Genomic DNA, 45043 nt, shown 5'->3' on the forward strand with positions numbered 1-45043 from the left:
ACTTGGGCTGATGTCATCAACCGCGCTAACTTGGGTATGGAAGTAATGCACGAGCGCAATGCTCACAACTTCCCACTCGACTTGGCTGCTAGTGAAGTCACTCCTGTAGCTTTGGTTGCTCCTTCCATCAATGGCTAAGTTTTAGTTTTTGATAGACAAAGAGCGCTCCTAGAAATAGGGGCGCTTTTTGTTTGGGAAAAAAAGATTTTTTTATACTTTATTCACATATCTAGTTCGGTAAAATAAGCGTTATAACTCACATCTTGTACCATTGTCAGCAACAGGCAAGATGCCTGTTCCACAAGAGATAAATTTTCTTGTGGAACAGGCATCTTGCCTGTTCATAAAAGGATTATTGAGAATGGTGCAACATATGAGTTAGAACTGACATCTTGCACTATTATTAATAAGTGTTTCACGGGCGGACAGGATGCCGACCTCACAAGAAGAGATGTACTGTTTGTGGAACAGGCAAGATGCGTGTTATTGAGAATTGTGCAAGATGTCAGTTATAAATTTTGTAGTCAATAATTCATTCCCAGCGAGTCTGATGAGGATTGAATTCCTCACTATAAATCAATTTTATTCTGGTTTTTCTAGCGGAAATCATATGATTAACGACTAATAACTAATAACTAATAACTAAGCTGTTGGGCATCTAAATTGTATTTTTTGGGCGGGCGAGACGCCCACACCACAAGACTTTGATTTTTTTTGACATACAATTTAAAGGCAGAACAGCTTAATAACTAATGAGTGATGACGATCGAGTTTGATGATTCCAATGCAGCCGGAAACGAGATTAGCGGTAAGGATTCAATGCACAAATGGCTTTCGGTGGTGGGGATTGGCGAAGATGGACTTTCGGGGCTCGGCCCGATCGCCTCTACCCTCCTCTCTCAATCTCAAATCGTTGTTGGTGGCGCCCGTCACCTAGCAATGCTACCAACCGACGACACCCGCGAAAAATTGGTTTGGGCTTCGCCGCTACAAGCAACAGTCGATGAAATCATCCGCCGCCGAGGACAGTCTGTGTGCGTGCTCGCAAGCGGCGATCCGATGTGTCACGGAATTGGGGTAACACTGTCGCGCCAGATTCCCATTTCAGAAATGACTGTGATTCCCGCTGCATCGGCTTTTAGTCTTGCTTGCGCCCGTTTGGGTTGGCCACTAGCCCAAGTTGAGACTTTCAGTTTGACAAATCGCCCGATCGCATCGATCGCCCTTGCTTTGTCGCCGGGAGCGCGCTTGCTGGTGTTGAGCGCTGACAGACACACGCCAGCAAAAGTTGCCCAATTGTTGACACAGCGGGGGTTTGGCAGCAGTTTGATGACCGTGTTCGAGCGGATGGGATCGGGATCGGAACGGCGGAGCGAGGGGGTCGCAGCAGCCTGGAATGCAGCGGATTTGGCTGATTTGAACACGATCGCGATCGCAGTTGCAGCCGATCGACAAACTCTTATCCTCCCCCGAACTGCGGGTTTGCCGGATGCTGGATATCGCCACGACGGACAACTTACCAAGCGGGAGGTTCGAGCCGTTACTCTGTCAACGTTAGCACCGATTCCCGGAGAGTTGCTTTGGGATGTGGGTGCGGGCTGCGGTTCGATCGCGATCGAATGGATGCGGAGTCATCCTCGGTGCAGGGCGATCGCGATCGAACGCCACCCAACTCGACTGCAATACATCGCCGAAAATGCCTCGACTTTCGGCGTTCCCGAACTCGAAATTGTGGCGGGATCAGCGCCGGAAGCCCTGACAAATTTGCCTCAACCGAATGCTATTTTCATCGGCGGCGGTGTCACCGCAGAAGCTGTGCTGGAAACTTGCTGGAATGCTTTAGGTGAAGGCGGCCGATTAGTTGTTAATGCGGTGACAGTTGAGAGCGAGTTTAAAGTTTTGCAATGGCACGATCGTTATGGCGGGGAACTCATTAGAATTGGGATTCAGCGAGTAGGGGCGATCGGTTCTTTTCAGGGTTGGAAGCCGCTTGCGCCGGTGACTCAGTGGGCGGTAGTTAAAACCTAAAAGCCGATTCTTGCCTAGAAAGCTATGATAAATAAAGATATTATTGTCCTACTTTTGGCACAATTAACGGTTGATTATCAAAACACTAAATCCGAGCGCAAAGAGATATCTCAGAGGTATCTTGGTTCCGAGGAAGATTTTTCGTTTCTGGAGGAGCTGGAGTTAGTAACAGTAAGCATTCGCGGTTATGCTAGTCAGATTGAGGAGCGCGCAGAGGTTGAGAATCGCGAGCAAGCGATCGCAGACTTACATCAGCTTCGGGTGTTCGATCGTTCTGCGATCGCTCAGTTTTATGATGAGACGCGATCGGGCTATCTTCAAATGCGGTCTTATATCCGAATGCTAGACTATTTGCGGCTGCTGGTTTTGGAGTATTTGCAAATGGAATAGAGATCCAGATAAGTTAGTTTACCAGACACCGTAGCCACCTCGACGATCGGCAATTTCTTGCTCTAACTCAACTTCATTGAGAAGTTCCATACCGTTGGCGATCGCCCGTTGGCGAAGTTTCCACAAGGTTTGACCGAGTTGTGTTTTGGGGGTAAATTCAGGTGAAGATTTGAGCGCTAGAGCTTGAGTAAACTGAAGGACTTTTGCGCGATCGGCGGGGGCAAGTTCGCGCCCGTATTGTAGGAGGATTTCTTCGGGAGGCATGGAAAATTTTTGAGCCTAACTCTAGAATTTATTTTACTCTTTTACGATCGATCGGGTCAATGCCATTGGCGATAATAATCTAGTTTATAACCATAGTCTTTTAACAGCATAAGCATCAAATATTTCATCGCGGCTGACTAAAACTAAAGCATGATTAATGGATTGGGCAATTAAAATGCGATCGAATGGATCGCGATGGTGGAATGGTAGATTGCGAACCTGTACAGTATCCGCAAAGGAAATTGGCAGTAATAAGATGCCAGCAGCAGGTAACTGAGCTTCGATGTCTGCATAGTCTGCTTGCAGTGTCAGTTTACCAATGCTGATTTTGATGGAAATTTCCCAAAGACTGGCAATACTCAAATAGACTATATCGGCGGCTTCAATCTGCTCCTTCAAGGTAACTGATAGGTTAGGAGCATTTTCTGAAAACCAAATAAAAGTGTGAGTATCGAGGAGCAATGCACTCATTCCGTATACTCCTGCAAATCCTCTAATGGTGCATCAAAATCATCAGCAAGCGGTAAGACAAACGTGCCTTTCATCATCCCGGCTTGACGTTTCTTTTGAGGAGGATTTACGGCAACCTCATTATTTGCATATTTTGCAGCCAAGAATTCTACATAGTGCAAAACTTCCTGTTTCAGGGAATCTGGCAACTTGACCAAGGTTTCTAGGATGGTGGTTTCTAGCATTAGATAACCTCTTGCTGGATAAGCTCATAATAACAATCGCAACCCTCTAAAGTTCTGCCAGGTGCCAGAAAGTCATCCCATTTTCAGTATGACTGAGCAAAACACCCAAATCTTCGAGGCTTTCCAGACAGTCGAGAATGACTTTTTGTTTGCGGCTGGCTGCTTTGAAATGGGCGGTGACTTGGGCGGCTGTCCATTCGCCGCTTTGGGTGCGGAATAAGTCGCGGATGGCCCAAAGTTGCTCTTTGAGGGTTTTGGGGAAGGGTTGTTGTTCCGTGGGGGCGATCGAGGTTTCGGTTTCCGTGGTGATGCCTGCAAGGGATGGTTGCACGTAGGTTTCGCCTGGGGCTTGGTAGTCGGGACGCAGCCAGCGAATGAGTCCGTTGCGTTCTTCTTCGGCGCGTTGGGCGTTGAGGGTGACGAGGTTTTCCAGGATTTGGTCGTCGGTGAGGGTGGATTCCCAACCATAGGCGGCAAATACGGCGGCATCGAGTTCGTCGTGGATTTGTTTGAGGGTGGAGACTAGGGCTTTTTGCTTGAAGGCTTTGTCTTTGTCGTCGAGGGGTTCGCCTTGGCGGAGTTTTTCGAGGAGGTTGTACATCCCGGTGATGGTGACTTCGGGGTGAGTGGTTTGGACTCGTTTGCGGTGGCTGTCGAGGCGTTCTCCGAGTTCGCGGATGGTTTGTTTTTGGGTATCGGTGGGGTCGGGGAAGGGGAAGGGGTCGAAGACAATTGACGGTTTCCATCGCAAATCATTTCCCTTGCCCATTCGCGGTGCAATCTTTTTAAGCCATTTTTGATGTACTAAGGATTCTAAAATGCCTAAAATCCAGGCATCATCTGATGCGACTGTGTAAAGCTGAACATCCGGCAAAACATCACTATCAACAAAAAAGAATGGCTTAAATTTAGAAGTGTCTGGCGTGACAATAAATCGATTCAAATTGTTGACAGCTTTTCTTAATCCTGGTCTTTTCTCGCCAAAAAGCCACCAATTCTCCCGATTTGATTTTCTATTTTGCTGATCTCGAAATGGCTTAACTGTTGTTAGAACCCTTTGGAATAATAGAGGAAACTGTTGAGAGGCTTCATCTTTAGATAGACCGAAAAAATCAATAATCCACTTTTTATGGAAACTTTGAACTAAATCTCTACCAATCGCATACGATCTGATGACTGACGGCAAATTCTGCTTGTCTAAATCAAGCTGTTGGAAATCATGTTCTTCAATTCTAAACCCTGTGCCTAATGGAATAACACCCTGAAATGAGATTCCATCATTTGATTTTAACGGTTTCATTTTGACTGTATCACGGCCAATAGTCAAATCAGAATTAATCAATCCCTTAATTACCTCAAATTTTAAAATTTCATTTTCATTTTCTCCCTGAGATTCATACTTGACTTTCATCAAAAAGCCTGAAATTGACGGTTCGGGTGTCACGACAGTCATAGCAATACGTACAGCAGCACCATCTTTACTATCTGTCCAAGGATGATCGGCAATAGCAAAGTAAAGAGATATTTGTTTATCGCCGACATACTGGTCTAGAACTTTCCTATTGAATGATTGAACAATACTGTTTGTTGTAATAAAGCCAAACCTTTGAATTTTCTTCGACTTGGCAAGATTTGCTGCCTTCTCCCACCAGTACATTACAAAGTCAACCGTATCTGACAAGTTTGGGTAAGTCTTCCTCAAGCATTCAACATACCCGTCATCAAGGCTCTCACGCATTCTCTTATTCCCAATAAACGGCGGATTCGACACAATATAATCTGCCTCTTGCCACTCGGCCGCCCTCGGATTCAAATACCGATAAATTGTTACTTGGTTTGTCGGATCGGGAATATTTTCCCCCGTCACCGGACTTTTCATCATCCGTCCACCCCAGCGAGTTCTCACCTTCCCCGTCGCATCCACATCCGGTTCCCTCCCGTCATAGGCCAACACTGCATCCCCCCATTGAATATTTTTGTACTCCCGCAACACAGGTTCGATCGGCGGAATATCGCCAAACCGCCGAAAATGCCACTGCAAATACCCAATCCAAATCACCAAATCTGCGATCGCCGCCGCCCTACGATTAATGTCAATTCCCAAAAACTGACTCGGATTAACTTGAGCAATATCTAACAGCAACTGCGCCGATCCGGTGACATCCTCCAAGCGTCGCAACACCTCCGATTCCAACCCCTTCAACAAATCCAATGTCACATACAGGAAATTACCAGATCCGCACGCCGGATCGAGAATCTTCACCTGTTGTAACTCCGTCAGAAATGCCTCTAAAACTGATATCGCCTTTTTCCTTTGATTTGCAGTCGGTTCCGATTCCCCCGCGTTGAGCAACTGTTTAACCTCCGCTTGTACCGCAATCCAGCGATCGCCCAAAGGTTCCATCACCACAGGCTTTACCAACCGTTCCACATACGATCGCGGCGTATAATGAGCCCCCAACTTACTACGTTCCCTCGAATCCAGCGCCCTTTCCAACAACGTCCCAAAAATCGCCGGTTCCACATTGCACCAATCCCGCTTCGCCGCCTGCAACAAAACTTCCAACTGCGCCTTTGTCAGCGCAAACGCCTGCGACTCGGCAAACAATCCGCCATTAAACCGCAACAGTTTGCCATGAAAGCCAAAACTCGTCCCCTCATTCATCGCCTCCCACAGCGCCTCTACCTCCGGCTTAAACGTCTTCGGATTGAGAATCCATCGCGTTTCCAGCGCCTGCGTAAACAAATGTTCTTTCAACAACCCCACATCCTCAGCAAACATGGTGAAAATACAGCGCATCAAAAACTGGGCGACTTGCTGCGGATCGACATTCGCCTCCATCCGCTTCGCCAACTCTGCCAAATCCGCCGCCACTTCCCGTGTCACCCGCGCCGCAATTTTCTCTGGATTGCGCTGCTGCGGATTGCTAAAAATATCCACAAACAAATCGAAAACATCGGCTTTCTGCAACTCAATTAGCCCAATTTCTCGCCGCGCCCCATAGCCGCCATAATCCCCGCTAAAACCCATCCATAATTCAAAATGATCGCCAATATCGCAAGTTAACAAAAACGGCGGTTTGCTGCTGAGATTGCGGGTATAGGCGACTGCCTGCACAAACGCTTTTTCCATCTCTCGCAAATAGGTATTTGTCCCCCGCTTTGCCGTTCCCTTTTTGCTCGTTGTTCCGCCCTGTTTTGCCTCTATCAAAAAATGCTCGGCTTTGTAAAAGTCAATAAACCCCGGAGTCACCTTGCCGCTGGGGTGAAAAATTTTGACATCTTTATCAAAGCAGTAGGGATCGTTGGGAATTCTGCCTTTATCAAAAGGGCGATCGACTCCCAGCGCATCGCACATTTCGGCAAAAAACAACTGGCAGTTTGCGCGTTCATTACCGCTAGAACCTGCCCAGCGCGTAATGAATGTTTCGACTCGCGTGCGATCGGCCTCATTCATGCTTCAATCCTGCTGCTTGCTTCTTCCTGATTCTATACTTCGATCGGTTTGAATTTTCGATTTATCTTGCGATTTTGCTTTATAGCAACCCCCTTGGCGGTTAGGACGCTTTACTATTGATATTTGCTATAATATACTTGACGATATTCCTAGATACAGGCGGAGTCAAAAACCCGGTTTCTGCCTTAAAGTCGATCGTTCACAACGAAGATTTTGCTTGGCAACCCGGTTTTTATGGCTTTAGTGCTTCAAAAATACCTCAATAAATCTATGAAAATTAGAGCGATCGTACATCCTGCAGAAGAAGGTGGCTATTGGGCAGAAGTTCCAGCGCTTCCCGGCTGCATTACCGAAGGAGAAACGATAGAAGAAGTAATAATTAATTTAAAAGATGCTATTGAAGGTTGGCTCGAAGTTGCTAATAGTCGTGAAGCAATTGCCTCCACAGATAGAGTTGTGGAAATTGCTGTATGAAATCTATTTCGGGCAAGCGACTTTGCAAAATAGTAGAGCATAAAGGTTGGGTTTTGAAAAGAGTTACCGGCAGTCATCATATCTATGAAAACCCGGAACTAGAACAAATTTTGTCAATTCCTGTTCACCGAAATCAAGATTTGAAAGTTGGAACCTTGAGAGCCTTAATGAAAATAGCTCAGCTATCTGAGGAAGATTTACAAAGTTTTTCTTAAGTATAGCAGGTTTCATGAAAATCAGGAATTACGTAATTTCTCAAACAAATAGGTTGGGTTTAACACAAGTAACCCAACCTATTAATTAAATGAGACTTAAGAGTTTAGCCTTGATTCACAACAGTCGGTTTTAAACTTTCCTGTGACTTCGATCGATCTAAACCATTTTGCACTTCCACAGATTCCTTAATCGGTTTCCGGGCTTCAATTAAACTCAAAGCTTTGTTGACACCTTCAGGTAAAATTACTACCAAACTGCCGGCCGGCGCCTCGTCTAAAGCCTTGTTAACGGCCGTTGTTTCGTCGAGAATCAACTCGTATTCAACTTGAGATTTGTTTGCGGTTCCTGCAGAAATCGCCTCAGCAATTCCCTGGCAAATTAACTTTGCCACAACACCGGGTTCTCGGCCGCGCCTGTCAATATCTTCTTTGACAATGATACGATCGAACATCTCGGCCGAAAGTTTGCCCAGCGTGACAAAATCTTCATCTCGCCGGTCTCCGGGGGCACCTACTACCCCGATCCGCCGTCCCGGCCAATTCAGGACGAAACTGCCCAAAGCTTTGTAGCTGTGGGGGTTGTGGGCGTAGTCGAGTAAAGCGTGATAGCTGCCCAAATTAAACAAATTCATCCTTCCGGGAGTTTGACCGACGGATGCTTGGAAGCTTGACAAAGCAGCGCGAATATCTTCTATTTTCAATCCTTGGGCAAAAGCCGCCAAACAAGCTGCTAAAGCATTAGCAATCATAAACGGCGCGCGCCCGCCCATCGTCAGCGGCACGTTCACAGCCTGCTCAATTCTCAGCGTCCAATCGCCTTTTAAGATCGACAAGTACCCGTTTTCGTAAATCGCTGCCAGCCCGCCCGCCGCGGTATGTTTGGCAACCAGTTCGTTGTCCGGGTTCATGGAAAAATATGCAATTTGAGCCTTGACACGCTGCGCCATTTGTGATACTAGCGGATCGTCTGCATTCAAAACTGCATAGCCTTTGGGCATTACCGACTCGACGAGGACGCTTTTGAGTTTGGCCAGTTGTTCCACGGTGTCGATGTCGCCAATTCCCAAGTGATCGGCTGCGACGTTCAAGACGACGCCGACATCGCACTGATCGAAGCCGAGGCCCGATCGCAAAATTCCGCCTCTAGCCGTTTCCAACACGGCCACTTCTACCGTTGGGTCAGACAAAATCAATTGAGCACTCTGCGGCCCGGTATTGTCTCCGGTTTCGACCAAATAATCGCCGATGTAAGTGCCGTCGGTAGTTGTATAGCCGGTAATCTGACCTGTCTGCTTGACAATGTGGGCTAGCAGGCGAGTGGTTGTCGTTTTGCCGTTGGTTCCCGTTACCGCTAAAATTGGCACCCGGCTGGGTTGAGGCGAGGGGAATAGCATATCGAAGACGGCGCCGGCGACGTTGCGGGGTAAACCTTGACTTGGGGCGACGTGCATTCTGAAACCCGGTGCTGCGTTGACTTCGACGATGACGCCGTTGACATCGCGCAGGGGTTGGGAAATGTCGGGAGTTACTACGTCAATGCCGGCGATGTCCAAACCGATAATTTTGGCGACTCTGGAAAACAGCCAGACGTTTTCTGGGTGGATTTCGTCGGTGCGATCGACTGCAATTCCACCGGTACTCAAGTTTGCTGTCGCGCGCAAAAATACTCTTTCGCCGGCGGGCACTACGGAGTCCATTGCGTATCCTTGTTTTTGCAGCAAATCCAGGGACAATTTGTCGATCGTGATCCGGGTGAGCACGTTGTCGTGTCCGTCTCCTCGCTGCGGGTCGCGGTTTACTTCTTCAATAAGCTGTTCTACTGTAGACTTGCCGTTACCTACGACGTTAGCGGGTACTCGTTCTGCGACTGCTATGACTTGCCCGTTGACTACCAATACTCGGTGATCGCGGCCGACGTAATAGCGCTCGACAATGACGCTTTTTGTTTTTGATGCTGCGCTGGCTAAGTCGTAGGCTTCTTCTGCTGCTTCCCAGGAATTGATGTCGATCGTAATGCCGCGGCCGTGGTTGCCGTCTAGGGGTTTGAGGACGATCGGATAACCGCCGACATCTTCGATCGCCCCGCGCAATTCGTCCAAATAATGAATCACCGTCCCTCTGGGAACCGGCACGCCTGCGCTAGCGAGGATATTTTTGGTACCTTCCTTGTCACAGGCAAGTTCTACCCCCAAAACTCCCGTCCGGTTGCTCAGAGTTGCCTGAATCCGCTTTTGGTGAACCCCGTAGCCGAGTTGAATCATAAACCGGGCGCTCAAAGGTATCCAAGGAATGCCGCGCGCTTCTGCTTCCTTAATCAGTGTTTCCGTGCTCGGCCCCAGGGCCGCCGACGCAGCAAACTCTTTGAGGTCTCTCAAATCTTGGACTAATTCGGCTGCTGGATAAGTGCCTGTATCGGCAATACTTTGGCACATCCGCACGCCCGCCCGCGCTGCATAGCGACCTGCTTGTTCGTTGTGATACTCGATTACTACTTGGTAAATACCTGGGGTCGCAGTCTCGCGGGTACGGCCGAACCCGACCGGCATTCCTGCCATTTCCTGAAGTTCGAGGGCGACGTGTTCGATTACGTGTCCCATCATTGTGCCTTCTCTGACCCGTTGCAGGAATCCTCCCTGATGGCCTGGAGAACAGTGATGGTCGTTCAAACTCGGAAGTGCGGCGATCAACCCTTCATAGAATCCAGGAATTTCCGCTGTGGTTTTATCTGCCCACTCCTCTAAATCCAGACGCATCAGGACGAGTTTCTGGCGTCGGATGCTCCAGTAGTTGGGGCCGCGTAATGTCTGGATTTTAAGTATTTTCATGGCAGTTAGAGGGGTATGGGGCGCGAAATCTTATAGATAATTGGAGCATTTATTCAATTTCGATCTAGATTGCTCGATCGACTGTTCGCTGCGAACAGTTTGGGAGTGAATTTCCAGTTATGGGCTACCCAATTTAAAATTCATGCCCCTGCGATCGGCTAAAAACAAGTACAGGTACATGGCTAGCAAAAACTCAAAGCCTGAAGCTAGAATTTTCTGTGGTTCGGTCTCCTGGGGTCAGACCGTGGCTGCTTCGGCATCTATTCTATTGTTGTATCCATGATTCGGCCGGAATGCCGCCTAATTTCTGCCGAATCAATGACAAGAGATGTTCTACCTTAGTTGGCTGTGCGGCATTCGGGGGGCCAGCCAGACTCGGAACACGCTCCCGATGGCATGGGTTTGCCTTGGGGCATATTGTAGCAATCTCCGTGACACAGAACGTGCAAGCGCATATTGAACAGACTTAAGGGTTCTGTCGCTCCTACCATAGATTCATTGGTATAAAAATTTTCCCTAGAATCAACAATAGTCACAGTGCCTTTACCGAGAATTTTCATAGTATCGTCTCCCTCAAACAAGGCGCAGGTGTCTTCGTCAATACCAATAGCGATGCGATCGGGATGACAAGCCACAGCCGACAGCAAGCGAGCCATGCGATTGCGGTTGTGAAAATGCTGGTCTACGATGATCTCAGGAATAATGTTAAGTCCGTTTGCCATGTCTACTAAAGAGCGGTTCGGCGGGGCGCCACTCCCACCGCCTGCAATCATGTGATATCCCATCACCGCAGCACCCGCGCTGGTGCCAGCGAGGGTAATCTTGCCTTCGAGAGTTTCTTTGCGAATTTTCTCCATCAGCGGGGTGTCCGCCAGCAGCCCACAAAGCCGCAGTTGGTCGCCCCCTGTGATGAATACGCCCGTACAGTCTTCTAAGTAATCTTTCCAGACGGGGTTTTCGCCTTGTTCCCGTTCGCGGATGTCTACTACTTTGACTGCGCTAACGCCCATTTCGTCAAATATTGTGCGGTAGCGGTTGCTAATTCCTTCGGGATCTCGCGAAGCGCACGGAACGATCGCCAGCCGAGCGTTTGCACCCCCAGCACGGCAAAAAAAGGTGTTCAGAATCTCTCGCCCGTGAACTTTGTCTTCGGCTCCCCCGATGACCATAATCGAGGTTTTTGTGCGCGGGGGAATATTGTGTTCAAGGGCTTGAGATGTCAACTGCTGCATGGTGTGTCTTCCTCTGTTGGATGTGAAATTCAATTTTGCCGTGGCTGTGGGTAGAATGGGGCTTTTTAAGAATAAATATTTTTTGGTGCCAGCGAGGTGCGATCGGCGATCGCGCGATCCCGCAGTTGTTTGGGGGCGAGTTTACTTGCAGTCGCTGTCATGAAAAACAGATTATTTTTGTACAAAACCGGCCCGCCGACAAAGGAAGAGAATTTAACTTGCCAAAATTTTCAGAAATTATAAGAAATTATAAAGAATAAAGCAATTACTGAAAACTGAACTCCCTCTAAAGGTCAAACTAGAGGTGATGTATCAATGAAATTCCAATAATTGTGCGATTTGACGTTGTTACCCTATTTCCAGAATTTTTCCGGGCTCCCCTAGAGTCGGGACTGATGGGCAAAGCCTTAGCTAAAAAGATTGCTGAGGTGAATTTTGTCAATCCCCGCGATTTTACCACAGACAAGCACCAGCGAGTCGATGATGAGCCTTACGGGGGCGGAGTGGGGATGCTGATGAAACCGGAACCGATTTTTGCTGCGGTGGAGTCGCTGCCGGTTTTGCCGAGGCGAGATGTGATTTTGCTGACTCCCCAGGGGGAACCGATGCAGCAGGCGATGTTTCGGGAGTTGGCGGCCGATCGCGATCAGTTGGTGTTGATTTGCGGTCATTATGAAGGTGTGGACGATCGAGTCCTGCATTTGGTCACTCGCGAGGTGTCTTTGGGGGATTTTGTGCTCACGGGGGGCGAAATTCCGGCTTTGGCTTTGATTAATGGGGTTTTGCGATTGCTGCGGGGAACTGTGGCGAAGGAAGATTCGCTAAAGTTTGAGAGTTTTGAAGACGGACTTTTGGATTATCCGCAGTACACTAGACCGGCGGATTTTCGGGGATTGAAGGTGCCCGACGTGTTGCTGTCTGGTAATCACGCGGAAATTGCTCGCTGGCGCAGGGAACAGCAAATTGAAAGAACTCGATCGCGCCGGCTGGATTTGTACGATCGGTGGTTGGAGGAAAGGAAAGAATAAGATTGATTTGTGTAAAACTCGTAGTATCGATCGCAATCGTTGCTTACAGGTAAGAAAAACGAGCGGGGCGACAATAATTCTGATTTTCTCGCAATCTAGAATCATGGGTATTACAACCAATTACAAACGACTCTCCCGAGAAAACTTTGCTGAACTTCAAAACAATCCTGAATTAGCCGAAGAATTCTTCTCTGGTGAGAGCGTGCCATATCAAAACATGGCAAGCGTTTATAGAGGAAATATCGATCGAACTAAAACTCATGTTTCTCTAGAGAAAGAATGGCAAGCGATTCATTATTTACTAACGGGTGAGGTTGCCTGTGACGAAAGCCAAGCTGAACCCCCGTTAAGTAAGTTAATCTTTGGCGGGACTCCAACCGAGTTTGAGGCAGGTTATGGTTATGTTCGTTACTTGTCATCTACTGAAGTGAAAGAACTCAGTCAAGCTCTGCATCAAGTTAAAAGAGAAGATTTACGTGCGAGGTTCGAGGCGCGCAGGGAGACAGAAATTTATGCTCAAGAAGACGAATGGGATGAAGAAACATGGCTGTTTTTCCTGGCAGTTCTAGATTTCTTAGTTCTTTTCTTCCATGAGGCGGCTGCCAACAATGAGATGGTTTTAATTTCATCAGATTGAGCAAATATAAGAGAATAACCGCAATCAAGTTTTTGTCAGACAAATTCCCATCAAACAAGCTATGAATATTTAAGACAGAATATGGTGCATCTTATGAAATAATAACATCCCGTACACCTCTCTCAAAGCTCAAACATCCCATGAACATCCGCATCGGTAACGGTTACGACATTCACTGCTTAGTTCCAGATCGCCCCCTCATCCTCGGCGGCGTCCACATTCCCCACGAATTAGGCTTATTAGGACACAGCGACGCAGACGTACTTACCCACGCTATCATGGACGCGATGCTCGGAGCTCTCAGCTTAGGAGATATCGGTCTGTATTTCCCTCCCACTGACCCGAAATGGAAAGGTGCTGATAGTCTCGTATTGCTGGCACAAGTCAATCAGTTAATATTAGATAAAGGCTGGGAAATCGGCAATATTGATTCGGTGGTAGTGGCAGAACGTCCCAAGCTGAAACCGCATATTCAGCAAATGCGCGATCGGCTTTCTTCCATCCTCAAACTCAACCCAGACCAAATCGGCATCAAAGCTACTACCAACGAAAAGCTAGGCCCCGTGGGGAGAGAGGAAGGAATTGCAGCCTATGCTGTAGTTTTGGTGGGCAAAAAATAGAACTCTACAATCTAAAATTGATAGTGGAGTCAATTCTTTAATCCAAAATCGCTAGGAAGCCTGAAATCATGGACACTGACACCTGGGAATTACAATTTCCTGTAGACGCGGATGTCATCGCGTTGGATAAGGACGATCGCATAGTCGTGCTAATCGAGGTTAAAATTATTCAGGCTCAAGAAGCAGACGCAAAACAGAAAATTGTCGATCGGGCGATTGATTGGCTGAAAGCTGTGTTAGCTAAGCTGTCTGAAAGAAACGCGATCGTTCCCTATGCTATGTTTATTGACGCGGAACAAATTTTGATTTTCAAATGGGATGGTGTGAATTTATCGGAGCCTGTTTGCACTCTAAATACTGGTGAAATATGTCGCTATTATATGCCGACTTTTGGCAGCAGTCAATGGCTCTCTGAACGTACCCTTGGGGGCCTGATAGAATCGTGGCTGCATGACTTAGATTATAACTGGAAATCCGAAATTCCTCCAGCATCAGAACAGATATCAGCCATCGGTTTGCTGCCATTACTCGCAGGTGGAACAACAAAATCAGGAGTGGAATTAGGTGGCAATTATATATATCGAGACCAACTTTCTGATGAGTATTGCTACAGGGCGTGAGGCTGAAGCAATTATGTTGCTCAGAGATTTGTCCTCATCAGTTCAGTTAGTCATACCCAGCGTTTGTTATATGGAGGCTTGGTCAGCTTTCGAGGACGAGTTGAAGCGACAAAACTCTTTTAAGGAACAGCTAAGCCGTCAAATTAGCGAAACAAAGCGAGATGTCACCTCTGAAAAGGTCGCATCTCTATCTCTTCACCTAGAAGAGTCATTAGTTTACTATCTCGAACGAATAGATGAAATTGAATTACGGTTGCGTGAAGCAATTTTTCTGATGTCATACAATGCCGAAATGATTGCATTAAATCCAGAGATTATTCAAGCAACTTTAAACACACCTATCATCAAAAAAGACCCAACAGACAATTTGATTCTACACAGTATCCTCAGTCATGCCCGATCGCATTCTACAGAAACCAAAGTATTTCTCAGCGGTAACGTCAAAGAATTTGGTCTACCGGAAGTTCAAGATGTTTTGCGAGAAGCCGGGATTACAAAGTATTTCGCTGTCACTAAAAACTTTCTAGGTTGGTTACAATCTCAGTCATAGTTGCACGCAGGTGGTAAACTAAAAAATTATGAAAATTTCTATGATGGTACATTCAAGACTGCGCTGGCTGGCGATTTTACTGGCTGCAATTGCCACTATAACTCTGTCTGCGTGCACTCCGGTGCGATCGAACTTAGTAAACAGACTCATCGTTCCCACCCCCAGCGGCCCAGCTACCTTTAACTACCCGCTAAATCAATCTGCATACAGCGTTTTTGGCTATATGTACGAGGGATTGATCAACGAAAACGGCTTGACATCGCAGCTAGAACCCGGTTTAGCCGAGTCCTGGGAAGTGTCTAAAGATGGCAAAAAGATTGTCTTTACCCTGCGAGAGGGTTTGAAATGGTCGGACGGCCAACCGATGACTACTGATGACATTATCTTTAGCTATGAAAAGATTTATTTCAATGACAAAATTCCTAGCGGTTTGAAAGATACTCTGAGAGTTGGGATGAGTCGCGAATTCCCAAAAGTTAAAAAACTTGACAGCCGCCGCGTTGAATTTTCCGTTGCAGAACCCTTTGCTCCATTTATTAGATATGCTGGGGGAATCCCAATTTTACCAGCTCATATTTTACAGGAAGCTGTCGAAAATACAGATGCAGATGGTAATCCTAAATTCCTGACTACTTGGGGCACGGATACTGATCCTAAAAAAATTGTCGGAAATGGTCAATATCGAATGCTGAGCTACACTCCCAATCAGCGCGTGGTTTTGGAACGAAATCCCTATTTTTGGCGCCAAGATGCAGAGGGAAATTCTCAACCTTACATCCAGCAAATTGTTTGGCAAATTATCGAAAATACAGATAATCAACTGCTGAATTTTCGATCGGGCGATTTGGATACTCTGAATGTGGAGCCGGAAGTGTTTCCCCTGCTGAAACGAGAGGAAAAACGCGGCAAATATACGGTCTTTAACGGCGGCCCGGATACTGGCAGCGTGTTTATGTGTTTCAATCTGAATAAGGGGCGCAATGCTCAAAATCAGCCGTTTGTAGACCCGGTTAAGTCTCGCTGGTTTGCGAGTAAGGAATTTAGGCAGGCGATCGCCTACGGCATCAACCGATCCGCCATGACTAACAATATCTATCGCGGACTGGGCGCGCCGCTGCATTCCCCAATTCCGGCGCAAAGCCCGTTCTACCTGTCCCCAGAACAGGGATTGAAAACTTACAGTTACGATCGACAAAAATCGAAAGAGTTACTGTTAAGTGCTGGATTCAAGTATAATAGTAACGAAGAATTGTTGGATGCTGAAGGCAACAAGGTGCGATTTACTTTGTTGATGGCGGCAGGTAAAAAAGTTCGGGAACAAATGGCAACGCAAATTAAGCAAGACTTGGGCAAACTGGGGATGCAAATTGATACGCAGTTCCTGAGTTTTAACACTTATGTGGAAAAGCTGCGATTGACGCGGAATTGGGATACTTACCTCGGCGGTTTTACGGGAGGTACTGAACCGCACAGCGGCTACAATATTTGGTCTGTTAACGGCACACTGCACAGTTTCAACCAAGGCCCGCAAGCCGGAGAACCGCCGATTCAGGGTTGGCAAGTTTACGACTGGGAGCAGAAAATCGATGACCTTTACGTGAAAGCTTCTCAGGAGCTTGATGAGGCGAAGCGCAAGGAAATTTATGGGGAGGCGCAGCGGATTATAGCGGAACAAGTGCCTTTTGTTTATATGGTAAATCCGCTGACTTTTGAGGCGGTGCGCGATCGCGTTTCGGGAATTCGCTACAGTGCCCTCGGCGGTGCTTTCTGGAATTTGTACGAGTTGAAAATAACAGAATAGTCAGTCGATTTTAGATTTTAGATTTTAGATTTTAGATTTCATTTAGTCTAAAGATGAATCTGGGAACTTGAACAAGAGTCTAAAATTGTGCCATCGCGATTTAAGTTGGGGGCTTGTATCCGTTTTTGGGCAGGTCATTAGTTAGCAGTCATTTGTTATTAGTTTATGGAACCTAAAATTTTACAGCAGTTACTCGAATCAGTTGCCACTGGCGATATTAGTCCGATCGCAGCTTTAGATAAATTAAAGCATTTTGACTTTGAACAAGTCGGCGATTTTGCCAAAATTGACCACCACCGCACTTTAAGAACCGGTTTTCCTGAAGTAATTTGGGGCCCAGGGAAAACGCCCGACCAAATTATTGAAATTATCGAGGCGATGCGCGGGCGAAATTCTGCGGTGATGGCGACACGAATCGAACCGGAAGTTTTCGAGCAATTGCAACAAAAAATACCCGATTTGTGCTACTACCAAAAGGCTCGAATTTGTGCAATTTCTCCTAATTCCCCAACTCCGCAGCATCCGGGTACTGTGACTATTATCAGTGCGGGAACGGCGGATTTGCCTGTAGCGGAAGAGGCGGCAATTACTGCGGAACTTTGCGGTTTTCAGGTGCGACGTTTGTGGGATGTCGGAGTTGCCGGCATTCACCGCTTGCTGAGCAATCGGCACGTGATTACTGATGCTGATGTGTTGATTGCTGTTGCGGGTATGGAAGGTGCTTTGGCGAGTGTGGTTGCGGGTTTGGCAGATTGTCCAGTGATTGCTGTGCCGACGAGTGTGGGTTACGGCGCGAGTTTTGGCGGGATTGCTCCTCTTTTAACTATGCTCAATTCTTGTGCGGCTGGTGTGGGTGTGGTGAATATTGATAACGGGTTTGGGGCGGCAATTTTAGCTTGTCAAATTCTCAGAAGTGCTGGCCGAGTGGGGAAAATGAAAGAGGAGGAGAATCGGAGAGAGGGGGAATAGTTTTGAGTTTTGAACTGAAATCCTGAATCAGGGAGGGTTCTCTTGGCATTGCCCCTACTCCAAACAGGTTTCTTTGTTCTTCATTTACCTGAAATCTGCTGTAATTTTTCGAGTGCAGTGCGAGCGCCCCCCTCGCGAAGACCGCTCGCGCTATAGTTAGAAACCCCTTCCATCAGACTCTTGAAACCGCATCTACACAAACTCTCGTCCCAGCAGAGGGCGACTAAAAAATACAGGAGGTATTATTAAAGCCGGGTTTAATATTACTTGCTAGCCAGCCAAACCGGATAAGCAGATGAATCCTCAGCTTTTAACTTTTGCGCCTGATAACTCTTGCTAGTCCAACTAGCTACTGTTTGCAGGTTTTCTGTCAAAGAACTTTCGCTGCCAAATGCTTCAAATCCCAAAGTCCACCACGCGCTGCCGTTAATGTTCAACTGAGTAAGTTCCACGGTGCAACCTTGAGGAATGGGGGCTTCTACTGGCACTGACATTACCGCACCCGACTCCGAAACGTGGTAAAGACGCTGCGCTCGCTTTTTCTTGACTCCCACCCACTTTCCTGTCGCCAAAATATCCGCCGGTATCGGCGCCATCGTGTCCGCACAAACCCACTTCAGCCACTTTTCGGCTTTGCCTTCCCAGCGGTTGCCGAAGGGCATTGTCCCCAACTCTCCCTGACGCCACTTTACCTCCAAGGTTTTCCCACGTAGCTTCACTCCTAAGTAGTCGCAGCTTGGTACTAGCAAATATATGTCTTCCCGCTCTTCGGGAGGCGAAAGATACGTGCCGAGACTCTCGCTTCCAAACCATTGATTGATTGATTTTGGCAGTGCACCGCTATAAAACCACCGCATTTCCAGACTGGCCCGCATAAATTTTTCCTCCGTTCCACAATTTTCGTCAAACCCAGACTGGATTTGCCATACACCATCGACTTTTGTGCCTCTCCACTCTATCCTCCCCCCTCTGGGGCCCAGAGTCTACCCACAGTCATACCATTGTTAGATTTTAGATTTTAGATTTGAGAATTGGGAAAGACTGACTAGATAAGGGTTTAGAGCTTGCCTACAGTTGCATTTTTTTTATAAACTGGTGTCAGATCGGGGTATTTAAAAAAAAATTCTCACAATCCTTTACATATCTTCACAAGTCTGTTACATTTAGTTACAGTACACTAAAAACCATTTAGGAAAAAAAACATGAGTAACAGAGGCTTAATGCTGGACGACCAAGGCAAAATGAACAATTTTGCGATCGAGCCGCAAGTATACGTCGATGACGAACCCCGCACCGGCTTTACCCCCTACGCAGAACGCTTAAACGGCCGCCTTGCCATGATTGGCTTTGTTTCTCTCTTGGCTTTAGAAGTTTCGACCAAGCACGGGCTGATTAGCTGGCTGACTCACCTGTAATGATTTTGTTAACAATTAAACTATCTGGCTATGGATCGCTGGCGTTACACAAACAGCGATCCATAGCTTAACTATTTTTAGGGGCAAGGTTTGGTGAGACAATTAAAATTAAATATTTTACTGTTACCCTACCCGTAAAAAGAATGCTCAAACGAATTGCGGCAATACTTCTGGTGGTTCTAAGCCTCACCTTGACCGGTTGTGTGTCTAAAGTCACCGGACTCAAAAGCTACGTTGATACTGGCGATGGCTATCAATTTCTCTATCCTAACGGCTGGCTGCCGATCGCGGTTTCTAACGGGCCCGATGTGGTGTTCCGCGATTTGATTCAGCAAACCGAGAACGTCAGCGTGGTAATTAGTCCAGTCGCGAAGGACAAAACTCTCGCGGATTTGGGAACACCGACGGATGTGGGATACAAGCTCAGCAAAAGTGCGATCGCCCCGGCTGATTCGGGTCGCGAAGCTGAATTAGTCAATGCAGAAGCTCGTGAATCGCGATCGAAAAACTATTACATTTTAGAATACGCCGTTAAGTTGCCAAACCAAGAACGCCACAACTTAGCGAGTGTAGCAGTCAGCCGCGGCAAACTTTTTACGCTTAACGTTTCCACTACCGAAGAACGTTGGCCAAAGGTAAAAGAAGCTTTTGAGAAAGTTGTTAAATCTTTCTCTGTTTATTAGGGAATTGGGAATTGGGAATTGGGCATGGGGCATGGGGCATGGGGCATGGGTTAGTTGCCAACTGACAACTGTCAACTGTCAACTGACAACTGACAACTGTCAAATGTTAACTGTCAACTGTCAACTGACTTCTTAACTTATGAAAATTCCAACTTTTGTATTAGCTTCAGCTTCTCCTGCACGCCGCCGCCTGCTAGAAAATGCTGGCATTCAAGCTGTGATTTGCCCCAGCGACTTTGATGAAGGGCAAATACAAATGAAAGATGCCACTAATTTAGTGCAGGTTTTAGCAGAGGGAAAAGCTGAGGCTGTAGCTAAGTTTTTACTGGCTAATTCTTACCCCCAAATCTCCAATCCCAAAGCGTGTTTGGTGTTGGGATGTGATTCAATTTTGCTCATAGATGGCGAAATTCACGGCAAACCCAAGGATGCGGAAGAAGCAATCTCGCGCTGGCAGAAAATGCGCGGTAAGGTGGGCGAACTGTATACGGGTCATGCTTTAATTGATACTAGATTCGATGACTTGGATGAGGCAATGTCTCGATCGAGCATTCGCTGTCAAGTTACAAAAGTTCATTTTGCGGAAGTTACCTCGCGCCAAATTGCGGCTTACGTCGCTACCGGAGAGCCCTTGCAATGTGCAGGCTGTTTTGCACTGGAAGGTAAAGGTGGCTTTTTTGTGGAACAAATCGAAGGATGCCACACGAATGTGATCGGTTTGAGCTTACCTCTGCTGCGGCAAATGCTCACCGAAATGGGATATGATGTGGCCGATTTCTGGCAATCTTAAAGATTAGACACCTCCAACAAACAAATTACCCGGCTTATGCACATCGGGTTGGCGGGCGAGACGCCCACCCCACAAGAAAGTTTGTTTTGTGGGGTGGGCGTCTCGCCCGCCCTTGAGTTTATATTTTGGAGATGTCTATTGTAGGGTGCGGATTATCCAAGGCCGATCGTCCCGTCAGACACAGAGGTAAACTGAAGTTGACTCGGCGAAACATCCTTCACCAAACCCAAGATATTGCCACTGCTAGCTTCCCGAATCACCGTCGCCTTAGTATTTAAAATTCTAAAATCAGCAGTGCGAGGAATTCCCGGAGGAAAAGGGCCACTGCTGTCATAATCTCTGGCATCACCAATTGTTAAAAACCTTTCGCTCAAAACAATATCATCTCGCATCAATCCAGACGCCAATCCAATTACATCACCTTCAGCCGGATTGTAATCGAGAATAAAATCTGCCGTCACTTCATCTACATCAAAATTGCCACTAGGAGGCGGTTGCAGCGAACCAATTTCCCCCGAAGTTGCTCCCATTTCTGTGCGGAGAACAAACAAATCTGCGCCTTCACTTCCCCAAAGTCTATCAATTCCAGCATCACCGATTATAGTATCATTTCCACTATCTCCTACTAAAGCATCATTCCCTTTACCGCCGCGAATAAAGTCATTTGCCGTGCCTCCATAAACGTGGTCATTATCTTGATCTCCGCTGACAAAATCGCTGCCACATTCTCCATAAAGAATGTCAAAATCTTGGCCGCCGCGAATAGTATCGCTGCCGCAACCTCCGATTAAAGTATCTGTGCCGCTGTTACCGTTCATCAGTTCCGCACCACCGGAACCTCTGACAAAATCGTTACCAGCTAAGGCCCGCAAACCTCCGGGAGTATTCTGCAGAATTCCATTTGCTAATTGAACTACGTCGTCATTGGGAGTTAAGTCAAAAAAGTTGGGGTCGCTGGCTGGATTTGGCAATGGCCCTGTGAGTAATTTGATGTTTGGGGGATCGGCAATAATTGGGTCTAAATTTTCAGCTAATGCTCTAATTTCTCCGAGATTAGTTTCTAACATCCTAAGTTTCTCCTTTTTTGATTGACTTTGTTGACATTCTGATTTTAACAAAGGTTTCAATTAAGAAATCTGCGGGAATTTGGGGTTAAAACAATCAAATTATTGTCAAAATTGCCCTAGATCCTTATTCAATAAGCGTAAGTTATTGACACCAGGTTGCTCGTCCAAATCCGCAAATATTTTGAACTGTGCACCAATAATTCTGGGGATCGCGTAATCTATTACCCGTCAGCAGTCAGCGTGGGAAAACCCAGAGACTGCTAATTGTCATGAAACCTTGAGTTAAGTCAGGAATAATTAATATGCTAGACACTGCGATCGAATCTATTCAAGCCAGAGAAATCCTCGACTCCCGCGGCCGCCCCACCATTGAAGCTGAAGTTTACCTAGCCAACGGTGTTGTGGGGCTCGCCCAAGTCCCCAGCGGCGCGTCTACAGGCTCTTTTGAAGCCCACGAACTCCGCGACGACGACAAAAGCCGTTATGGTGGCAAAGGAGTCCTAAAAGCCGTCGCTAACGTCGAACACAAAATTGCCCCCGCTTTGGCTAATCTAGATGCGATCGACCAAGCGCTGGTAGATCAAACCATGATTGACTTGGACGGTTCCCCGAACAAATCCAACCTCGGCGCAAATGCCATTCTCGGAGTCTCCTTAGCCACAGCAAAGGCGGCCGCCGAGACTTTAGGACTCCCCCTTTACCGCTACTTGGGCGGGCCCTTGGCGAACGTTTTACCCGTGCCTTTGATGAACGTGATCAACGGGGGCTCTCACGCTAACAATAATGTGGACATTCAAGAATTTATGATTGTCCCTGTGGGTGCGCCTTCTTTTAAAGAAGCTTTACGCTGGGGTGCAGAGGTATTTGAATCCTTGAGTAAAGTCTTAAAAGCTGAAGGTTTGCTGACTGGTGTGGGTGATGAAGGTGGTTTTGCGCCTAATCTTAAATCTAATCAAGCAGCTTTGGATTTGTTGATTGCAGCTATTGAAAAAGCTGGCTACAAACCGGGTGAACAAGTTGCTTTGGCTTTGGATGTTGCTGCTAGCGAATTTTACAAAGATGGGCAGTACACTTACGATGGTGTGGCTCATTCCCCGGCAGAATTAATCGATTATTTGGATGGTTTGGTGAGTCAATATCCCATTGTTTCCATTGAAGATGGTTTGCATGAAGACGATTGGGACAGTTGGGTAGCGCTGACTGAGAAAATGGGCAGCAAAGTTCAATTGGTGGGTGACGATTTGTTTGTTACTAATCGCACGCGGCTGCAAAAAGGAATTGATTTGAAAGCTAGCAATTCGATTTTGATTAAGCTGAATCAAATTGGTTCTTTGACAGAGACTTTGGATACGATCGACCTGGGCAAACGGAACAGCTATCGAGCCGTCATCAGCCACCGTTCCGGTGAAACTGAAGATACCACCATTGCCGATTTAGCGGTAGCGACTCGCGCCGGCCAAATCAAGACTGGTTCTTTGTGTCGCAGCGAACGGGTGGCTAAATATAACCGTTTATTGCGGATTGAAGACCAATTGGGCGATCGGGCAATTTATGCTGGGTCGATCGGTTACGGGCCTAAATAACACTTGGTAATCGAAAATTTTCGTTACCGGGCTTTACCCCTTGGTGAGAACTTAACTCAAACCGATCGTCTCTCTTGTTGGTATCGAAGTCTAGATCCCCCCTAACCCCCCTTAATAAGGGGGGGACAAGAAATCTTCTCAGAGTCAACCCCTACTCCCCTTATTAAGGGGGATTTAGGGGGATCTAGACTCGACTAAAAGCGACATTTATTCCAGTTAAATCTGGATATTACCGATCCTCAATTAAGGATAGAAAGCCAACTGTGGCAAACCCAAAGTTTCTTCCCAGCCCATCATCAAGTTCATGCACTGGATGCCTTGACCGGCTTGGCCCTTAATTAAATTGTCGATCGCCGATAGCACAATCACCCTGTCAGTACGCGGATCTACTTCCACACCGATGTAACAGAGATTTGTGCCACAAGCCCATTTTGTTTGCGGATAAACTCCAGCCGGTAACACTTTTACCCAAGGAGAATTGCGGTAAAAAGCGCTGAAAATCGTGATTAAATCTTCCCGCACCAAACCCGGATCGCGCAAAGTTGCGTACACAGTCGCCAGAATTCCCCGCACCATCGGAATTAGGTGGGGAGTAAACTGAACTTTAATATCGTGTCCCGCTAAATCGCTGCAAATTTGCTCGATTTCTGGCGTGTGGCGGTGGCGCCCAACGCCGTAAGCGCCCAGAGAACCCTCTGCTTCAGCCAACAACAGATTAACTTCGGCTTTGCGGCCCCCTCCCGAAGCACCGGATTTGGCGTCGATAATTGCTGTTTCTGGCACGATGAGACCTTGTTTGAGCAAAGGTGCCAGGGCTAATAAACTAGCAGTGACGTAGCAGCCGGCACAGCCTACTAACTGAGCGTCTTTAATTCGATCGCGATACAATTCTGGCAAACCGTAAACCGCCGTTGCAGCTAAAGCAGAGTCCGATCGCTCGCCCCCGTACCAAGCTTTGTAAGTTTCCAGATTTTCAAATCTGTAGTCAGCCGACAAATCCAAGACTTTGCAGCCTTTTTCTATCAGCGTCGGTGCCATTTTGCAAGCTAAACCGTTCGGCAGCGACAGAAACACAACTTCGCATTTTGCCGCTATTTGGTCTAGGTCGATCGCCTCGACTGTCAAATCAATGCAGTTAGTCAGATGCGGGTAAAGGCTGGAATAAGGTTTTCCTGCACTGCTATCCCCGCCCAAATAAACTACTTCAGCCGCCGGGTGATCCGCCAGCAGTCGCACAAGTTGCACGCCGCCGTACCCTGAAGCGCCGATAATTCCTACAGGCACACGTCCAACATCTCCCATTTTCCTTTATCCCCTCAGCCGTTGAAGTCAAAAACGCTTGAACTTTTGCTGCATTGTAGTACCAAACGTCAACTTTGGTGGCAAAGAATTGTGTTGTTTTGTTTTGGAGGTGCATTTTTGTTAATTTTCGGCTGTTTGACCGAAAGCATCCAGGATACCCGCCACGTGATTCATTCCAACGCGCAGACTCAGGACCCAGAAATACAAAAACCTGTATCCAATACACAAGCCCCCGGATTTATCTCGCGCAAGTCAATGCTTCAATCCTTTAATCTAAAATCTCAAATCTCAAATCGCGCAATCGATTGACACCGCCCAAAACCCATACAAAGCCCTGGAGAACTCAAAATTTTAGACCAAAGTTCCATCTTCCAGATTCACTGCGCTGCAAGTAAATCTAAAATCTAAAATCTAAAATCTAAAATCGACTGACCGATCGCCAAAACCCTAAAATTAACAAACTGATGTGCGATCGTGCTATAAAAAAACTTACATTAACCTATCCACAAACCGGAGATTCACATTTTTCCCTCTTGCCTCTTGCCTCTTGCTTCCTGTATCCTGCCTCTTCCCTCTTCTTTCTTCCTACCATGGGCATAGTTGTAGAAAACGTATCAAAACAGTTTGGCAGTTTCCAAGCACTCGATCGAGTCAGCTTAGAAATTGAATCGGGTTCCCTAGTCGCATTGCTGGGCCCGTCTGGTTCCGGCAAGTCTACACTGCTGCGACTGATTGCGGGTTTAGAAATGCCCGACTCCGGCAAAATCTGGCTGACAGGCCAAGATGCCACCAATACTAGCGTCCAAGACCGCAAAATTGGCTTCGTGTTTCAGCACTACGCGCTATTCAAGCACATGACAGTGCGAAAAAACATCGCTTTCGGGCTGCAAATTCAGAAAACACCACCCGCGAAAGTCAAATCGCGGGTAGAAGAATTGTTGAATTTAGTGCAATTGGCAGGATTGGGCGATAGATACCCGTCGCAACTTTCAGGGGGCCAACGGCAGCGGGTGGCCCTCGCCAGAGCATTGGCTGTGGAACCGAAAGTGTTACTGCTAGACGAACCTTTTGGAGCTCTCGATGCCAAAGTTCGCAAAGACTTGCGTGCTTGGTTGCGGCGACTGCACGACGAAGTTCACGTTACCACAGTCTTTGTAACGCATGATCAAGAAGAAGCGATGGAAGTTGCCGATCGAATTACAGTCATGAATAAAGGTAAAATCGAACAAGTCGGCACACCCGCAGAAATTTACGACCATCCCGCTAGTGCCTTCGTAATGAGTTTTATCGGGCCAGTCAATGTATTGCCCAGTAGTTCCAGAATGTTTCAAGACAACGGCTTTGACTCAGCCAACCCAGAGATTTTCTTGCGCCCTCACGACGTAGTAATTGAAACTACAGAAAATAGTGCAACAGTGCCTGCAAGAATCAGTCGCTTGATTCATTTGGGATGGGAAATTCAGGTAGAATTAACCTTAGATGACGGTCAAGTAGTAAACGCTAATTTGACTAGAGAAAGATTCGATAGCTTGAACTTGCAGCCCCAGCAAAGAGTGTTCGTAAAGCCGAAAGATGCCAAGTCCTTTCCACTTTTTTATTCCATCTAAGAGCAATTCTGAAAACTCAAGCTAAATTTAGATTGGATACTGCCTTTCAAACGATGTGGCCCGGTGCGGTGTCTCTTCAAAAAAAAGATTAGGGACACCGCACCGCGGCCTGTCCCTAATCTTTTTTACTGACAACTGTCCGCTGACTACTGCGCGCTGAGTTAGTCTTTAATTTTACTGACAGCTTTTTTGACTTGTTGCTCAAAGGATGTAGCTTGTGTATTGGAAGGATTTTTCATTTTTTCAATGTCAGCGTCTCCCTGAACTTCGTTAGGCCCTTTGCTGGCTTTTTCTTGAGTTTCTTCCAAGGACATTGGTTTTTTCAGTACAGCTTCTTGAGATTCTTTTTCAATTCCTAAAAGTTGGTCTTCACCTTTGGTGGGGCTGCTAGTAACGGCAAAAGCGGGGAAAGCATTAGAAACAAACATCAAAGCACAAAAACAAACAGCTATTAAACTGCGGACTAAACGCTTGGCAGGGAAGTTAAAGCTGATAAAAGACATACAAAATTTCTCCGTTTTTAGAAGTTTTGATCGCTAAGATTGTTAACAGGCTGAAGCTCACTCAAATTCTGCACAATCTTTAACTCAATTTTGATCAAAGCAACCGTTGCTTTCTTTCAAATTGAGCTAATATATAATATTTAGCTGAAAAAGCTGGTAATTGAAATCCTTCTCAGGGAATATTTCTAGTTGACAGGAGTCGATCGCCCCAAGACATTTATGTAGAAGGCACTTGTGTAGAATCAAAAAAATTCTCTATAAGTGCCTTCGGATGCGCGTCACATAGCAGTATCAATCTCAGTAACTGGTTTTATCGTGGGGTGGAGGCGGGTGTATTTAGCCTGTTTGCAATGTGAGATGGCGCTGGAGTGAACCCGCAGAGCGGTTTGTTGAAAATGTTGCAAGATATTAAGATGCGATCGACTATCCACTGACTAATGACTAATAACTAATGGCTGCTGCTGTCGCACGGGAACTTGACATTTTGCTAGATAAGTTTTAATTTCTCCTACACTGAGTTGCCCGTAATGCAGCAGGGAAGCCAGCAGTGCAGCTTCTGCTTTGCCTTCAGTCACGGCTTCGTAGATGTGGTGGCAGTTGCCGGCGCCGCCGGAAGCAATGACGGGAATTTCGACCATTTCGGCAATGCTGCGAGTTAATTCCAAATCGTAACCGGCTTGAGTGCCGTCCGAGTCCATGCTTGTCACCAGAATTTCGCCGGCGCCGCGCTGTTCGGCTTCCTTGGCCCAGGCGATCGCATCTTTGCCAGTATTTTCTCGCCCTCCGCGCACGTACACGTCCCAACCAGGATGATCTGCGTCTTGCCGTTTGCGAGCGTCGATCGCCACTACAATGCACTGATTACCAAATCGATCGCTGGCTTTGTCAATTAAACTCGGATCGCGCACCGCCGCCGAATTAATACTCACCTTATCAGCGCCCGCCCTCAACAAACTTTTAATGGTGTCTAAGGATTGGATGCCGCCGCCCACCGTCAAAGGGATAAATACTCGATCGGCCGTGCGGTACACCACATCGATCATAATATTCCGGTCTTCGTGAGTCGCCGTAATGTCGAGAAACACCAACTCGTCAGCACCGGCATCGTTGTAAACCTGAGCCATTTCTACCGGATCGCCAGCATCCTTAAGGTTGACAAAATTGACACCTTTGACCACGCGACCGGCTTTCACATCCAAACAAGGCAAAATTCTTTTCGACAACATAAAATTCTCGTATTTCCAACTTATTGACCGCCGCAGCGAGGAAAAGGCTTTGTTGATATCTTCAAAAACCAGAAGTTAAGCAACAAATCTTAAAGATACCTTGTGTTTAACAATTCTCGATCGGAGCCGGAGAGCCATTTTTCAATTTTTTTATGCCCCGTTAGTCTAAATAAAATTTGGCGGGCAGTGGGAGCCGTGACATTAGGTAGAATATTGGTAGATAGTTATATTTTCAGCAAAAAAGCACCAAATTTAACTCCCCAGATAGAACTGTGGGGTGAAAAATATGACAATTTCGCTTATGATCGAACCATAACTACCTTTGCTGGCGATCGAATTGTGGTTCGGCAATCCTGTATGGTTTGGTGCATCGACGATCGACTAAACAATTTTAGATTAGAGAACGGCCGATTTGAGGTTTTTTAGCAGCAATCTCAGTCATAAGCCGCGCGGTAAAGTTAAAATTTAAAGTTTAAAACCTCAAACCGGTTGAGTTGATGTCGTTTTTAGGGCTGTGGTGACTTTGCAAGCCAATCCACATTTGGTACTTCGTACAGAGAAAAGCGGCAATCGCTACTTGCCGCTCTCCGGCAGCAATTGCTGGACAGTAGGGCGGAGCGATGACAATAATTTTGTACTGACAGATCGCTGGATTTCCCGTAATCACGCGATGTTACAGCAAATGGAGACAGGAGAGTTCTACCTAATCGACTTGGGCAGCCGCAATGGTTCCTTTGTCAACGGGCGGCGGGTCAGTATTCCTGTCACTCTCAGAAATGGCGATCGGATTATTTTCGGTCAAACCGAATTGGACTTCTACAACCCAACCGCCGGCCACCGGCACGATCCAATACACGAGACAGACTCTGAAGATTTTACGGCGACTTTGACGGTGCGTAGCCTCATTAGCGTCATGGTAATGGACATCCGAGACTTTACAGTTTTGACTAGACAGCTAGACGAAACCCTCCTCTCGGAAGTCATCGGCAATTGGTTCCGCAAAGCAGGACAGATCATTCGCGAACACGGCAGTTGGGTGGACAAATACATCGGTGATGCCATCATGGCAGTCTGGTTCCACAAAACCAGCGGTGTCAGCAGCGAGGAAATGATGCGGATTTGCCAAGCTTTGAGCGAACTGCACAAGGCAACAGACGAACTCAGCAGCCGTTACCCCCTGCCTTTTCCTTTGCGAGTCGGGGCCGGCATCAATACCGGTTATGCAATGGTGGGAAATTCTGGCAGCAGCGATCGATCAGACTATACTGCCTTGGGAGATACTGTAAACGCAGCATTTCGCCTGGAATCTTGCACTAAGCAACTCGGCAAGGATATCGCTGTGGGAGAAACTACCTACAAATATCTGACTCAATTAGGGGCCCAGGGCGCTTTCGAGCAGCACACCGTTGCTTTAAAGGGTTACGACCATCCCACCGTGACTTACGGCGGTACTTATGCTGACTTGAACGCTTTTCTCAAAACGAAAGGAAAAAGTTCTTGATAGCTAGAAAAGTGGGTGCGGGGCAAAAATTAACCCCTTAAAATCGCAGTCCGAGTTTTTAATTTGGAGTGCCTTTTATAAACTTGTCTGCGATGCTTAAAACTCAGCCAATATCATATATAATCTGCGTTGTCAATACCCCAAGGGAAAGTTTATAACAGCCCTCTACCTATTGCGGATTTATCTGAAAAACTGCATAAGCAAAATGGTAGTCTCTACATAAATGCTGTGTATGAAATTGGGAGACAAAACTTCATGAAACGATTGGGTCGTCTATTGGCAGTATTGGGCTTAGTGCTGGGCTGCTTTGCATGGGCTGGAGACCAAAGCGCGATCGCGGCGTCATTAAGCCGTATCGTCTTGCCATCATCCTCGCTCCTAGCTGTTGAAGCTCCGGCTAGAACCAATCGCGCCGATGAGAAGCTTGCCACAGAATACGGCAAAAAACTTGATTTGAATAACAGCGCCGTCCGGGACTTTCGGGAATTTCGAGGGTTGTATCCCACTTTAGCTCGACTAATTATTAAGAATGCTCCTTACGAAAATGTTGAGGACGTACTCAATATTTCAGACTTGACGGATGCTCAGAAAAAAGTGCTGCAAGCTAACATGGACAAATTCACCGTAACTGATGTTGAATCAGTCTTTATTGAAGGAGACAATCGGTTGAATAATGGTCTCTACGACTAGGTAGCAGCGGATATCATTTGAAGGCAGAAGTCATTGGGCAGAAGGCAAACAGCCGAAAGAAAAGATTTTTTTCTACAGGCTGATGACTTCTGCCTTTAATTTCTGAACACTTACTTTCAACCACCATTCGGCAAAAGCCGACCCAAATTCGCTAGATTGAAATAAGCGGGTTCCCCTGATTCATCTAAAATCTAAAATCTAAAATCTAAAATCCCTTGACTGACATTAGTTCAAGTCCCCAGATTCATCTGTAGACTCAATTCTAAAATCTAAAATCTAAAATCTAAAATTGACTGGCGGCAGACTTATGACTGACAAATTTGACGTATTGGTAATAGGTGCTGGCGCGGCGGGTTTGTACACAGCACTCTGCCTGCCAGAGCATTTACAGGTGGGCTTGATCAATAAAAATACCCTACCTGTTTCTGCAAGCGATTGGGCTCAAGGAGGGATTGCTGCGGCGATCGCCCCTGAAGATTCCGCAGCGCTGCACGTTCAGGATACACTGGCTGCGGGAGCCGGTCTTTGCGATTTGGAGGCGGTGAAATTTTTAGTCGAGGAAGCTGGTGCTTGCATCGACTCCCTGGTGAAAATGGGCGTTGCATTCGATCGCACCGGCCCAGATTTAGCCCTCACCCTAGAAGCAGCCCACTCCCGCCGCCGAGTGCTCCACGCCGCCGACACTACGGGCAAAGCCGTGATCAGTACGCTGACAGCAAAAGTATTAAGCCGCAAAAACATTCAACTCGTATCTCCTGCCTTTGCTTTGAGTCTGTGGCTAGACAAAAGCGGGCGGTGTCAGGGGATTAGCTCGATTTGTGGCTCACAAGTCAAGTGGCTGCAAGCTAAAGCCGTGGTGCTGGCGACAGGCGGCGGCGGACAGGTTTTTGCTCAAACGACCAATCCGTCGGTAAGTACCGGGGACGGGGTGGCAATTGCGTGGCGCGCCGGGGCGCTGCTGCGAGATTTAGAATTTGTGCAGTTTCACCCGACGGCGCTGAGCACAGCGGGCGCGCCTCGGTTTCTCATTAGCGAAGCGGTGCGGGGAGAAGGAGCTCATTTGGTTGACAGTAAGGGATATCGCTTTGCTTTTGACTCTCACCCCAGCGGGGAACTCGCCCCTAGGGATGTTGTCAGTCGCGCTATTTTCCGCCACTTACAAAAAACGGGGGAACCTCATGTTTGGCTGGATTTGCGCCCGATTGCGGTCGATCGACTGCGCTACAGGTTTCCCAATATTATTCAAGTGTGCGCTGACTGGGGAATTGATATTTTTTCCGAACCGGTGCCGGTGACGCCCGCGGCCCATTACTGGATGGGAGGGATTGTGGCTGACAAGTTCAACCAAACTTCGATTCCGGGTTTGTACGCGGTGGGAGAAACTGCGAGCACGGGGGTACACGGTGCTAATCGGTTGGCGAGCAATTCGCTGCTGGAATGTCTGGTTTTTGGGGCGCAGATGGGACTTTTGCAGCTAGAAGGTGGAAAGCCCGAGGCACTCACAGATGAGTTAGATGCAGAGGAAATCTGGGATAAATCGATTTCTGAACAGGACATTGAGGCGATCGAAAGGTTGCGGGTTGAATTGCGGAATTTGGTGTGGCAGAGTGCGGGCATTTGCCGGGGACAGCGGGATTTGGAAAGTGCGATCGTCCAACTTGAGATTTGGCGGCAAGAATTTGCTTCCTTGCCTTTGAGTCAAACGCTTGATAATTTACGGCCCGGACAAATTATTGATTTTTCCCCTACTGAGACGGAGAATAGCTCGATTTTGCGAAATTGGGGAGAAGTTGGGAATTTATTGGATATCGGCTATTTAATTGTCAAAAGTGCTGCGTTTCGCACCGAAAGTCGCGGCGGTCATTACCGAGTGGACTATCCCCTCACCGATCCGGATTGGTGCAGCCATACTTTAATTAACCAATCCAATTGGTACAAATCTCCGCGAATAGAAGATTAAAAATTTATTAAAAATTTGGGGTCAGCGCGTTCCCGTACCGTCACTTTCGGGGTTCCCGTTCGGGGTTGGTTCGTATTTTTGGAGATTTCCAAACCTAGAGGTTGATGTCACTGTCCCAAATCTGGGGGTCAATGGCGTCGGGATCTTGCCCGCGCTACGGGCTTTTGTGAAATTGCTAGCTGAGTTGCTGGCAAGTCGAGCCGCATTGGCGGTGCCGACTATATTCACTTGCAGGCAGACCGCCAGGGTTGCCGTTGTTGTGAGCTGAATCAAAGTACGCATAGTATTCACCGCCTTATTCCAATCACCGCAATAGATCCACGTGTGTACCACCTATTATATCTATCAATTTCCGTATTTCCACTGATGTCTTTACATTTACTTTAATTAACTTTCGTAAGTTTACATAATTTTTTTTACATTAAGGCTTTTGGCGATTTGAATTTGGTTTCAGGTTGTGATTGATTTTAATATTTTGTAACATTCAGATGAGACGGCAAGTTGCTCTCATAAGTTTTATCTTGGGGTAAATCTATCTAATGACAGATGACAGATTAGAGACTTTAAATTTATGTGATTTGAGATGTGAGATTTCACTACTTAAAACATTTTTTTGAACGGTTTCAAAAAGCTTAGAAAGCTTACGGTTTAAGGCTCGATCAACAAGCTATTTTCCTGAAGTTAGCTGCACAGGGGACGCCTGAAATAATACAGCATATTCCATGTATATGCGGTACACACAACAAGGGTCGTAAGCATCGGTGCGTCGCCACCAGTCAATCTGCAAGTTTCATTAAACATGAGCAGATCCGCACCCTACATAACAATGTACCAACAATAGAGCTTTATAGTGTACTTCACGAACCACCGAATATGCTGTATCTCCCTCACTGCCCAATTAAGGTTTGAGACCTAAAATTGCTCAAATTTTGTCTGAAGTAATTGAGATTTTAGATAAAAAAATTGAATAATTATAAATGACTTATCAATATCGGGGTGGGGACTTTACCTACAGTTTTATTATGTTTTTAACTGGTCTTAATTAATAAAAGTGATATTGATTTTTCCCGCGTTCCTTAGCACGATACATCGCAACATCGGCATTCTTAACTAAAATCTCTGGCTCTTGACCGTCAATGGGATATAAACTAATGCCAATACTTGTAGTTACAGAAACTGTATGTTCTTCTAACATAAAAGGCTGCATAATGGCGTCGCAAATTTTTTCAGCTACTTTCGCAGCTTCCTCACGGCCGGGAATTACGGGCAAAATGACTGTGAACTCGTCGCCGCCCAACCGCGAGATTGTATCGCTGCCGCGCAAGCATTTTTTGAGCCGACTGGCAACTTTTTTTAAGAGTAAATCGCCCACATTGTGTCCGAGAGTGTCGTTGATTGACTTAAATCCATCTAAATCTAAAAACAGTAAAGCTACCAATTCCTGATTGCTGGAGGCTATTTCTAGAGACTGATGCAAGCATTCGTAGAACATTTGGCGGTTGGGCAAACCGGTAAGAGCATCGTGATAAGCTTGGTGGCTGAGCTCAGCATTTTTTTGTTCTAGGGCATTTTGCCGAAGTTGGCGCTCGGTAATATCTCTGATTGCTCCGACTAAAAATAGGTTGCCTGCAGCATCTTTATGCAGGGATCTTTTAGTCGCAATTAGATGCGTAATTCCGTGAGCGTCAGTAAAATATTCTTCATTTTCTCGCGGCTGGTGAGTTTGAAATACTAATTCGTTTTCCTGCCAAAATATCTCGGCTTCGGCTTGGGGAAATAAATCGTAATCGGTTCGGCAAGTTAAAATTTCTAAAGGATAGCCAATAAACCGACAATATGCCTGATTCAAAACTACGCAGCGGTGATTTCTATCTTTGACAAAAATTGGGTCGGGAATTGTATCGATTAGCGATTGTAAAAATTCTTTAGACCGTTTTAATTCTTCTTGCAAGTGAGCCAGATAACCCACAACAGCAGCACCAGAACCCACAAGACTGACGATTGGAGGAATTAACGGTAGCCACCAACCGGCTAAAAATACCAAGTATAAACTGGCACTCAGACCTAGACAGATACTTAATAAACAGTAAGCCGATCGACCAAGCGATCGCAAATTCCAACTCACATTTGCTCCCGCCCAAGACCACAGCAAAATCCACAGCAACTCCGCAGCCTCTGGCCAGACATTGATACCCCCGCGCCCGTCGATGGCTGCACTCAAAATTTGGCTCAAGAAATGAGCCTGAAGCTCGACTCCCGGTATTTGTTGGGGAGGACTAAACCAACCGGAACTGTAAGAATTTTGGTAAAAGTCTTTGAGGCTGGGGGCATTTGAGCCGATCAAGACAATGCGCGATCGTACAAAATCAGCAGGTACGGTGCCAGATAACACATCGCTCATCGATGCAGTGCGAAAACTGCCTCGTGGGCCGCGCAGGTTGGTCAAAATTTGATAGCCACGGCTGTCCGATCGAACGTAAGCACCGTCATTCGGTTGAAAAGGCCGAAAAACCCCCTTGCCTAACTGCAAGTATGTAGGATTGACTCTTGCTGGTTGAGGCGAAATTCCTTCGCTTTTGAGGTAAAGCAAAGCCAGTCTGAGTGCGAAACTTTGATGAGTTTTGCCGTCTCCGGGCCAAGCGTAGAGCAAAGTTCGCCGCACTTTTGAGTCAGCGTCGATGACAACGTTGTTGAAACCAATTCGATCGAGCTTGTCAAGTACCGGAGGCGGGCGAACTCCCAACCTGGTTTCGTCTGGCATCAACTCAATGCCGATTAAATTGGGAATAGTTTTAAAAGTTTTGAGCAATTCGGCGTTACCCGGTTGAGTTGGCAAATCTCGGTAAATGTCGAGGCCGATCGCCCGCGGCTTGCCAGCGTGCAATTTTTGCAGCAATTGGGCCAGGGCAGCATCCGAAATTGGGTAGCCGTATTTTTGCAAGTCAGCTTCCTTAATTTCTACAATGACGATGCGCGAGTCAATGGGTTCGGCCGGCCGCCAGCGCACAAATTGGTCGAAAGCAGCCCATTCCCACACCTGAAAACATCCGAACCAGCGCATTAAAATGACCGTACTAGCAACGGCACTCGCAGTAATCAATACTCGGCGTTCTCGATCGACCCATTTTTTGATAGTTTCTAGCATATTTTGGGGATTTGGGCTTCGCCCTGTGAGCATCTAAACTACTACTACGTATAGGTTTTACATCTCCGGGGCGAGTCGATTTTAGATTTTAGATTTTAGATTATCCAATTTTTTGGTTTTTCGGTGCGAGCGAGTCGATTTTAGATTTTAGATTTTAAATTTTAGATTATCCAATTTTTTGGTTTTTCGGTGCGAGCGAGTCGATTTTAGATTTTAGATTATCCAATTTTTTGGTTTTTCGGTGCGATCGGGCTGCAACAGCAGAAACCGGGTTTCGCCACCAAAATATGTCATTTCAACAATCATTCTGGAAGCAGAAACCCGGTTTCTGGCGTTTTTTTTTGTGTAAAAGTTCTAGTATTTATTCGCTGCTCTAAATACTAGAGAGCCACAAATTGTTTTAAAGTTTTTCGTTGTAACTAATTTTTACTATTTTTTTATTGATTATAGATGCGAGATTTTAGATTAATTTCGCCGCACGAGCCAACGATAAACTAAGTTAAAAACCAGGATATTTCCGGCCAATCAATCTAAAATCTGTCATCTATAATCTCCAACTTTCCTGTCAGTTTTGAAAGGTGCGGGGGCCGGTGTAACCCGATAAATCAGCGAGTTTATCCAAAGATTGTGTCCCTGCATAAAACTGACCATTAATCTCCCAAGTGGGGAAACCTTTAACATTCGCAGCCGCCGCTTGGCAAATTTGGGCGCGGGAATTTTGCCCCCTGGGATCGCATTCAAAATAATCAATTATTTTGGCTGCTTCTTTGCCGAACAGCATTTTTTGGTCGTGGCAGTGGGGACACCAGTAAGCGCCGTACTCTTTAGCGCCGATTTGTCGGAGGTGGCGGGCCAAAGCCATTTCGGCAGGGCCGGAGGTGGTAGTGACGGCAGGGGGTGCAAGTCCGGGGGTAGAGACAATAGGAGGAGGTGATTTGACGCTGTTATAAAGTCCCAAGGCGCCGATCGAACTCACCATTGCCACCAAAATGCCTGTAAACACCAACTGCCCGATATCTTCCCACTCGCGCCCGACTAGCACCAGTACAAACAGCGACAGCGCAAATAAGGCAGAAGTGACGCAGTAAATGCACAGTTCCTGAATTTCAAAAGCCATCAAATACATCAAATAGCTGCTAAAAATTACCATCGCAGCAGTGATGATAAATAGCGCTTGCCAAGTTTTGTTTTCTAGTTGAGAGTGCAGTCCTTTCTTGGTGGCGGGATTTACAGCTTTAGGAGCCAATGCCAGGATTGCTATGCTCAGGTAAGCCAGACAGCCTAACAAACTTAAAGGCACTGTGCCAAAGACTGTAGCGTAGGGACTGTTGAGAACTTTGTCGCAGCCGCTGGTGGGACAAATGACCGAGCCATTCGTGAATTTAGCGATCGTGAGATAGGCCGTTTCTACGACGCCTATGGCTGCGATCGCTGCCATCACAGTCCGAGACCAGCGATGAATCCAAGGGGTTGAACGTCGGCGAATCATTTTTTGATTTGGTAATTTGGGAATTGGGAATTGTTGACTGTTGACTGATGACTGTTGACTGTTGACTGATGACTGATGACTGATGACTACTGCCAACAGTCAACAATTCCTATTTTACGTTTTACTTGTGACTTTGCCCGGTTCCGGTGTTGGCCCTCTTGAGCCATTAGCATCTCTATTTTCCTGTTCGGGCTCTTTCTGTGACAAGCTGCGACGGGCAGCTTCTACAAACTGACTGACGCGGATCGGATCGATGGGCTGCTCGATGCGGCCGTTTCGTTTCAGGGAACTCGATACGATTACGCCGTCAGCGGCCTGCATGAGGGTGGAAATGTTTTCCCACGAGGCGCCGCTGCCGATGAAAACTGGAATTCCAGCAGCAGCAGCACTCGCGAGTTCTAAGTCTTCGAGATTGGGAGGGCTACCAGTTGTCCAGCCGGAAAGGATTACGGCGTCGGCTAAAGCGCGCCCGATCGTCTCTTGGACGGCTGTGGTCAAGTTGGGGCTGCCTAGGGGTCGCCCGTGCTTGACTAACACGTCTGCTAATATTTTGACATCGCTGCCCAATTCCCGGCGGTAGCGCAGTAGCTGGTGAGCTTGGCCTTCAATTAAGCCTTGGTCTGTAGCCATAATGCCGTTGAGGACGTTGACGCGGATGAATTGAGCTCCTGTGCAGGAGGCGATGGCGATCGCGCTGTGGGCGTCGTTTCGCAGCACGTTAACGCCGATCGGCAGCGTCACGAGATTTGTTAGCCTCTCGACTACCAGAGTCATGGCACTTACCACAGCCGGATCTACGCTGTCTTTGGCAAAAGGAGCGTCGAAAAAGTTCTCGACAATGATACCGTTTGCGCCACCAGAAGCCAGCGCTGTAGCCTCTTGCTCGGCTCTTCCGATAATAGCTTTGAGGTTTCCGCCCCAGCGGGGAGAAGTTGGCAAAGGCTGTAAATGTACGACACCGATTATGGGATTCGGCGTTTTGAATATTTGTTTTAAGTCCACGGATTTTCCTGAAACCACCAAGTTCACTGACGGCTGACGGCGGATTTTGACGGTATATTCTAGAATTCTATATCGACGGGGGCGATTCGGTTGACTTAATCGGGTCGCCAAGTTGCTCAAAGCCCGCAGCCATAACAGTTTAGATTTTAGATTTTAGATTTTAGATTTTACAAAGGCGACCTCACCTCACTCAAAGACGGATACTTGCTTGTAGACAGGAGTCAATCGATTTTAGATTTTAGATTTTAGATTTTAGATTAAAGAATTGAAGCATTGACCCCACGGATAAATTCGGGCCCTTGTTTATCGGATACAGGTTTTTTATTTCTGGGTCCTGAGTCTGCTTTCGGAATGAATCCGGGGGCTTGTATCCTGGATGCTTTCGGTCAATGCTTTAATCTTTAATCTTTAATCTAAAATCTGCTGACTATAATCGGGGCTGAAAGCTTGACTGCAGTTGCATTCTTTTTTATACCTTGGTGTCGGCAGGGGTTTTTCCTTCTCTATCGAGGTTGACTGGTGGAAGTTGTTCTCATAATTTTGGCTGTCACCGCAGCATTGGGGGCGGCAATCGAAGTGCTGCTGCGGGTGCTGCTGGGTTTTGGTAATCCCTTGATTTATATTGCCGATGCCGAGTGCGGCTATTTGTTGGCGCCCAACCAGAAGGTGCGCCGCTTGGGCAACCGGATTGAGATTAACGAGTATTCGATGCGTAGCGGAGCGATCGCCCCCCTCCCCGATCCGTCAACTCTGCGCGTCTTGCTGTTGGGAGATTCTGTCGCCAACGGCGGTTGGTGGACACATCAGACAGATACGATCTCGGAAATTATGGCTCGGAATTTGAGACTGCAAGTACAGAATCTGGCGAGCGATGCACAATTAGGTTCACAAGTCAACTATTTAAATTTTGAAGTTCTCAACGCCTCAGCCAATTCTTGGGGGCCGAGGAATCAACTTGCTTACGCCAAGCGGTTCGGTGTTTTTGGGGCAAAGGCTTTGGTTTTGCTGCTCAATACGGACGATTTGTTTGCATCGGCTCCTTGCGATCTGGTTGTGGGGCGCGATCGATCTTACCCGGATCGCAAACCCCGATCGGCTACGTTAGAGTTATTGAGCCGCTACCTGCTACCTGCAGTGCCGACTCCTCAATTGGCCGCACCCGGAGCCACAAGCGGCGATGTAGTAGGCTGCAACTTAGAGGCTATTAGCCAAATCCAGAAAATAGCTGTATCCGCCAACATCGAGTTTTTGCTAGCCGTCACGCCCAAGCGGGGCGAACTCGGCGGCCCGGGCCCTCGCGACTGGGAAGTCAAGGCTAGAGCGCGTCTCGCCGAACTCGTAGAAACAGAGAAAATTACTTACATAGATTTTCTTCCCATTTTCAATTGTGCGGCCGAATTTCCAACTTTGTATCGAGACAGCATTCACCTGAGCCCTCAAGGAAATCAGCTAGTTAGCAAAACCATCAGTCGTCAAATAGCCGCTCTTTTTTGGCTTGACACTCTCCGGCCTTAAGGCACGGGGATTCTTAAGACATTTCAGTCTTAATATCCCTATAGCTAGGGTTCCCAGGCTGACTACTCTGGGCACAAAAGAGTGCGTAGTCATATCTCCTCAAAAATGTTTTGGGCGTAGACTTTCCCCCAGTCCGGGGGTAGGTTTTTACATCTTGTCTGATTTGGTTATTCTACCATCTTCATTTGTTAAGATGGATTTGTTATTTTACTTAACAATGGAAAAAAGCCGTCCTACAAGGACAGGGTTTTCAACCCAATTTTCTGATAAATCCTAACCTCACCTCAAGACGGACAATTGCCCCCGACTCGTGTTGTGGAGAGCAAAAAAATTTAAACCTTAGTTCAAGCCCCCAGATTCATCTGCAGAGTCAATCTAAAGTCTAAAATCCTTCGACGCTCGCGCGAATCGAGTGAGCGCGGCTCGATGCTCGCGCTCGCCGAAATGCTCGCGCCCCCGTCTCAAATGTCAAATCGGCTGACATCGAATCCGGTTGCATGGGAACAGTTATTCTCTTCAACAAACAACAAACCCAAACTGTAAAAGCACCCGGAAACGACAAGATTTGTCTCGATTTAGCTAACTTGCAAAGTAGACTCTAGCTCTTTCGGATACCAAGCTTGACCGTCGAGAGCCATTTGCTCGATCGAACTCGCAAGCCGCAGAGCTTTGAGAGCTTGTTCTCCTCCCACAGAAGGCTGATTTCCACCCCGCACGCAATTAATAAAATGCTCCAATTCTGCGTGGAGCGGTTCAATATTGCTGGTGTAAACTTTCTCGATCAACCCATCTTGACGGTAAAGCACCTGACCGTAATCCGTCACGTAATTGGCGGTTGTTTGCCGGTGAATCAAGATTTCGTTGTTGAGAAAATCTGCCTCTGTCAGAGAATTCTTGCAGTGAGCCACGATTGAACGGAGTTTGCGGTGCGTCACCTTACTGGCAGTCAGGGTGGCCACAATGCCGTTAGCAAAGTTCAACGTCGCTGTCACGTAGTCTAAATAACCTGAATCTGAGGCCCTGCTGCCGCTGGCCGTCAGCTTCACCACTTGGGAATCTGCCAATTCCAGGAGCAAGTCGATGTCGTGGATCATTAAATCCAAAACTACCGATACGTCGTTAGCCCGCTGGGAATAGGGACTCATCCGGTGAGCTTCCAATGCCAGTAACTCTTCAGTTTTCAGCACTTTGCCGAGTTCCTGAAAAGCTGGATTGAAGCGCTCGATGTGACCCACTTGTAAAATCCGGTGGGCCTCAGCAGCCGCGTTGACCAAAGATTCGGCTTCGGCAATGCTAGCCGCGATCGGCTTTTCAATTAAAACGTGAACACCCGCTTGGAGACAAGACATCCCCACAGGGTGATGCAGGCGAGTTGGAACGGCGACGCAAACTGCATCTACGTGGGCGAGCAAATCTCGGTAGTCTTCAAAGAAGCGAACCCGGTATTTGCTTGCTACATCTATTCCCCGCTCTACATTTATGTCGGCAACACCCACGAGTTCGATATCTTTTAGCAAGCTCAGAACTCGCGTGTGGTGCTGGCCCATATTGCCAACCCCAATCACCCCAATGCGGAGGGGTTCGGGTTGACTTCGCTGGGCGAAAACGTTTGCGTATCCCAATGACATCCTATCTAGCACTCCTGGATTCTCCTCCACCACCACAGGAATCAAGCCCCTTGGCTTCCCTCAGCTACTCACAGCCATCCAGATAGTACCACAGTCAAACTATTTGTGAAGAATTTCTAAGTTCAGTTGCGATTATCGCATCGGGCAATTAAGCAGAAGCGAATCATACACAAGGAGAGAATACTGGGGTAAAATATCTGGAAATTGCGTATTGACAAACTTTATGAAGTGTGTATAGGTATCGGGACGATCGTCGGCAGCATAGCAACAACAACACAAACCCGTCGGAATATTTGGCGATTACGATCAAACATTTTTCTGGTTTGTGTTCAAAAGTAATAGTGAAAGTCAGAAATTATACAAATACAACAGATGACGCATCCGTATTAGTTCGGTTATTTACATTCCGCAATCTTTGAATTCAAAAAAATTTACTTTAAGAATGGGGATAATTACGGGCGATCGCTCACTACCATAAATTACACTTACGTAAAGCTTAATATAAAAAACAATGAGTCAAAAACTAAGGCCCAGATTAGGAAGTGCGATCGCTAGCACAATTTTAAGTTTGTTTTCAGCGGTGTCATTAGCAGGAGTAGACAAAGCACAAGCCGCCGTACTCACCTACAATATCAATTTTGACGGTCAAGGTAGCGGTTTTTTAAAGGTGGATAACTCCTTGCTTACAGGAATAGACATTGAAGGAATTTCCGAGGGGACAGTTTCCGAGGGAAGAATGTACGGTTTTACTTTTCCCGAGTTGGGAAGCACAAAAGAATATGATAATTTGGCAGGGGTTCGAGCTGTATTTCGTGAAGGGCAGTTTCTCGGAGTGCAAGCCAGCGGCGGCGACGGTGCGATAAGAGACTATATCAGTCCTCCAGACGAACCAGGAGGGCCTTTTTTCTTGAGGGTTGAGGGCAGCGCATATTGGTCTATCGGAGTTACCTCTGGCTCGTGGAGTAGGGAGGTAGTACACAGACAGGTGAACTATCAATCATATATAGACGATGGATCGATCGTCACCGACAGCTATGTTATATACTCTAGATATATCTCCCCCAATGCCGAGGTTTCTTACACTTTAGTGAATACCGAACCCGAACCTGTTCCCGAACCTCTCACTGCTGGGGGGACAGCTTTAGCATTGGCAGGTTTAAGCTGGTTAAAACACAAGAAAAAAATGGCAGTTTGAAGTGCGATCGCACCTCAACAATTAACCAGTCAGCAGTCACTTTTCAGAAAATATTCTCGTGGCAAAATTTTGCTCTCGATTCGGAGACAGAGCTCTGGCTTTCAAAATCGCAGCTACCAAAAACGCATAGGACAAAACTCCCACCAACGCCAGCAAAAGTACGCTGGCTGCTCCCGACGCATTCCACAAAGCGTGAAGTGCCGAAGCACTGAAATAACCTACGCCCAAAATTTGCCACCGCTTCCTGGGTTTGAGGGCGCTCAAACCGATAAAATATCCCAAATAGCCGCTGTAAGCCATATGTCCGGCGGCGGAACCCAAAATCCGGGGAATTAGCAACTGCAATCCTACTAATTGTCCGGCGTCGGGCCCTGCTTGCAGAGTGACATTTTGGATGACATTGGGAACGTACTGTCCCAGAGTTTCTAACAGTGTAAAGCCGACTGCTGAGGCACTTCCTAACAGAATGCCGTCTAAAGGTTCCCAAACGCCGATGCGATCGCGCCACGGATTTTTCAGCCAATTTCCCAGCAACATTGCTCCCAAAACGGGCAGGGCTTTCAGCAATTCTTCCATTAGACCCGCCCCGAAAAACATTCTGGTCAAAAAAGGCAAAAAACTGATTGTTTCGCCTTCGATTGGCAGACGGCCGGGCAAAATTTCTCTAAATACTAATATAAATCCAATTAATAAGGGGCTGATCACAATCAGGACTGTAGCTAAAGCCGAACCAAGCAATACCCACCAAGGCTTGTGTTTGCCGCACAGTTGATAGATAAAGTAGTAAGCCGCACCGGCGAGGTAAGCTGACAGCAGCAAGTTGAATGCTGCGGAATTTCCAACGGCGACAAACATCGATACGACAACAATAACTGTGGCAATACCTGGATATAAGTAAGCTTTTTGGCTTAATTGTTTGCCCGTGGAGGCGATCGGGAATAATTGAGTTAAAGTGAGAGCGTCTTTTTCGATACCAGCAAAATTGCCCGTTTGTGGTGAGCTTAATCCGGGTTGATTTTGGTAAGGGGTTACGGGAGATTCAAATATAAATTCAGGGCCGTCCAGGCCGAGACTGATGCGATCGCCTGTTTCTAAAGTTTGGCAACCAGAGAGCTTTTTTCCGTTGATATAAGTTCCGTTAGCGCTGTTAAGGTCGCAAATTTCCCATCTTGTCAAAGTACCCTGGGTTAGGGGACGGATCATGGCGTGGCGACGGGAAACCATGCCGTGGGCGATCGACTCTAAAGTTATTTGACAATTGCGATCGCGTCCGATAACCAATTCCCCTTCTTCAGAAAGTTGGTACTTGGATACTGGGGTTCCCACAGCGTCTTGGGCTGGCACTTGTCGCAGAAATCCGATTTCATTAGTCATGAGTTATGAGTCATTAGTCATTAGTCATTAGTCATTAATCATGAGCTCGCGAGCTGTTAGCTGATGTTATTTTTGAGCAGTCTTTATTCCACAGTTATTGGTTGTTAGCTGCTGACTAATTACTAATTACTAATTACTAATAACTGCTGACTAATGACTAATGACTAATAACTCTGCTTATAGATTTGCCCTGGCATCCTGAACGGCTGCATAGAAAAATATGCCAGTTAGCGGTACGCTCAGGGCGAGGATGATGCCCGTGACTAAATTGCCAAGTTGAGCTTCTCCCGATGACAGCTCAAAAATGGAGCCGACTGCCGCGATCGCAGTGATGCACGAAAGAGCTAATAGTAAACCACTTTTCGGAGTTCCTGCCATCATACTGATTTTACTGCCTTTGGCGAAAATTTCTGCTTGACTAATGCTTCATTCAGTGCGAGCTTGTTTTCAACTCTGTCTACAAACAGCACTCCGTTGAGGTGATCCATTTCGTGCTGAATTGCTCTCGACAGTAAGTCTGTTGCTATCAGGGTTTGTGGGCGGCCGTATTCGTCGCGGTAGGAGACTTCAATGACTTCTGGGCGTTTGACTTCTAAATAAACTCCCGGAATGCTCAAACACCCTTCTTGCAAGATGCAGATATCGCCGCTGCTACTTTTGATGGTGGGATTGATCAAAACGATTGGGGGTGTGGCAGGGTTTTCCGGGTCGCAGTCGAGCACGATTACTTGTTTGTGGACTCCGACTTGGGGGGCGGCCAAACCGATACCATCCGCACTGTACATGGTTTGCAGCATTTCTCGGACTAGCTGCCGAATTTCTGCATCGACGCTTTTGACGCGCTTGGCTGGCTGCCGCAGGACGCGATCGCCTAATGTGTGTATTGTTAGGGGCGGTTTTTCTAACTTTTTCTTTTCAATCAAGACCTGAGCCGTCATAGAACCTCGCGGGATGTTTGGAAACCCCCAACGAAAGCTGTTGGGGAATGGAATTGGAACCAATACTATTATTGTCAATATTAATCTAATTTTCAGTAGCCATGACTGGAAACGCACCAAACCAACGGCCGGTTATTTCTCTGGGGCTTTCGCCCGTTTTACTGGCGGTAGAGCTTTTAGCGGCGATCGCGCTTTTGCTGGCTGTTTTGCTCATCGTCAAGTTTTGGGCGGTTTTGCCCGATCGAATTCCGATTCATTTCGGCTTGGGGGGGCTGGCTGATGCTTGGGGCGACAAGGTAACGATTTGGATCGTGCCGGCTGTGGCTGCCATTATTTTTGCGGTTTTAACTGCAATATCGCGCTATCCGCATACTTTTAATTATCCGGTACGGATTACTTCTGAGAACGCTCACCGCCAATATCTGTTGGCGCGAGGCCTTTTGGTTTGGCTGAAGGCGGAGATTTGCTGGCTGTTGGCGTTTGTGGTGCGGCAGCAAATTCTTGTCGCTTTGGGCAATGCTCAAAGGTTTAGTATCGAGTTACTTTTAGCAATACTCCGGACAGTTTTTAAGCAGCCAGAGTACCATAAGACAAGACTGAAGGAAGGTTAGGGTGATTTAAAATC

43 protein-coding genes and 1 pseudogene are annotated in these 45043 nt (G+C 47.0%); 25 read left to right on the forward strand and 19 right to left on the reverse strand.

The features are described 5' to 3' along the window. The 4 genes and pseudogenes from QUB20_RS16250 to QUB20_RS16265 form a co-directional block, all read left to right on the forward strand. Nucleotides 1-138 (forward strand): annotated as a pseudogene (locus QUB20_RS16250) (photosystem II q(b) protein); the annotation flags it as partial. A 195-nt stretch (nt 139-333) separates the two neighbouring features. Further along, a complete protein-coding gene (locus QUB20_RS16255) occupies nt 334-531 on the forward strand; it encodes a hypothetical protein (protein ID WP_333291485.1) in 198 nt (65 codons plus the stop codon). 228 nt (nt 532-759) lie between these two features. Beyond that, complete coding sequence (cbiE, locus tag QUB20_RS16260; RefSeq protein WP_333243834.1) at nt 760-2028, forward strand: precorrin-6y C5,15-methyltransferase (decarboxylating) subunit CbiE; 1269 nt, start codon at nt 760-762, stop codon at nt 2026-2028. Between the two features lie 24 nt (nt 2029-2052). Further along, a complete protein-coding gene (locus tag QUB20_RS16265; protein WP_333243831.1) occupies nt 2053-2418 on the forward strand; it encodes a hypothetical protein in 366 nt (121 codons plus the stop codon). Nucleotides 2419-2436: 18 nt separating this feature from the next. On the opposite strand, the gene QUB20_RS16270 is transcribed toward QUB20_RS16265, so the two are convergent. The 4 genes from QUB20_RS16270 to QUB20_RS16285 all read right to left on the reverse strand — a co-directional run bounded on the left by QUB20_RS16270 (nt 2437) and on the right by QUB20_RS16285 (nt 6834). Then, nucleotides 2437-2682, reverse strand: coding sequence for a hypothetical protein (locus QUB20_RS16270; RefSeq protein WP_333243828.1), 246 nt, complete (start codon nt 2680-2682; stop codon nt 2437-2439). Nucleotides 2683-2766: 84 nt separating this feature from the next. Continuing rightward, nucleotides 2767-3153 (reverse strand): type II toxin-antitoxin system VapC family toxin, encoded by a 387-nt coding sequence (locus QUB20_RS16275; protein WP_333243825.1) that lies wholly within the window; start codon nt 3151-3153, stop codon nt 2767-2769. Then, nucleotides 3150-3377, reverse strand: coding sequence for a type II toxin-antitoxin system VapB family antitoxin (gene vapB, locus QUB20_RS16280; protein ID WP_333243822.1), 228 nt, complete (start codon nt 3375-3377; stop codon nt 3150-3152). Before vapB ends, QUB20_RS16275 begins: the two co-directional genes overlap by 4 nt. 46 nt (nt 3378-3423) lie before the next feature. Next, a complete protein-coding gene (locus QUB20_RS16285) occupies nt 3424-6834 on the reverse strand; it encodes a DNA methyltransferase (protein WP_333243819.1) in 3411 nt (1136 codons plus the stop codon). Nucleotides 6835-7104: 270 nt separating this feature from the next. Here QUB20_RS16285 and QUB20_RS16290 point away from each other — a divergent pair, with 270 nt between their 5' ends. Both QUB20_RS16290 and QUB20_RS16295 read left to right on the forward strand, forming a co-directional pair. Continuing rightward, nucleotides 7105-7308 (forward strand): type II toxin-antitoxin system HicB family antitoxin, encoded by a 204-nt coding sequence (locus tag QUB20_RS16290; RefSeq protein WP_333234063.1) that lies wholly within the window; start codon nt 7105-7107, stop codon nt 7306-7308. Continuing rightward, on the forward strand, nt 7305-7523 hold the full coding sequence (locus tag QUB20_RS16295) for a type II toxin-antitoxin system HicA family toxin (RefSeq protein ID WP_333243816.1): 219 nt from the start codon (nt 7305-7307) through the stop codon (nt 7521-7523). Before QUB20_RS16290 ends, QUB20_RS16295 begins: the two co-directional genes overlap by 4 nt. 104 nt (nt 7524-7627) lie before the next feature. On the opposite strand, the gene cphA is transcribed toward QUB20_RS16295, so the two are convergent. Together cphA and QUB20_RS16305 are read right to left on the reverse strand one after the other, a co-directional pair. Beyond that, nucleotides 7628-10348, reverse strand: a complete 2721-nt coding sequence (gene cphA / locus QUB20_RS16300) for a cyanophycin synthetase (protein ID WP_333243813.1) — start codon at nt 10346-10348, stop codon at nt 7628-7630. Between the two features lie 338 nt (nt 10349-10686). Continuing rightward, nucleotides 10687-11580: a cyanophycinase gene (locus QUB20_RS16305; RefSeq protein WP_333057489.1), complete on the reverse strand. Its 894-nt coding sequence runs from the start codon at nt 11578-11580 to the stop codon at nt 10687-10689. A gap of 332 nt (nt 11581-11912) precedes the next feature. Here QUB20_RS16305 and trmD point away from each other — a divergent pair, with 332 nt between their 5' ends. The 7 genes from trmD to larB all read left to right on the forward strand — a co-directional run bounded on the left by trmD (nt 11913) and on the right by larB (nt 17805). After that, entirely contained in the window at nt 11913-12608 is a 696-nt protein-coding gene (trmD, locus tag QUB20_RS16310; protein ID WP_333243810.1) for a tRNA (guanosine(37)-N1)-methyltransferase TrmD, read from the forward strand. Next, nucleotides 12544-13245 carry a YfbM family protein gene (locus QUB20_RS16315; RefSeq protein WP_333243807.1) on the forward strand — a complete coding sequence of 234 codons (702 nt, stop codon included), beginning with the start codon at nt 12544-12546 and terminating at the stop codon, nt 13243-13245. Before trmD ends, QUB20_RS16315 begins: the two co-directional genes overlap by 65 nt. A gap of 140 nt (nt 13246-13385) precedes the next feature. After that, nucleotides 13386-13865 carry a 2-C-methyl-D-erythritol 2,4-cyclodiphosphate synthase gene (gene ispF, locus QUB20_RS16320; RefSeq protein ID WP_333243803.1) on the forward strand — a complete coding sequence of 160 codons (480 nt, stop codon included), beginning with the start codon at nt 13386-13388 and terminating at the stop codon, nt 13863-13865. A 68-nt stretch (nt 13866-13933) separates the two neighbouring features. After that, on the forward strand, nt 13934-14485 hold the full coding sequence (locus QUB20_RS16325; protein WP_333243801.1) for a hypothetical protein: 552 nt from the start codon (nt 13934-13936) through the stop codon (nt 14483-14485). Beyond that, nucleotides 14463-15035, forward strand: coding sequence for a PIN domain-containing protein (locus QUB20_RS16330; RefSeq protein ID WP_333243798.1), 573 nt, complete (start codon nt 14463-14465; stop codon nt 15033-15035). The genes QUB20_RS16325 and QUB20_RS16330 overlap by 23 nt, the downstream gene beginning before the upstream one ends. A gap of 40 nt (nt 15036-15075) precedes the next feature. Further along, entirely contained in the window at nt 15076-16836 is a 1761-nt protein-coding gene (locus tag QUB20_RS16335) for an ABC transporter substrate-binding protein (RefSeq protein WP_333243967.1), read from the forward strand. 165 nt (nt 16837-17001) lie between these two features. Further along, nucleotides 17002-17805: a nickel pincer cofactor biosynthesis protein LarB gene (larB, locus tag QUB20_RS16340; RefSeq protein ID WP_333243796.1), complete on the forward strand. Its 804-nt coding sequence runs from the start codon at nt 17002-17004 to the stop codon at nt 17803-17805. 263 nt (nt 17806-18068) lie between these two features. Here the strand turns inward: larB and QUB20_RS16345 are convergent, their stop codons facing one another. Continuing rightward, a complete protein-coding gene (locus QUB20_RS16345) occupies nt 18069-18680 on the reverse strand; it encodes a hypothetical protein (protein WP_333057483.1) in 612 nt (203 codons plus the stop codon). A gap of 327 nt (nt 18681-19007) precedes the next feature. Here QUB20_RS16345 and QUB20_RS16350 point away from each other — a divergent pair, with 327 nt between their 5' ends. The 3 genes from QUB20_RS16350 to QUB20_RS16360 all read left to right on the forward strand — a co-directional run bounded on the left by QUB20_RS16350 (nt 19008) and on the right by QUB20_RS16360 (nt 20693). Continuing rightward, nucleotides 19008-19220: a high light inducible protein gene (locus QUB20_RS16350; RefSeq protein WP_190659021.1), complete on the forward strand. Its 213-nt coding sequence runs from the start codon at nt 19008-19010 to the stop codon at nt 19218-19220. A gap of 143 nt (nt 19221-19363) precedes the next feature. Beyond that, nucleotides 19364-19903, forward strand: coding sequence for a photosystem II reaction center PsbP (gene psbP / locus QUB20_RS16355; protein ID WP_333041087.1), 540 nt, complete (start codon nt 19364-19366; stop codon nt 19901-19903). 139 nt (nt 19904-20042) lie between these two features. Then, nucleotides 20043-20693 (forward strand): nucleoside triphosphate pyrophosphatase, encoded by a 651-nt coding sequence (locus QUB20_RS16360; protein WP_333243793.1) that lies wholly within the window; start codon nt 20043-20045, stop codon nt 20691-20693. 152 nt (nt 20694-20845) lie between these two features. On the opposite strand, the gene QUB20_RS16365 is transcribed toward QUB20_RS16360, so the two are convergent. Then, on the reverse strand, nt 20846-21760 hold the full coding sequence (locus tag QUB20_RS16365) for a calcium-binding protein (protein ID WP_333243790.1): 915 nt from the start codon (nt 21758-21760) through the stop codon (nt 20846-20848). A 302-nt stretch (nt 21761-22062) separates the two neighbouring features. On the opposite strand from QUB20_RS16365, the gene eno reads away from it, so the two are divergent. After that, nucleotides 22063-23343, forward strand: a complete 1281-nt coding sequence (gene eno, locus QUB20_RS16370) for a phosphopyruvate hydratase (RefSeq protein WP_445299410.1) — start codon at nt 22063-22065, stop codon at nt 23341-23343. A 243-nt stretch (nt 23344-23586) separates the two neighbouring features. Here eno and argC read toward each other — a convergent pair whose 3' ends face one another. Beyond that, nucleotides 23587-24645 carry an N-acetyl-gamma-glutamyl-phosphate reductase gene (argC, locus tag QUB20_RS16375; RefSeq protein WP_333057475.1) on the reverse strand — a complete coding sequence of 353 codons (1059 nt, stop codon included), beginning with the start codon at nt 24643-24645 and terminating at the stop codon, nt 23587-23589. Nucleotides 24646-25235: 590 nt separating this feature from the next. On the opposite strand from argC, the gene QUB20_RS16380 reads away from it, so the two are divergent. After that, nucleotides 25236-26252 carry a sulfate/molybdate ABC transporter ATP-binding protein gene (locus QUB20_RS16380; RefSeq protein ID WP_333057474.1) on the forward strand — a complete coding sequence of 339 codons (1017 nt, stop codon included), beginning with the start codon at nt 25236-25238 and terminating at the stop codon, nt 26250-26252. Nucleotides 26253-26413: 161 nt separating this feature from the next. On the opposite strand, the gene QUB20_RS16385 is transcribed toward QUB20_RS16380, so the two are convergent. Both QUB20_RS16385 and hisF read right to left on the reverse strand, forming a co-directional pair. Continuing rightward, nucleotides 26414-26755, reverse strand: coding sequence for a low temperature-induced protein (locus tag QUB20_RS16385; RefSeq protein WP_333057473.1), 342 nt, complete (start codon nt 26753-26755; stop codon nt 26414-26416). A gap of 434 nt (nt 26756-27189) precedes the next feature. Continuing rightward, nucleotides 27190-27981 carry an imidazole glycerol phosphate synthase subunit HisF gene (gene hisF, locus QUB20_RS16390; protein WP_333243786.1) on the reverse strand — a complete coding sequence of 264 codons (792 nt, stop codon included), beginning with the start codon at nt 27979-27981 and terminating at the stop codon, nt 27190-27192. Between the two features lie 195 nt (nt 27982-28176). On the opposite strand from hisF, the gene QUB20_RS16395 reads away from it, so the two are divergent. From QUB20_RS16395 to nadB, 4 genes are all read left to right on the forward strand, one after another. Next, a complete protein-coding gene (locus QUB20_RS16395; RefSeq protein ID WP_333057471.1) occupies nt 28177-28407 on the forward strand; it encodes a hypothetical protein in 231 nt (76 codons plus the stop codon). An 88-nt stretch (nt 28408-28495) separates the two neighbouring features. After that, nucleotides 28496-29482: an adenylate/guanylate cyclase domain-containing protein gene (locus QUB20_RS16400; protein ID WP_333243783.1), complete on the forward strand. Its 987-nt coding sequence runs from the start codon at nt 28496-28498 to the stop codon at nt 29480-29482. A 255-nt stretch (nt 29483-29737) separates the two neighbouring features. After that, the gene (gene psbU, locus QUB20_RS16405) at nt 29738-30172 is read left to right on the forward strand and encodes a photosystem II complex extrinsic protein PsbU (protein ID WP_006635850.1); all 435 of its coding nucleotides are present in this window, start codon (nt 29738-29740) and stop codon (nt 30170-30172) included. Between the two features lie 307 nt (nt 30173-30479). Continuing rightward, a complete protein-coding gene (nadB, locus tag QUB20_RS16410; protein ID WP_333243781.1) occupies nt 30480-32132 on the forward strand; it encodes an L-aspartate oxidase in 1653 nt (550 codons plus the stop codon). 21 nt (nt 32133-32153) lie between these two features. Here nadB and QUB20_RS16415 read toward each other — a convergent pair whose 3' ends face one another. From QUB20_RS16415 to btpA, 4 genes are all read right to left on the reverse strand, one after another. After that, entirely contained in the window at nt 32154-32414 is a 261-nt protein-coding gene (locus QUB20_RS16415; RefSeq protein ID WP_333243778.1) for a hypothetical protein, read from the reverse strand. 760 nt (nt 32415-33174) lie between these two features. Beyond that, entirely contained in the window at nt 33175-35310 is a 2136-nt protein-coding gene (locus tag QUB20_RS16420) for a CHASE2 domain-containing protein (RefSeq protein WP_445299411.1), read from the reverse strand. A 532-nt stretch (nt 35311-35842) separates the two neighbouring features. Further along, nucleotides 35843-36766 (reverse strand): vitamin K epoxide reductase family protein, encoded by a 924-nt coding sequence (locus QUB20_RS16425; protein WP_333057495.1) that lies wholly within the window; start codon nt 36764-36766, stop codon nt 35843-35845. A 114-nt stretch (nt 36767-36880) separates the two neighbouring features. Beyond that, nucleotides 36881-37768 (reverse strand): photosystem I biogenesis protein BtpA, encoded by an 888-nt coding sequence (btpA, locus tag QUB20_RS16430; RefSeq protein ID WP_333057464.1) that lies wholly within the window; start codon nt 37766-37768, stop codon nt 36881-36883. Between the two features lie 519 nt (nt 37769-38287). Here btpA and QUB20_RS16435 point away from each other — a divergent pair. Then, the gene (locus QUB20_RS16435) at nt 38288-39283 is read left to right on the forward strand and encodes a GDSL-type esterase/lipase family protein (protein WP_333243772.1); all 996 of its coding nucleotides are present in this window, start codon (nt 38288-38290) and stop codon (nt 39281-39283) included. 575 nt (nt 39284-39858) lie between these two features. Here the strand turns inward: QUB20_RS16435 and QUB20_RS16440 are convergent. Continuing rightward, nucleotides 39859-40911: a Gfo/Idh/MocA family protein gene (locus QUB20_RS16440; protein ID WP_015178266.1), complete on the reverse strand. Its 1053-nt coding sequence runs from the start codon at nt 40909-40911 to the stop codon at nt 39859-39861. Nucleotides 40912-41422: 511 nt separating this feature from the next. Here QUB20_RS16440 and QUB20_RS16445 point away from each other — a divergent pair. Beyond that, entirely contained in the window at nt 41423-42106 is a 684-nt protein-coding gene (locus QUB20_RS16445) for a PEP-CTERM sorting domain-containing protein (protein ID WP_333243769.1), read from the forward strand. Nucleotides 42107-42142: 36 nt separating this feature from the next. On the opposite strand, the gene QUB20_RS16450 is transcribed toward QUB20_RS16445, so the two are convergent. From QUB20_RS16450 to def, 3 genes are all read right to left on the reverse strand, one after another. Then, nucleotides 42143-43480 carry a PrsW family glutamic-type intramembrane protease gene (locus QUB20_RS16450; RefSeq protein ID WP_333234155.1) on the reverse strand — a complete coding sequence of 446 codons (1338 nt, stop codon included), beginning with the start codon at nt 43478-43480 and terminating at the stop codon, nt 42143-42145. Between the two features lie 177 nt (nt 43481-43657). Further along, nucleotides 43658-43858 (reverse strand): hypothetical protein, encoded by a 201-nt coding sequence (locus QUB20_RS16455; RefSeq protein WP_199292547.1) that lies wholly within the window; start codon nt 43856-43858, stop codon nt 43658-43660. Then, nucleotides 43858-44418 carry a peptide deformylase gene (def, locus tag QUB20_RS16460; protein ID WP_333243765.1) on the reverse strand — a complete coding sequence of 187 codons (561 nt, stop codon included), beginning with the start codon at nt 44416-44418 and terminating at the stop codon, nt 43858-43860. The genes QUB20_RS16455 and def overlap by 1 nt, the downstream gene beginning before the upstream one ends. Before the next feature lie 101 nt (nt 44419-44519). Between def and QUB20_RS16465 the strand changes: the two genes are divergently transcribed. Continuing rightward, nucleotides 44520-45029: a DUF1648 domain-containing protein gene (locus QUB20_RS16465; protein ID WP_333243762.1), complete on the forward strand. Its 510-nt coding sequence runs from the start codon at nt 44520-44522 to the stop codon at nt 45027-45029. Nucleotides 45030-45043: the final 14 nt, after the last annotated feature.

Origin of the sequence: Microcoleus sp. B4-C2 (genome assembly GCF_036705265.1) — a bacterium.
GTDB lineage: Bacteria > Cyanobacteriota > Cyanobacteriia > Cyanobacteriales > Microcoleaceae > Microcoleus.

What these genes read in the sequence shown, in the direction of transcription:
- cbiE (WP_333243834.1), top strand. Translation starts at nt 760, where the DNA reads ATGACGATCGAGTTTGATGATTCCAATGCAGCCGGAAACGAGATTAGC.
- QUB20_RS16265 (WP_333243831.1), top strand. Translation starts at nt 2,053, where the DNA reads ATGATAAATAAAGATATTATTGTCCTACTTTTGGCACAATTAACGGTT.
- QUB20_RS16270 (WP_333243828.1), bottom strand. Translation starts at nt 2,682, where the DNA reads ATGCCTCCCGAAGAAATCCTCCTACAATACGGGCGCGAACTTGCCCCC.
- QUB20_RS16275 (WP_333243825.1), bottom strand. Translation starts at nt 3,153, where the DNA reads ATGAGTGCATTGCTCCTCGATACTCACACTTTTATTTGGTTTTCAGAA.
- vapB (WP_333243822.1), bottom strand. Translation starts at nt 3,377, where the DNA reads ATGCTAGAAACCACCATCCTAGAAACCTTGGTCAAGTTGCCAGATTCC.
- QUB20_RS16285 (WP_333243819.1), bottom strand. Translation starts at nt 6,834, where the DNA reads ATGAATGAGGCCGATCGCACGCGAGTCGAAACATTCATTACGCGCTGG.
- QUB20_RS16290 (WP_333234063.1), top strand. Translation starts at nt 7,105, where the DNA reads ATGAAAATTAGAGCGATCGTACATCCTGCAGAAGAAGGTGGCTATTGG.
- QUB20_RS16295 (WP_333243816.1), top strand. Translation starts at nt 7,305, where the DNA reads ATGAAATCTATTTCGGGCAAGCGACTTTGCAAAATAGTAGAGCATAAA.
- cphA (WP_333243813.1), bottom strand. Translation starts at nt 10,348, where the DNA reads ATGAAAATACTTAAAATCCAGACATTACGCGGCCCCAACTACTGGAGC.
- QUB20_RS16305 (WP_333057489.1), bottom strand. Translation starts at nt 11,580, where the DNA reads ATGCAGCAGTTGACATCTCAAGCCCTTGAACACAATATTCCCCCGCGC.
- ispF (WP_333243803.1), top strand. Translation starts at nt 13,386, where the DNA reads ATGAACATCCGCATCGGTAACGGTTACGACATTCACTGCTTAGTTCCA.
- QUB20_RS16325 (WP_333243801.1), top strand. Translation starts at nt 13,934, where the DNA reads ATGGACACTGACACCTGGGAATTACAATTTCCTGTAGACGCGGATGTC.
- QUB20_RS16330 (WP_333243798.1), top strand. Translation starts at nt 14,463, where the DNA reads ATGAGTATTGCTACAGGGCGTGAGGCTGAAGCAATTATGTTGCTCAGA.
- QUB20_RS16335 (WP_333243967.1), top strand. Translation starts at nt 15,076, where the DNA reads ATGATGGTACATTCAAGACTGCGCTGGCTGGCGATTTTACTGGCTGCA.
- larB (WP_333243796.1), top strand. Translation starts at nt 17,002, where the DNA reads ATGGAACCTAAAATTTTACAGCAGTTACTCGAATCAGTTGCCACTGGC.
- QUB20_RS16345 (WP_333057483.1), bottom strand. Translation starts at nt 18,680, where the DNA reads ATGCGGGCCAGTCTGGAAATGCGGTGGTTTTATAGCGGTGCACTGCCA.
- QUB20_RS16350 (WP_190659021.1), top strand. Translation starts at nt 19,008, where the DNA reads ATGAGTAACAGAGGCTTAATGCTGGACGACCAAGGCAAAATGAACAAT.
- psbP (WP_333041087.1), top strand. Translation starts at nt 19,364, where the DNA reads ATGCTCAAACGAATTGCGGCAATACTTCTGGTGGTTCTAAGCCTCACC.
- QUB20_RS16360 (WP_333243793.1), top strand. Translation starts at nt 20,043, where the DNA reads ATGAAAATTCCAACTTTTGTATTAGCTTCAGCTTCTCCTGCACGCCGC.
- QUB20_RS16365 (WP_333243790.1), bottom strand. Translation starts at nt 21,760, where the DNA reads ATGTTAGAAACTAATCTCGGAGAAATTAGAGCATTAGCTGAAAATTTA.
- eno (WP_445299410.1), top strand. Translation starts at nt 22,063, where the DNA reads ATGCTAGACACTGCGATCGAATCTATTCAAGCCAGAGAAATCCTCGAC.
- argC (WP_333057475.1), bottom strand. Translation starts at nt 24,645, where the DNA reads ATGGGAGATGTTGGACGTGTGCCTGTAGGAATTATCGGCGCTTCAGGG.
- QUB20_RS16380 (WP_333057474.1), top strand. Translation starts at nt 25,236, where the DNA reads ATGGGCATAGTTGTAGAAAACGTATCAAAACAGTTTGGCAGTTTCCAA.
- QUB20_RS16385 (WP_333057473.1), bottom strand. Translation starts at nt 26,755, where the DNA reads ATGTCTTTTATCAGCTTTAACTTCCCTGCCAAGCGTTTAGTCCGCAGT.
- hisF (WP_333243786.1), bottom strand. Translation starts at nt 27,981, where the DNA reads ATGTTGTCGAAAAGAATTTTGCCTTGTTTGGATGTGAAAGCCGGTCGC.
- psbU (WP_006635850.1), top strand. Translation starts at nt 29,738, where the DNA reads ATGAAACGATTGGGTCGTCTATTGGCAGTATTGGGCTTAGTGCTGGGC.
- nadB (WP_333243781.1), top strand. Translation starts at nt 30,480, where the DNA reads ATGACTGACAAATTTGACGTATTGGTAATAGGTGCTGGCGCGGCGGGT.
- QUB20_RS16415 (WP_333243778.1), bottom strand. Translation starts at nt 32,414, where the DNA reads ATGCGTACTTTGATTCAGCTCACAACAACGGCAACCCTGGCGGTCTGC.
- QUB20_RS16420 (WP_445299411.1), bottom strand. Translation starts at nt 35,310, where the DNA reads ATGCTCACAGGGCGAAGCCCAAATCCCCAAAATATGCTAGAAACTATC.
- QUB20_RS16425 (WP_333057495.1), bottom strand. Translation starts at nt 36,766, where the DNA reads ATGATTCGCCGACGTTCAACCCCTTGGATTCATCGCTGGTCTCGGACT.
- QUB20_RS16440 (WP_015178266.1), bottom strand. Translation starts at nt 40,911, where the DNA reads ATGTCATTGGGATACGCAAACGTTTTCGCCCAGCGAAGTCAACCCGAA.
- QUB20_RS16445 (WP_333243769.1), top strand. Translation starts at nt 41,423, where the DNA reads ATGAGTCAAAAACTAAGGCCCAGATTAGGAAGTGCGATCGCTAGCACA.
- QUB20_RS16450 (WP_333234155.1), bottom strand. Translation starts at nt 43,480, where the DNA reads ATGACTAATGAAATCGGATTTCTGCGACAAGTGCCAGCCCAAGACGCT.
- QUB20_RS16455 (WP_199292547.1), bottom strand. Translation starts at nt 43,858, where the DNA reads ATGGCAGGAACTCCGAAAAGTGGTTTACTATTAGCTCTTTCGTGCATC.
- def (WP_333243765.1), bottom strand. Translation starts at nt 44,418, where the DNA reads ATGACGGCTCAGGTCTTGATTGAAAAGAAAAAGTTAGAAAAACCGCCC.
- QUB20_RS16465 (WP_333243762.1), top strand. Translation starts at nt 44,520, where the DNA reads ATGACTGGAAACGCACCAAACCAACGGCCGGTTATTTCTCTGGGGCTT.